This is a genomic window from Micromonospora sp. NPDC047793, from assembly GCF_040642635.1.
In the GTDB taxonomy this organism is placed as follows: Bacteria; Actinomycetota; Actinomycetes; order Mycobacteriales; family Micromonosporaceae; genus Micromonospora.
The window spans coordinates 57672-114901 of sequence record NZ_JBEYSG010000014.1 but is presented as its reverse complement, the minus strand read 5'-3'; the positions used below and the strand labels follow the sequence as shown (position 1 = coordinate 114901).

The 57230-nt window shown below is 68.7% G+C and carries 52 protein-coding genes, 1 tRNA gene, 1 other RNA gene and 1 pseudogene (2 of these 55 cut by a window edge); 35 read left to right on the top strand and 20 right to left on the bottom strand.

Going from position 1 to position 57230, the window contains the following annotated elements:
- The 3 genes from ABZ738_RS24185 to raiA form a co-directional block, all read left to right on the top strand.
- A protein-coding gene (locus ABZ738_RS24185) for an LpqB family beta-propeller domain-containing protein (protein WP_357216637.1) crosses the window boundary here: on the top strand, window positions 1-1676 show its 3' portion. Its footprint begins 121 nt before the window's first position; only the last 1676 of its 1797 coding nucleotides appear in the window; its start codon lies off the left edge, out of view; it ends in the stop codon at window positions 1674-1676.
- Window positions 1677-1686: 10 nt separating this feature from the next.
- The gene (locus ABZ738_RS24180; RefSeq protein WP_357216633.1) at window positions 1687-2385 is read left to right on the top strand and encodes a ComF family protein; all 699 of its coding nucleotides are present in this window, start codon (window positions 1687-1689) and stop codon (window positions 2383-2385) included.
- A 250-nt stretch (window positions 2386-2635) separates the two neighbouring features.
- On the top strand, window positions 2636-3265 hold the full coding sequence (gene raiA, locus ABZ738_RS24175) for a ribosome-associated translation inhibitor RaiA (protein ID WP_131057878.1): 630 nt from the start codon (window positions 2636-2638) through the stop codon (window positions 3263-3265).
- A gap of 91 nt (window positions 3266-3356) precedes the next feature.
- Here the strand turns inward: raiA and ABZ738_RS24170 are convergent, their stop codons facing one another.
- A complete protein-coding gene (locus ABZ738_RS24170; RefSeq protein WP_357216630.1) occupies window positions 3357-4466 on the bottom strand; it encodes a GNAT family N-acetyltransferase in 1110 nt (369 codons plus the stop codon).
- A complete protein-coding gene (locus tag ABZ738_RS24165) occupies window positions 4463-5611 on the bottom strand; it encodes a GNAT family N-acetyltransferase (protein ID WP_357216627.1) in 1149 nt (382 codons plus the stop codon). The genes ABZ738_RS24170 and ABZ738_RS24165 overlap by 4 nt, the downstream gene beginning before the upstream one ends.
- Before the next feature lie 170 nt (window positions 5612-5781).
- On the opposite strand from ABZ738_RS24165, the gene secA reads away from it, so the two are divergent.
- Window positions 5782-8700, top strand: a complete 2919-nt coding sequence (gene secA / locus ABZ738_RS24160) for a preprotein translocase subunit SecA (protein WP_131056918.1) — start codon at window positions 5782-5784, stop codon at window positions 8698-8700.
- 137 nt (window positions 8701-8837) lie between these two features.
- On the opposite strand, the gene ABZ738_RS24155 is transcribed toward secA, so the two are convergent.
- Together ABZ738_RS24155 and ABZ738_RS24150 are read right to left on the bottom strand one after the other, a co-directional pair.
- Window positions 8838-9500 carry an Rv3235 family protein gene (locus ABZ738_RS24155; RefSeq protein WP_357216623.1) on the bottom strand — a complete coding sequence of 221 codons (663 nt, stop codon included), beginning with the start codon at window positions 9498-9500 and terminating at the stop codon, window positions 8838-8840.
- Between the two features lie 135 nt (window positions 9501-9635).
- Window positions 9636-9863 (bottom strand): helix-turn-helix domain-containing protein, encoded by a 228-nt coding sequence (locus ABZ738_RS24150; RefSeq protein ID WP_131057891.1) that lies wholly within the window; start codon window positions 9861-9863, stop codon window positions 9636-9638.
- A 202-nt stretch (window positions 9864-10065) separates the two neighbouring features.
- Between ABZ738_RS24150 and ABZ738_RS24145 the strand changes: the two genes are divergently transcribed.
- Window positions 10066-10584: a hypothetical protein gene (locus ABZ738_RS24145; protein WP_176092735.1), complete on the top strand. Its 519-nt coding sequence runs from the start codon at window positions 10066-10068 to the stop codon at window positions 10582-10584.
- Between the two features lies 1 nt (window position 10585).
- Here ABZ738_RS24145 and ABZ738_RS24140 read toward each other — a convergent pair whose 3' ends face one another.
- Window positions 10586-11632, bottom strand: a complete 1047-nt coding sequence (locus ABZ738_RS24140; protein ID WP_357216618.1) for a hypothetical protein — start codon at window positions 11630-11632, stop codon at window positions 10586-10588.
- A 331-nt stretch (window positions 11633-11963) separates the two neighbouring features.
- On the opposite strand from ABZ738_RS24140, the gene pruA reads away from it, so the two are divergent.
- The 8 genes from pruA (at window position 11964) to ABZ738_RS24100 (ending at window position 19572) form a co-directional block, all read left to right on the top strand.
- Entirely contained in the window at window positions 11964-13592 is a 1629-nt protein-coding gene (pruA, locus tag ABZ738_RS24135; RefSeq protein WP_357216615.1) for an L-glutamate gamma-semialdehyde dehydrogenase, read from the top strand.
- 248 nt (window positions 13593-13840) lie between these two features.
- The gene (locus ABZ738_RS24130; RefSeq protein ID WP_131054690.1) at window positions 13841-14356 is read left to right on the top strand and encodes a PadR family transcriptional regulator; all 516 of its coding nucleotides are present in this window, start codon (window positions 13841-13843) and stop codon (window positions 14354-14356) included.
- 193 nt (window positions 14357-14549) lie between these two features.
- On the top strand, window positions 14550-15671 hold the full coding sequence (gene prfB / locus ABZ738_RS24125; protein ID WP_357216612.1) for a peptide chain release factor 2: 1122 nt from the start codon (window positions 14550-14552) through the stop codon (window positions 15669-15671).
- Between the two features lie 118 nt (window positions 15672-15789).
- Window positions 15790-16470, top strand: a complete 681-nt coding sequence (ftsE, locus tag ABZ738_RS24120) for a cell division ATP-binding protein FtsE (protein WP_117229384.1) — start codon at window positions 15790-15792, stop codon at window positions 16468-16470.
- Window positions 16471-16538: 68 nt separating this feature from the next.
- Window positions 16539-17414, top strand: a complete 876-nt coding sequence (ftsX, locus tag ABZ738_RS24115; protein WP_131054688.1) for a permease-like cell division protein FtsX — start codon at window positions 16539-16541, stop codon at window positions 17412-17414.
- 133 nt (window positions 17415-17547) lie between these two features.
- Window positions 17548-18027 carry an SsrA-binding protein SmpB gene (gene smpB / locus ABZ738_RS24110; protein ID WP_131054687.1) on the top strand — a complete coding sequence of 160 codons (480 nt, stop codon included), beginning with the start codon at window positions 17548-17550 and terminating at the stop codon, window positions 18025-18027.
- Between the two features lie 107 nt (window positions 18028-18134).
- Window positions 18135-18510, top strand: a transfer-messenger RNA (tmRNA) gene (gene ssrA, locus ABZ738_RS24105).
- Window positions 18511-18603: 93 nt separating this feature from the next.
- Window positions 18604-19572 (top strand): hypothetical protein, encoded by a 969-nt coding sequence (locus tag ABZ738_RS24100; protein WP_357216608.1) that lies wholly within the window; start codon window positions 18604-18606, stop codon window positions 19570-19572.
- Between the two features lie 55 nt (window positions 19573-19627).
- Here the strand turns inward: ABZ738_RS24100 and mdlC are convergent, their stop codons facing one another.
- Window positions 19628-21223: a benzoylformate decarboxylase gene (gene mdlC / locus ABZ738_RS24095; RefSeq protein ID WP_357216605.1), complete on the bottom strand. Its 1596-nt coding sequence runs from the start codon at window positions 21221-21223 to the stop codon at window positions 19628-19630.
- A gap of 271 nt (window positions 21224-21494) precedes the next feature.
- Between mdlC and ABZ738_RS24090 the strand changes: the two genes are divergently transcribed.
- The 3 genes from ABZ738_RS24090 (at window position 21495) to ABZ738_RS24080 (ending at window position 22965) form a co-directional block, all read left to right on the top strand.
- Window positions 21495-22085, top strand: a complete 591-nt coding sequence (locus ABZ738_RS24090) for a YqgE/AlgH family protein (protein WP_131053527.1) — start codon at window positions 21495-21497, stop codon at window positions 22083-22085.
- 100 nt (window positions 22086-22185) lie between these two features.
- Window positions 22186-22261, top strand: a tRNA-Ala gene (locus ABZ738_RS24085).
- Window positions 22262-22566: 305 nt separating this feature from the next.
- Complete coding sequence (locus ABZ738_RS24080) at window positions 22567-22965, top strand: hypothetical protein (protein WP_357216602.1); 399 nt, start codon at window positions 22567-22569, stop codon at window positions 22963-22965.
- Here the strand turns inward: ABZ738_RS24080 and ABZ738_RS24075 are convergent.
- A pseudogene (locus tag ABZ738_RS24075) lies at window positions 22846-23868 on the bottom strand (recombinase family protein); the annotation flags it as partial. The gene ABZ738_RS24080 and the pseudogene ABZ738_RS24075 overlap by 120 nt on opposite strands.
- A 144-nt stretch (window positions 23869-24012) precedes the next feature.
- Here ABZ738_RS24075 and ABZ738_RS24070 point away from each other — a divergent pair.
- Window positions 24013-24255, top strand: coding sequence for a hypothetical protein (locus tag ABZ738_RS24070; protein ID WP_357216599.1), 243 nt, complete (start codon window positions 24013-24015; stop codon window positions 24253-24255).
- A gap of 638 nt (window positions 24256-24893) precedes the next feature.
- Here the strand turns inward: ABZ738_RS24070 and ABZ738_RS24065 are convergent.
- On the bottom strand, window positions 24894-25772 hold the full coding sequence (locus tag ABZ738_RS24065; RefSeq protein ID WP_357216596.1) for a replication-relaxation family protein: 879 nt from the start codon (window positions 25770-25772) through the stop codon (window positions 24894-24896).
- Window positions 25773-26117: 345 nt separating this feature from the next.
- Here ABZ738_RS24065 and ABZ738_RS24060 point away from each other — a divergent pair.
- Window positions 26118-27319, top strand: a protein-coding gene (locus tag ABZ738_RS24060; RefSeq protein ID WP_357216593.1) for an IS3 family transposase whose coding sequence is annotated in 2 segments (ribosomal slippage) — window positions 26118-26402 and window positions 26405-27319 — 1200 coding nt in all. Because the reading frame shifts where the segments join, the coding sequence is not laid out codon by codon here.
- 673 nt (window positions 27320-27992) lie between these two features.
- Here the strand turns inward: ABZ738_RS24060 and ABZ738_RS24055 are convergent.
- Window positions 27993-28196: a DUF397 domain-containing protein gene (locus ABZ738_RS24055; RefSeq protein ID WP_357216590.1), complete on the bottom strand. Its 204-nt coding sequence runs from the start codon at window positions 28194-28196 to the stop codon at window positions 27993-27995.
- The gene (locus ABZ738_RS24050; protein ID WP_357216587.1) at window positions 28193-29080 is read right to left on the bottom strand and encodes a helix-turn-helix transcriptional regulator; all 888 of its coding nucleotides are present in this window, start codon (window positions 29078-29080) and stop codon (window positions 28193-28195) included. The genes ABZ738_RS24055 and ABZ738_RS24050 overlap by 4 nt, the downstream gene beginning before the upstream one ends.
- A 294-nt stretch (window positions 29081-29374) precedes the next feature.
- Between ABZ738_RS24050 and ABZ738_RS24045 the strand changes: the two genes are divergently transcribed.
- The 5 genes from ABZ738_RS24045 (at window position 29375) to ABZ738_RS24025 (ending at window position 31562) form a co-directional block, all read left to right on the top strand.
- The gene (locus tag ABZ738_RS24045; protein WP_357216584.1) at window positions 29375-29554 is read left to right on the top strand and encodes a hypothetical protein; all 180 of its coding nucleotides are present in this window, start codon (window positions 29375-29377) and stop codon (window positions 29552-29554) included.
- A gap of 23 nt (window positions 29555-29577) precedes the next feature.
- On the top strand, window positions 29578-29802 hold the full coding sequence (locus ABZ738_RS24040; RefSeq protein WP_357216582.1) for a hypothetical protein: 225 nt from the start codon (window positions 29578-29580) through the stop codon (window positions 29800-29802).
- Between the two features lies 1 nt (window position 29803).
- Window positions 29804-30085 (top strand): hypothetical protein, encoded by a 282-nt coding sequence (locus tag ABZ738_RS24035; RefSeq protein ID WP_357216579.1) that lies wholly within the window; start codon window positions 29804-29806, stop codon window positions 30083-30085.
- Window positions 30082-30480 carry a hypothetical protein gene (locus tag ABZ738_RS24030; RefSeq protein ID WP_357216576.1) on the top strand — a complete coding sequence of 133 codons (399 nt, stop codon included), beginning with the start codon at window positions 30082-30084 and terminating at the stop codon, window positions 30478-30480. Before ABZ738_RS24035 ends, ABZ738_RS24030 begins: the two co-directional genes overlap by 4 nt.
- Before the next feature lie 425 nt (window positions 30481-30905).
- The gene (locus ABZ738_RS24025) at window positions 30906-31562 is read left to right on the top strand and encodes a class I SAM-dependent methyltransferase (RefSeq protein ID WP_357216573.1); all 657 of its coding nucleotides are present in this window, start codon (window positions 30906-30908) and stop codon (window positions 31560-31562) included.
- Here ABZ738_RS24025 and ABZ738_RS24020 read toward each other — a convergent pair.
- The 3 genes from ABZ738_RS24020 to ABZ738_RS24010 are packed head-to-tail and all read right to left on the bottom strand — an operon-like array spanning window position 31559 to window position 34117.
- Window positions 31559-32230, bottom strand: coding sequence for an HIT domain-containing protein (locus ABZ738_RS24020; protein WP_357216570.1), 672 nt, complete (start codon window positions 32228-32230; stop codon window positions 31559-31561). The two genes, ABZ738_RS24025 and ABZ738_RS24020, sit on opposite strands and share 4 nt — an antisense overlap.
- Window positions 32231-32249: 19 nt before the next feature.
- On the bottom strand, window positions 32250-33254 hold the full coding sequence (locus tag ABZ738_RS24015) for a sulfotransferase (protein WP_357216567.1): 1005 nt from the start codon (window positions 33252-33254) through the stop codon (window positions 32250-32252).
- Window positions 33255-33283: 29 nt separating this feature from the next.
- Window positions 33284-34117, bottom strand: a complete 834-nt coding sequence (locus ABZ738_RS24010) for a hypothetical protein (RefSeq protein ID WP_357216564.1) — start codon at window positions 34115-34117, stop codon at window positions 33284-33286.
- A 182-nt stretch (window positions 34118-34299) separates the two neighbouring features.
- On the opposite strand from ABZ738_RS24010, the gene ABZ738_RS24005 reads away from it, so the two are divergent.
- From ABZ738_RS24005 to ABZ738_RS23995, 3 genes are all read left to right on the top strand, one after another.
- On the top strand, window positions 34300-34722 hold the full coding sequence (locus ABZ738_RS24005; RefSeq protein WP_357216561.1) for an NUDIX hydrolase: 423 nt from the start codon (window positions 34300-34302) through the stop codon (window positions 34720-34722).
- Between the two features lie 519 nt (window positions 34723-35241).
- Window positions 35242-36447, top strand: a complete 1206-nt coding sequence (locus tag ABZ738_RS24000; RefSeq protein WP_357216558.1) for a hypothetical protein — start codon at window positions 35242-35244, stop codon at window positions 36445-36447.
- A gap of 520 nt (window positions 36448-36967) precedes the next feature.
- Window positions 36968-41839, top strand: coding sequence for a DEAD/DEAH box helicase (locus ABZ738_RS23995; RefSeq protein ID WP_357216555.1), 4872 nt, complete (start codon window positions 36968-36970; stop codon window positions 41837-41839).
- Between the two features lie 28 nt (window positions 41840-41867).
- Here the strand turns inward: ABZ738_RS23995 and ABZ738_RS23990 are convergent, their stop codons facing one another.
- From ABZ738_RS23990 to ABZ738_RS23965, 6 genes are all read right to left on the bottom strand, one after another.
- Window positions 41868-42608, bottom strand: a complete 741-nt coding sequence (locus tag ABZ738_RS23990; protein ID WP_357216552.1) for a helix-turn-helix domain-containing protein — start codon at window positions 42606-42608, stop codon at window positions 41868-41870.
- A 344-nt stretch (window positions 42609-42952) separates the two neighbouring features.
- Window positions 42953-45406 (bottom strand): hypothetical protein, encoded by a 2454-nt coding sequence (locus ABZ738_RS23985; protein WP_357216549.1) that lies wholly within the window; start codon window positions 45404-45406, stop codon window positions 42953-42955.
- 298 nt (window positions 45407-45704) lie between these two features.
- Window positions 45705-46385, bottom strand: a complete 681-nt coding sequence (locus ABZ738_RS23980; RefSeq protein ID WP_357216546.1) for a DUF2637 domain-containing protein — start codon at window positions 46383-46385, stop codon at window positions 45705-45707.
- A gap of 4 nt (window positions 46386-46389) precedes the next feature.
- Window positions 46390-46767 (bottom strand): hypothetical protein, encoded by a 378-nt coding sequence (locus ABZ738_RS23975; protein WP_357216543.1) that lies wholly within the window; start codon window positions 46765-46767, stop codon window positions 46390-46392.
- Window positions 46764-46994: a hypothetical protein gene (locus ABZ738_RS23970; protein WP_357216540.1), complete on the bottom strand. Its 231-nt coding sequence runs from the start codon at window positions 46992-46994 to the stop codon at window positions 46764-46766. The genes ABZ738_RS23975 and ABZ738_RS23970 overlap by 4 nt, the downstream gene beginning before the upstream one ends.
- A 244-nt stretch (window positions 46995-47238) precedes the next feature.
- Entirely contained in the window at window positions 47239-47646 is a 408-nt protein-coding gene (locus tag ABZ738_RS23965; protein ID WP_131053528.1) for a VOC family protein, read from the bottom strand.
- A 74-nt stretch (window positions 47647-47720) separates the two neighbouring features.
- On the opposite strand from ABZ738_RS23965, the gene ABZ738_RS23960 reads away from it, so the two are divergent.
- The 3 genes from ABZ738_RS23960 (at window position 47721) to ABZ738_RS23950 (ending at window position 50393) form a co-directional block, all read left to right on the top strand.
- Window positions 47721-48299 (top strand): TetR family transcriptional regulator, encoded by a 579-nt coding sequence (locus ABZ738_RS23960; RefSeq protein WP_357216536.1) that lies wholly within the window; start codon window positions 47721-47723, stop codon window positions 48297-48299.
- 151 nt (window positions 48300-48450) lie between these two features.
- Window positions 48451-49281, top strand: coding sequence for an aspartate/glutamate racemase family protein (locus ABZ738_RS23955; RefSeq protein WP_357216533.1), 831 nt, complete (start codon window positions 48451-48453; stop codon window positions 49279-49281).
- On the top strand, window positions 49251-50393 hold the full coding sequence (locus tag ABZ738_RS23950; protein ID WP_201272387.1) for a nitronate monooxygenase: 1143 nt from the start codon (window positions 49251-49253) through the stop codon (window positions 50391-50393). Before ABZ738_RS23955 ends, ABZ738_RS23950 begins: the two co-directional genes overlap by 31 nt.
- A gap of 53 nt (window positions 50394-50446) precedes the next feature.
- Here the strand turns inward: ABZ738_RS23950 and ABZ738_RS23945 are convergent, their stop codons facing one another.
- Window positions 50447-51670 (bottom strand): MFS transporter, encoded by a 1224-nt coding sequence (locus tag ABZ738_RS23945; protein ID WP_357216529.1) that lies wholly within the window; start codon window positions 51668-51670, stop codon window positions 50447-50449.
- 266 nt (window positions 51671-51936) lie between these two features.
- Here ABZ738_RS23945 and ABZ738_RS23940 point away from each other — a divergent pair, with 266 nt between their 5' ends.
- The 6 genes from ABZ738_RS23940 to ABZ738_RS23915 form a co-directional block, all read left to right on the top strand.
- Entirely contained in the window at window positions 51937-52815 is an 879-nt protein-coding gene (locus ABZ738_RS23940; protein ID WP_357216526.1) for a hypothetical protein, read from the top strand.
- A complete protein-coding gene (locus ABZ738_RS23935) occupies window positions 52812-53618 on the top strand; it encodes an enoyl-CoA hydratase/isomerase family protein (protein ID WP_176092761.1) in 807 nt (268 codons plus the stop codon). The genes ABZ738_RS23940 and ABZ738_RS23935 overlap by 4 nt, the downstream gene beginning before the upstream one ends.
- On the top strand, window positions 53599-54027 hold the full coding sequence (locus ABZ738_RS23930) for a MaoC/PaaZ C-terminal domain-containing protein (protein WP_176092762.1): 429 nt from the start codon (window positions 53599-53601) through the stop codon (window positions 54025-54027). Before ABZ738_RS23935 ends, ABZ738_RS23930 begins: the two co-directional genes overlap by 20 nt.
- Complete coding sequence (locus ABZ738_RS23925; RefSeq protein WP_357216521.1) at window positions 54024-55568, top strand: class I adenylate-forming enzyme family protein; 1545 nt, start codon at window positions 54024-54026, stop codon at window positions 55566-55568. The genes ABZ738_RS23930 and ABZ738_RS23925 overlap by 4 nt, the downstream gene beginning before the upstream one ends.
- Window positions 55569-55816: 248 nt before the next feature.
- On the top strand, window positions 55817-56839 hold the full coding sequence (locus ABZ738_RS23920; RefSeq protein ID WP_161594969.1) for an ABC transporter substrate-binding protein: 1023 nt from the start codon (window positions 55817-55819) through the stop codon (window positions 56837-56839).
- Window positions 56840-56868: 29 nt separating this feature from the next.
- Window positions 56869-57230, top strand: partial view of an ABC transporter permease gene (locus ABZ738_RS23915; RefSeq protein WP_131053536.1) — the beginning only. It continues 499 nt past the right edge of the window; 362 of the gene's 861 nt are visible here — the first part of the coding sequence; the start codon lies at window positions 56869-56871; the stop codon falls past the right edge of the window.

Here is a 57230-nt window from a genome sequence, read left to right as displayed (position 1 = left end):
CGAGCTGGTCGCTGGGACGGGGCAGCGAGCCGCCGACCCGGACGGCCAGCGGGAGCGACGCCGAGGCGTTCGTCCGCAACTTCCTGGCCGCCGCCGCAGGCGAGCCGGACCGGGCGTACGAGCGGGTCAAGCAATTCATCGCGGCGGCCGACAAGCCCAGCCTGCAGGAGCGGCAGGGCAGCGAGGTGGCCCTGTCGGTGGTCCGCCTGACCGACGATCCGGTGATCGAGCCGGACGTCGACAGCATGAAGGTCACCATCACCGTCCAGCAGGTCGGCCTGCTGCGGGCCAACGGCATGCTGGTGCCGCCGTTGGCCACCGAGTCGACCTACGAGTTCCGGCTGATCAGCGCCGGTCCGGCAGGCCAGGACGACGCCGGCTTCTATGTCAGCGACCCGCCCAACGTGCTGCTGCTCAGCGACGAGGCCCTGCGCCGCTACTACCAGGCCCAGTCCATCTACTTCTGGAACTCCGACCGCACCCGGCTCGTGCCCGACCAGCGGTACCTCTCCTCGGTGGTGCCCGCCGAACGCCGGGTCAGCGAGGTGGTCCGCTGGTTGACCGCAGGGCCTTCGGAGTGGCTGCGGGCCGGCGCCTCCGGCCTGCCCGACCGCACCGAGATGATCAACAATGCCACCGGCGCGGACGGCCGGTGGGAGGTCAACCTCGACATGCCCGGTGCCGACGAGGGGCGTCTGGAACAGCTCGCCACCCAACTGGCCTGGTCCCTGCCGGAGCTGGACGGCACCGTCGAGATCAAGATCCTGAACCAGTCCCGCAAGGTCGTCGACCTGGGCGGACAGCGATCGTCGAACCCGCTCTACACACTCGACGGCACCGCCCGGTACTGCGTCTACGACGGAGCGATCCACGGGCTGGCCGTCACCAGCGAGTCGAACCGGCCGGTCCCGGTGGCCGCCGAGTCGAACCGCGACATCGTCTCCGCCGGGCTGCGGCGGGCCGGCCCCGACGTGCTGGCCGCCCTGGTGGTGACCGGCGCGGACGGCCGACAGCGACTCAGCGTCGGGCGGGGCCGGGACGTGGTGGAGAACTTCGTGACCGAACCGGCCCGTGGCCACACCGCGATCAGCCGTCCGGTGTGGCTCCGCAGCGACCACGGCCGCCCGTACGGGCTGGTGGTCGCCGACAACCGGCTCTACCGCTTCGACGACCAGGCGGCACTGCGGCCGGTGCAACTGGGCCTGCCGGGTCAGGTCGGCGGGGTCGCGGCGGCGCTGGACGGGCACCGGGTCGCCCTGATCGTCGACGGTGCGCTGCACGTGGCGGCGATCAGCTGGGAGGGCGGCGTGCCCACGGTCGGCCCGACGCGGCGACTGGTCACCTCGTTGACCCGGCCGACGGCGGTCGACTGGGGCGCGGAGAACCGGCTGCTGGTGGCCGGCTCGGCGGGTCGACCGGCGATCTACGACGTCAGCGTGGACGGCGCCCTGGAGACCCCGCTGCGGGAGGACGCCGGAGCCGAGGTGAGCCACGTGGCCGCGTACCCGACGATGCCGCTCTCCCCGTACGCGGGCTCGTTCATGTACGAGGCCAACGGCGTCGCGTACCGCAGCAACCCGTTCGAGCGGATCGTGCGGGACCAGGTCCAGGACGTCACCCCGCCGCCCGCCGGGGTGCGCCCGGGCAACCCCACCGCGCCCTTCTTCCTCTACTAGGGTCTCACCCGTGCTGGCCGGGCTCTGGGCGGACCTGACCGATCTGGTGCTGCCCGCCGACTGCGCCGGATGTCGGGAACGCCGGTCGGGACTGCGGCACGGCGTGTGTCCCGACTGCGTCGCCACGCTCGGCGCGCTGCGTCCCGGGCCGGTGCGGCCGGTCCCCGCCCCACCCGGACTGCCGCCCTGTCACGCCCTGGGCCCGTACGGCGGGCCGCTGCGGGAAACCCTGCTGGCGTACAAGGACCACGGCCGCCACGGCCTGGCCCGCCCGCTCGGCGCCCTGCTCGCCGAGGTCGTGGCCGCAGCGGTCGGCCCGGTCCGCCCGGTGCTGCTGGTGCCGGTGCCGGACACCCCGGCGGCGGCCCGGGCCCGGTACGGCGACCACCTCGGCCGGTTGACCCGCCACTGTGCCCACCGGCTCCGCGCGGCGGGCTGGCCGGTGCGGGTCGGTCGGGCGCTGCGCGCCATGCCGCGTCCGGACTCGGTCACGCTGGACAGCGCCGGTCGGGCCGAGGCCGCGGCGGCGGCGTTCCGGATGCGCCCCGGCCTCGGGGCGGTGCCGGACGGGACGCGGGTGGTGCTGCTCGACGACATCGTCACCACCGGGGCCACCCTGGCGGCGATCAGCCGGGTGCTGACCGCGCACGGATGGTCGCCCTCGGTGGCGACAGTGCTCGCGGCGACCGCGCGAAGGCGCCAACCGTAACCGATTGTGTTTCCGTTTCACCCCTTCGTGTATGAGCTGTGGAAATCACCCGGTGGTCTTGGCGACGGGGGGTGACGGCCGGGCGAACAGGAGTTAGCGTTTGCCTGTCGGGGGTAGGAAGGCGATTCCACCCACCCCCGGCGGTGAGAGGAGGCGTAGCCGTATTGACCGGTCGACGCCGACTGGGGTCGTCCCCGCCACGCGCGACCGGGTTTCTCGGATCGAAGACCATCCGATCGAGGGAGGTCACGTGGACATCGTGGTCAAGGGCCGTAACGTCGAAGTGCCGGATCACTACCGGGTACATGTCGCAGACAAACTCGCGAAGATCGAACGCTACGACCACAAACTTATTCGTGTCGATGTGGAGCTGTTCCACGAGCGCAATCCGCGCCAGGCCGATCACTGCCAGCGGGTGGAGATCACCTGCTACTCCCGGGGCCCGGTAATCCGGGCGGAGGCCTGCACCGACGACTTCTACAGTGCGCTCGACGCGGCCATCGCCAAGCTCGACGCCCGGCTGCGTCGTGCGGCCGACCGGCGTCGCGTACACCGTGGGCGGCACACACCGATCTCGGTCGCCGCCGCCACCGCCGGCCTGCCGGTGACCGACCTGCCCGCGCTCGCCGCGCCTGCGGAGTCCGGCACCGCCACCGCCGTGGCCGAGCGGCCGGAGGAGGAACACGAGGCGGAACAGCCCTGGCACATCGCCCGGGAGAAGGTCCACCCCGCCGAGCCGATGACCGTCGACGACGCCCTCTTCCAGATGGAACTGGTCGGCCACGACTTCTACCTGTTCCAGGACAAGGAGTCCGGCCGGCCGAGTGTGGTCTACCGACGGCACGCCTACGACTACGGCATCATCTCGCTGGACATCTGAGCGGCCCGCCGCCGCCCCCGGATCGGGAGCGCCCGATCCGGGGGCGGCGCGGCAGGTCCGGGGGGGCGGCGCGACCGGCCCTCCCGAGCGGTCAGTCCGCCGGGTCGGTGCGGAGCAGCCCGTACACCGTGGAGTCGGCCCGGGTGCCCTCCGAGGCGGGCAGCCGCCCGCGCAGCAGACCCTCGCGCCGGAAGCCGGCCTTCTGCAGGACCCGCTGTGAGGCGAGGTTCTCCGGAAGCGTGCCCGCCCAGAGCCGGGCCAGCCCGACGCGGTCGAACCCCCACCGGGTGAGCAGCCGGACGGCCCGGGTGGCGTACCCGCGCCCGTACCACTCCGGCAGCAGGCTGTAACCGATCATGGCCTGGCTCGCGGGTGCCTCGTGGATCAGCGAGCAGCCGCCGACGAACGCGTCGCTGGCGGCGTCCCGCAGGACCACGGCGGCGGACCGGCCGACCAGCCACTGACTCTGTGCCCCGGCGCACCGGCGGTCGACGTCGTCCCGCGTGGGCCGCTCGGGCGGCACCATGCTGGCCACTACCTCCGGCGCGGAGTGCAGACGGTACATGTCGTCCGCGTCGTCGGGACCGAGCGGGCGCAGCACGACCACCCCGTCGGTGAGCCGGCCGTCGGGCAGGTCCGGCAGCGGACGCGGGGACGGTCCGGGCGGGTCGTCGGCGAGGCGTACCCAGACGGTCAGGTCCCGGCGGCCACCGCCGCGCACCGGACCGCCGCTGCGGCGTACCCCCTCGGGTTGGAATCCGGCGGCCAGCGCGACCCGCTGGCTGGCCGTGTTCTCGACGTGGGTGACCAGCTCCAGCCGGGCGGTTCCGGTGGCGAAGGCCCGTTGCGCCAGGGCCCGGGTGGCGGCGGTGGCGACACCCCGGCCGCGCGCCCACGGCGCCACCCAGTAGCCGATCTCGGCCTGGGCGCGCTGCGGCACCGCATGACTCAGCCCGACCGTGCCGAGCAGCCGGTCGTCGCCGGGGTCCGCGACGGCGTACGCGGCGCCTCCGGCGGCGAAGGCGGCCGGGGCGCCCTCGGCCACCCACCAGCGGCCGTCGGCCTCGGTGTACGGACGGGGCAGCCCGTCGAGGTAGCGCTGGACCAGCGGGTCGGCGCACCCCGCGACGATGTCGGGGACGTCGTCCGGTCGGAACGGGCGCAGTCGGACGTCCGCCGTCTCGATGCTTGCCGGCGTCATGCCAGGTCCTCCGCGATCAGGCCGCCGACCCAGGCGTCGACCCGAGTGCCGCGATGGGCGAGGGCCCGTCGGGCGGTGCCCTCGACGGCGAAACCGACCTTCTCGGCGACCCGTCGCGAGGCGACGTTGCCGACGGTGGCCCGCCACTCCACGCGGGCCAGGCCGAGCACGGCGAAGCCCCAGGTGCAGAGCGCGGCCAGCGCCGCGGTCTGGTGACCCCGGCCACGGGCGTGCGGCGCGGTCATGAAGCCGACGTCGGCCAGCAGCGGATCGGTGGGGGAGAGCCGCAGGTCGATCGTGCCGACGTAGCGGTCCTGCCGGTCGGCGATCGCGTAGCCGGCGGCGGTGCCCCCGGCCCACGCCTGGCGGCAGTACTCCAGGAACGACTCGGCGTCCCGCCGCCGGTAGTCCGTCGGGAGACTGGTCCAGCGCCGGGTCTCCGGATCGCGGCAGGTGGCCTCGATCGCGTCGAGGTCGTCCTCCTCCATGGCCCGCAGCCGCAGCTCGTGGTCGCCGCTGGTGGCGAAGAGGACGGGCGGTGGCCGCCCGAAGACCGCCGCCCGTCGGGCCGGCAGGGTGCCCGGCCCGGCCGGACCCACCTCACCCGGCGCCGGGATCTCGTCGGGCGAGAGCGAGCCGATCCAGCCCTCCGGTCGGCCCCCGGGTGCCGGATCGGCCAGCCGCAGCCGACCGTCGATGCGGAAACCGGCCCGTAGCGCGACCAACCGGGAGGCGTGGTTGCCCAGTTCCGCCTGCCAGATCAGGCGGCGCAGGGGCACCGCGTCGAAGGCCCAGCGGGCCACCGCCCGGGTGGCGCGTACCGCCACGCCGTGTCGGCGGGCCCAGGGGGCGGTCCAGTAGCCGACCTCGCCCGTACCACGGTCGATCGAGACGAGACCGCAGGAGCCGAGCAGTGTGCCGGTGATGGCGTCGCAGACCGCGAAGGGTGCTCCGGTGCCGGCCGTCCAGGCCGCCGGGGCGATCTCGGCGACGAACCGCTGGGCGTCCACCGGTCGGTACGGGCGGGGTACGGTGGTCCAGCGCTGAATGTCCGGATCCTGGCAGGCGCGGTGGACGTCGGCGGCGTCCTCGGGTTGCCACGGGCGCAGCAGTACTCCGTCCTCGGCGATCTCCACGGGCTCCATCCGAGACATCGTGCCGGATCGTTCGCCCACGGCGTAACCGGATGACCGAGGGTCGGGCGGTCCGTCGGTGCGTTATGTCGGTTTCACGGCGGCCGACCACCGCCACCAGTGACCATCGGCCCGTGGGAACGCCTACGATGGTTCGAGACTGTCTAGGGGAGCGTTGATCCGTGTCGATTCTGGAAAAGGTCCTCCGCGCGGGCGAGGGGCGCATGGTGCGTCGCCTCAAGGCGATCGCCGCCGCCGTCAACTCGATCGAGGACGACTACGTCAACCTCACCGACGAAGAGCTGAGCGGCATGACCGAGCAGTTCAGGGAGCGCCTCGCGGAGGGGCAGACCCTGGACGACCTGCTGCCCGAGGCCTTCGCGGTCTGCCGGGAGGCGGCGGCGCGCGTGCTCGGCCAGCGGCCGTACGACGTGCAGGTGATGGGTGGTGCCGCGCTGCACTTCGGCAACATCGCCGAGATGAAGACCGGTGAGGGCAAGACCCTGACCTCGGTGATGCCGGTCTATCTCAACGCGCTGTCCGGCGAGGGCGTGCACGTGGTCACGGTGAACGACTACCTGGCCCAGCGTGACGCCGCCTGGATGGGCCGGGTGCACGAGTTCCTCGGCCTCAGCGTCGGCGTGGTGCTGCCGAACCGTCCGGCCGCCGAGCACCGTGCGGCCTACGAGTGCGACATCACCTACGGCACGAACAACGAGTTCGGCTTCGACTACCTGCGCGACAACATGGCGTGGTCGAGGGACGAGCTGGTCCAGCGCGGCCACAACTTCGCCGTGGTCGACGAGGTCGACTCGATCCTCATCGACGAGGCCCGGACCCCGCTGATCATCTCCGGCCCGGCCGAGCACTCCGCCCGCTGGTACGGCGAGTTCGCCGCCGTGGTGGCCCGCCTGCAGGCCGGCAAGGACGGCGAGGGCGACTACGAGGTCGACTTCTCCAAGCGCACCATCGCGGTCACCGAGCGCGGTGTGGCCAAGGTCGAAGACCGGCTCGGCATCGACAACCTCTACGAGTCGGTGAACACCCCGCTGGTCGGCTACCTGAACAACGCCATCAAGGCCAAGGAGCTCTACAAGCGCGACAAGGACTACATCGTCAGCGACGGCGAGGTCCTGATCGTCGACGAGTTCACCGGCCGCATCCTGCACGGTCGTCGTTACAACGAGGGCATGCACCAGGCGATCGAGGCCAAGGAGGGGGTGGAGATCAAGCAGGAGAACCAGACCCTGGCCACCATCACCCTCCAGAACTACTTCCGCCTCTACGACAAGCTCTCCGGCATGACCGGTACGGCCCAGACCGAGGCGGGCGAGTTCAACAAGGTCTACAAGGTCGGCGTGGTGACCATCCCGACGCACCGGCCGATGGTCCGGGACGACCGCGCGGACGTCATCTACAAGACCGAGCAGGCCAAGTTCAACGCGGTCATCGAGGACATCGCGGAGCGGCACCAGGCCGGTCAGCCGGTGCTGGTCGGCACCGTCTCGGTGGAGAACTCCGAGATCCTGTCCCAGCTGCTGCGCCGCCGGGGCATCCCGCACTCGGTGCTGAACGCGAAGTTCCACGCCCGCGAGGCGGAGATCGTCGCCCAGGCCGGTCGCAAGGGCGCGGTCACGGTCGCCACCAACATGGCCGGTCGAGGCACCGACATCCTGCTCGGCGGCAACCCCGAGTTCCTCGCCGCGAGCGAGCTGCGTCAGCGCGGCCTCGACCCGCAGGAGAACGCCGAGGAGTACGACAAGGCGCTCGAAGAGGTCATGCCGAAGTGGAAGCAGGCCTGTGACGCCGAGGCCGAGGAGGTCGCCACGGCCGGCGGGCTCTACGTGCTCGGCACCGAGCGACACGAGTCCCGGCGGATCGACAACCAGTTGCGTGGTCGCTCCGGCCGGCAGGGCGACCCGGGTGAGTCGCGGTTCTACCTGTCCCTCCAGGACGACCTGATGAAGCGGTTCCGCTCCGGTGCGGTCGAGGCGGTGATGGAGCGCTTCAACATCCCGGAGGACGTGCCCATCGAGTCGAAGATGGTCACCCGCCAGATCAAGGGCGCGCAGGCGCAGATCGAGGGCCAGAACGCCGAGATCCGTAAGAACGTCCTCAAGTACGACGAGGTCATGAACAAGCAGCGCCAGGTGATCTACGCCGAGCGGCTGCGCGTGCTCAACGGTGAGGACCTCTCCGACCAGGTCCGCAACATGATCAACAACGTGGTCGAGGAGTACGTGCGGGGGGCCACCTCCGACGGGTACGCCGAGGACTGGGACCTGGAGCAGCTCTGGACCAACCTCAAGCAGCTCTACCCGGTCGGCATCACCATCGAGGACGTCGAGGAGGAGGCCGGCGGCTCGCGCGCCAGCATCGACGCCGACTTCCTGGTCGCGCAGTTCAAGGACGACGCGAACGCCGCCTACGACCGGCGTGAGGAGCAGCTCGGCGCCGAGGGCACCCGGCAGCTCGAACGGATGGTGCTGCTCCAGGTCATCGACCGCAAGTGGCGTGAGCACCTCTACGAGATGGACTACCTCCAGGAGGGCATCTCGCTGCGCGCCTACGCCCAGCGCGACCCGGTGGTGGAGTACCAGCGCGAGGGCTTCGCGATGTTCACCACCATGATGGAAGGCATCAAGGAGGAGACGGTCGGCTTCCTCTACAACCTGGACGTCCAGGTCAACGAGCCGGAGCCGGAGGCCGAGGAGGTCCAGCTGCTGGACAAGCCGGTGGAGGTGCGGGCCAAGGGCCTGGGTCGGGCACCGCAGCAGCAGGGCCTGCAGTATTCCGCGCCGACCATCGACGGGGAAGCCGGGTCCGGTGCGGTCGCCGTGCAACGCGACGACCAGCGTGCCCCCGCCCTCGGCATCGGTGGCTCGGAACCGGCGGCACCGGGTCGGACGGCTCCCTCGGCACCACAGCGCGTGTCCACCGGTCGGGGCGCGGGCGTGGCCGGCAGCACGGCCCGCCAGTCGGCGCCCACCGGGCAGGTGAGTGCCAGCAACGGGCCGTCCCGTAACGCGCCGTGCCCCTGCGGCTCGGGTCGCAAGTACAAGCGCTGCCACGGCGCCCCCGGTGGCGGCTCGGCGGACTGACGCCGCACCCGGCGGGCCTACCGGCCCCGCCGCGACGGGTTCTCGACGGAGCCGTGGTCCTGGTGACCACGGCTCCGTCGCGTCCGCGCCGGGGACCCTGCGCGCCGGGGACGGCCTCGGGCGGCCCCGGGGGGCGCTCAGAGGACGCGGAGGTCGGTGCAGAGCCAGGTGCCGCGTCGGTGTTCCAGGCGGAGCGCCATCGCCCAGGTGCGGCCGGCGGCCCCGGTGAGCACCACGGCGACCTCGATGGCGGCCGGACGCGGCTCGCAGACACGCAGTCGACGCAGCCGGAGACCGGGGCGGGTGGACCGGCGGCGGGCCGTGGCCGGGGCGCCTCGGGCGGCGGCCCTGGCCAACTCGGGCAGCAGGTGGGCGGTGCGGGCCGGGTCGAGGTGGCGCCGCAACTGCACCGGCGGCCGGAAGCCGTTGAACACCTCCAGGCAGGTCGCCACGAAACGGTGCGCCACCCGGGTGGCCGCCGGAGTGGCCGTGACCAGGGCGTCGGGCGGCAGTCGTCGGGACCGGTCAGCCCCCGGCCCGGACGGTGCCGGGCGGGTGTGCGGCCCGGCTTCGTCGAACAGGGGAATCGCGCCGAGGACCGGACGTCGGGTGGGCGGCCGGTCGGGCTCGCGCCGGACGGGCCACGGCCCGGCCCCGGCGAAGAGGTCGAGGGCGAGCTGGCCGTGCACCGGGACGGGCCAGCCGGTGGCGTCCTCGTCCAGGAACGGCGGGTCGAACGCGGGGGCGGGTCGCAGCCGCACGGGAGGGCGGGGCGGCCCGGGTCGCCGGAGGTCGGTCATCGCACTGCGCCTCGCCTAGGGATGTCAGCGGTGGATGTCAACGGTCGTTGGTTGCGTTTGCCTTCGTTTGCCTTCGACAGCTTCCATCTTCAGCCATGGATCAGGACCGGTCAATGGCGTGGCGGGATCGGGTGGCTACTCCGGGTCGCGATCGGCGAGCGGATTGCCCCGGACCCACTCGGCGGTCTCCGCGTACTTGTGCTGGATGTACTCCTCCAGCCGGGCACGCTCCACCCGCCACTGGCCCCGACCGCCGATCTTGATCGCGGGTAGCTCGCCGCTGCGTACCATGTGGTAGACCTGCGAGTCCGACACGTTCAGCTCGGTGGCCACGTCGGACAGGAGCAGGAACCTCGGCTCCACGGAGACTCCCCGGGTTGGCGTCGTTTGCCTCAGTTTGCCATTGTCTACCTGGTCCAGCCCAGCCACTGCGCCGCGCGTCGGCCGACGACCCGGACACGCCCGACCGGCGCGGAACTTCCACCAGAGCGGGTACGGGTGTATGACGGTCTGGGCGTACGGCGAGACCGGCGGAGGCCGGTTCACGAGAGCGGGGAGACCACCGGTGACCGACGAGCTAGTGCGGGTCTACGTGCCGGCGACCGTACCGATGCTGGCCAGGCTCTCCGAGGACGGCCTCGGGGCGGCGCAGGCGCATGCGGTGACGCCGATGTTGCGCGAGTGGTACGCCGAGGGCGACGAGGAGGAGTTGGAGTACGTCGCCTTCACCCGGGCCGCCCAGGACGCCCTGCAACTGATCCGGCACGACCCCGCCGCTCCGCGTCGCCGGGTCGTGGTCTCGGTGGATCTGCCCGCGCGGGCGGTCGGGCGGGGCGACGGCGAGCTCGGGTCGAGCGTGGTCGAGTTGGGCGGCGCGGTGCCGGCCGCCGCGGTGGCGGCCATCCACGTGGACGGCGCGGACGCCGCCACGGACGTGGCCGCCGCCGCGCAGGTGGTGGCGGAGGCGTTGGCCGGCGACCCGGACGCGCAGTTCACCGTCGACAGCGCCGAGGACCACGAACTTGAGTGGTACGACCCGAGCGAGTTGGAAGTGCTCTTGCGCGCGGCCTCCGAGAAGAGCTGAGTCAGCGGGGATCTCGGCGACCGGCGGTGCTCGCACCATCGGCGGCGGTGGCCTCGGTGCCGCTCTCCGGCTCGTCGTCGGGGGCCGGGCCGAGCGTGCGGCCGAACGCGACCAGCGCGGTCAGCGCGCCGACGAACAGCAGCCAGATGCCGTTGTCCACCCGGGAGGTGCCCAGCGAGGTCTGCGCCACCGCGTCCGCCTCGCTGAGCGCGGCGGCCAGGTCGATCAGCGAGCGGCCGCCGATGCGGATGATCACCTCGGCGAGCAGTAGCAGAAGCCCCGGACCGGCCCCGGCGACGAGGTACGCCGGCCAGCGCGGCCCGGTGACCGCCCGGTCGAGCCGAGTGGCCCGCCGCCGGGCCCAGGCGAGATAGCCGAAGGCCAGGGCGCCGGCGATCAGCCCGGCGAGCAGCGATTCCGTACGGGACACCCAGGCGGCGGCGTCGATCAGCGACTGCTGGCTGTCGCCCGCGCCGAAGAGGTTGAACAGCGGGTCCCGGGCCGGGCTGAAGGCCACCACGAACAGCAGCGTGCCCAGCGTGGCGGAGGCCACCGCGCCGACGACGGCACCGTTGCGCGCACCCGCCAGCGCGCCGCCGATGACCGCTGCGGCGGCCGTGGTGCTCGCGATCGTGCGGGTGGTGCTGTTGCCGACGTAGGTCAGGTCGATCACGAGAGCGGCGGCGAGCCCGACCAGCAGGCCGGCGCCGACCGCCACCGCGAACCGCAGGGTCGCCCGGTCCCGGTGGCGGGTCACCGGCTCGCCGGCCGCCAGCCCGACCGCGGCACCGGCGACCAGGGCGGCCGAGATCACCCCGGGCAGCGCGAACGCCGACAGGCTGACCGCGGTGACCCCGGCGGTGGCCGAACTGATCGCCTCCCGGGTGGACCAGAGCATCGCGGCCAGCCAGCCCATCGCCAGCAGCGCCAGCACCGGGGCACCCGGAGCGCGCAGCGGCCGTCCGGCGGGAGTGCCGGTGGCCGCCGGGTCGCCGGTCTCGGCCCGATCGGGCTGCGCAGCGGTCGAACCGCCGGGCTGGTCGCTCATCGTCTTCCCTTCACCGCCGGGCCCGACGACCTGGCCCGGGTACGTCACCGGCAACCCAGCGTACGCGTCCCGCCCGATGACCGGCCCGAAGCCCGAGCGCCGCCCACGCCGCCTGTCTATCTTCGGCCGTACGCCCCATTGGGGCACGAATCCATGCCGGAGAAGGAGAAGTGCCTCCTGATCGACGGTCGTCGGGCGGTCGGGGTGTGATCGACAGAGGCTGGACGTGGGAGTATTGGCCCAGGTCCCGCCACCGTGGGACGGTTTCGTCACCGCGTCCCGCCATCGCGGGACGGGTTCGCCATCGCCGTCGAGATCGCCAGGAGCCCTGATGGACGCCGTGTTCTCCGTACCCGAGCCACACAACGAGCCGGTACGCGCCTACGAGCCGGGCAGCACCGACCGGGAACGGCTCCAACGGCGGCTGACCGAACTCGCCGCCGAGCGTATCGACCTGCCGATGACCATCGCCGGCACCCAGCGGATGGCCGGCGGCGACCCGATCGACGTGGTCCAGCCGCACCGGCACGCGCACGTGCTCGGGGTGACCGGGCACGCCACCCGGGACGACGCGCGGGCCGCCGTCGCGGCGGCCAAGGAGGCCGCCCCCGGCTGGCGGGCCCTGCCCTTCGAGGAGCGCGCGGCGATCTTCCTGCGCGCCGCCGAACTGCTCGCCGGTCCGTGGCGCGACACCCTCAACGCGGCCACCATGCTCGGCCAGTCGAAGACCGCCGTGCAGGCCGAGATCGACGCCGCCTGCGAGTTCATCGACTTCCTGCGGTTCAACGTGCACTTCGCCCGCAAGCTCCTCGCCGAGCAGCCGATGTCCTCGCCCGGGGTGTGGAACCGGTTCGACCACCGGCCGCTGGAGGGCTTCGTCTACGCGGTCACCCCGTTCAACTTCACCGCGATCGCCGGGAACCTGCCCTCGGCACCGGCCCTGCTCGGCAACACCGTGGTCTGGAAGCCAGGCCCGACGCAGCAGTTCGCGGCGCACTTCACCATGCGGCTGTTCGAGGCGGCCGGGCTACCGCCCGGCGTGATCAACATGGTCACCGGTCGGGGCGAGGAGGTCTCCGACGTGGTGCTGGCCGACCCCGACCTGGCCGGCATCCACTTCACCGGCTCCACGAAGGTGTTCCAGCACCTGTGGCGCACGGTCGGGGAGAACATCGCCGGCTACCGTGGCTACCCGAGGCTGGTCGGCGAGACCGGCGGCAAGGACTTCGTCGTGGCGCACCCCAGCGCCGACGTCGACGCCCTGCACACCGCGCTGATCCGGGGCGCCTTCGAGTACCAGGGCCAGAAGTGCTCGGCCGCCTCCCGGGCGTACGTGCCGCGGTCGGTCTGGGACGGCGGCCTGCGCGACCGGCTGGCCGCCACCGCGGACGGGCTCGCCTACGGCGACGTCACCGACTTCCGCAACTTCGGCGGCGCGGTCATCGACGACAAGGCGTTCGCCCGGCACACCGCCGCGCTGGACCTGATCTCCGGCGACGACAGTTGTCGGGTCATCGCGGGCGGCACCGCCGACGACTCGGTCGGCTGGTTCGTCCGCCCGACGATCTTCGAGTGCGGCGATCCCGCCCACGAGACCTTCACCACCGAGTACTTCGGCCCGATCCTCGGCGTGCACGTCTTCGACGACACCCGCTTCGACGACGTGGTCACCCAGGCCGAGTCGATCGCCCCGTACGCCCTGACCGGGTCGATCTTCGCCACCGACCGCCGGGTGGTCGAGGCGGTGGCCGAGCGGATGCGGTACGCGGCCGGCAACTTCTATGTCAACGACAAGCCGACCGGCGCGGTGGTCGGGCAGCAGCCCTTCGGCGGCGCCCGGGCCAGCGGCACCAACGACAAGGCCGGCTCCTGGCACAACCTGGTCCGCTGGACGTCGCCCCGGACGATCAAGGAGACCTTCGTGCCGCCCACCGACCACACCTACCCCCACATGGGCTGAGAGGTAGCGCGACGTAACCGGATGTAAGGAGGGGTCCCCTGCTAACGCCTCGTGTATAGCAGGGGACCCCTCCTTACATCCGGGCCTCGGCGGCGGGGTGGGTGCCGGGGGTGTGGGTGGCCGGAACGGTGCAGGTGGGGCGGCTGCGGGGCACCGTCGTGCGCCGACAGTGCACATAGGAAACCCCAATGGGTGGCGAAACGGTGAAATCCTGGACGCCGGCTCAGCAAAGTGGCAGCGTAAGCGGCATGGCGGAATCCGGAGTCAACCCCACGGCGGCGGCCCTACTCGGGCTGCTCCACGAGGGACCCATGACAGGTGGCCAGTTGATGGCCGCCGCCGAGCGCCGACTGGCGCCGTACTGGTCGATGACCCGCAGCCAGGTCTACCGGGAGTTGCCGGTGCTGGCCGAGCGGGGCTTCGTCCGGCTGGGCAAACCCGGGCCGCGGATGAGTCAACCGTACGCGATCACGGCCGCCGGCAAGCGGACATTCTCCCGCTGGCTCGCGGAGGACCCCGGGCGGGACACCATCCGCAACCCGATCGCCCTGCGTATCGCCTTCGGGCAGTTGCACTCGTCGAGCCAGCTCAAGAACCTCCAGGTGGCGGCCAACGAGTACCACACCGAGGCCCTGGCCCGGGTCCGTGAGCAGGTCAAGAGCGCCAAGAAGGAAGGCGACAACTTCGACGCCAGCGCGTTGGAGTTCGCCGTGGCCTACCACAAGGCCGCCCTGACCTGGCTCAAGAGCGCCCCCGTCGGCTGACGACCCGCCCGGGCAGGATGGATCGGGTCGGGACTGCCGCGCCCGGAGCCCGATCTCCTCGCCCGAGCGGACCGGATTTGGCCCGGGACTGCCGCGCCCGGAGCCCGATCTCCTCGCCCGAGCCGGGTGTATTTGGCCCGGGACTGCGGGGCTCGCAAGCTCACTCCTCGCCCGAGCAGTAGTCTTGTCTGTCGTGACCGCTGCCGACTACGCCGAACAGCTCAAGGACCTCGACGCCACCCTGCGCAACATCGAGGCGGTGCTCGACCTCGATCGCCTGCGCGCGGACAAGGCCCGCCTGGAGCAGGAGGCGTCCGCCCCGGACCTGTGGGACGACCAGGCCCGGGCGCAGCAGGTGACCTCCCAGCTCTCCTACGTCAACGGGGAGATCGACAAGCTCGGCAGCCTGCGCGCGCGGATCGACGACGCGAACGTGCTGTTGGAGCTCGCCGAAGCCGAGGCCGACTCCGGTGTGCTCACCGAGGTCGAGACGGAGATCGCCAGACTGGGCAAGGCCGTCCAGGAGATGGAGGTCCGCACCCTGCTCTCCGGCGAGTACGACTCCCGGGAGGCGCTGGTGGCCATCCGGGCCGGCGCCGGTGGCGTGGACGCGGCGGACTTCGCCGAGATGCTGCTGCGGATGTACCTGCGCTGGGCGGAACGGCACGGCTACCCGACGGAGGTCTACGAGACCTCCTACGCCGAGGAGGCGGGCCTGAAGTCGGCCACCTTCACGGTGAAGGTGCCGTACGCGTACGGCACGCTCAGCGTGGAGTCGGGCACCCACCGGCTGGTGCGGATCAGTCCGTTCGACAACCAGGGCCGGCGGCAGACCAGCTTCGCCGGGGTCGAGGTGCTGCCGGTGGTGGAGCAGACCGACCACATCGACATCCCCGAGAACGAGATGCGGATCGACGTCTACCGGTCGTCCGGACCGGGTGGACAGAGCGTCAACACCACCGACTCCGCCGTGCGGATCACGCACATTCCGACCGGCATCGTGGTGACCTGCCAGAACGAGAAGTCGCAGCTCCAGAACAAGGCGTCGGCGTTGCGGGTGCTCCAGGCCCGGCTGTTGGAGCGCAAGCGCCAGGAGGAGCAGGCCAAGCTCCAGGGCCTGAAGACCGACGCGGCGGGCTCCTGGGGCGACCAGATGCGGTCGTACGTTCTGCACCCTTATCAGATGGTGAAGGATCTGCGGACCGAGCAGGAGACCGGCAACCCGAGTTCCGTCTTCGACGGTGAGCTGGACTCCTTCATCGAGGCGGGCATCCGCTGGCGCAAGCAGCAGCAACTGGCCGGCGACAGTGCGTGATCGATCGTGGGCGGATTGCAGCATCGATCTCCACCTGACGTGCTGATTAGATGACATGGCCCGCAACGGCGGGGCGTGGGACTTGGCACGACAGTTACACCGCGTAGACTCACCACCCGTGATTCAGCTTGAGCAAGTGACGAAGACGTACCCGAAGGCGTCGCGGCCTTCGCTCGACAACGTGTCCGTGTCGATCGACAAGGGCGAGTTCGTCTTCTTCATCGGCCCATCCGGCTCCGGCAAGTCCACGATCATCAAGATGCTGCTCCACGAGGTGGCCCCCAACAAGGGTCGCGTCGTGGTGAACGGCAAGGACGTGACGTCGATGCGCTCCTGGAAGCGCCCGCACTTCCGTCGCTCGATCGGCTGCGTCTTCCAGGACTTCCGGCTGCTGCCGAACCGCACGGCGTACGAGAACGTGGCCTTCGCGCTCGAGGTGATCGGCAAGACCAAGGCGGTGGCCCGCCGGGTCGTGCCGGAGGTCCTGGAGCTGGTCGGTCTCGGCGGCAAGGAGCACCGTTACCCGCACGAGCTCTCCGGTGGTGAGCAGCAGCGTGTGGCGGTGGCCCGGGCGTTCGTGAACCGCCCGCTGATCCTGCTGGCGGACGAGCCGACCGGAAACCTGGACCCGGACACCTCCATCGAGATCATGCGCCTGCTGGACCGGATCAACCGCACCGGCACGACCGTCGTGATGGTCACGCACGACTCCAACATCGTGAACCAGATGCGGCGCCGCGTCATCGAGATCGAGAGTGGGCGCATCGTTCGCGACCAGGCCCGCGGCGTCTACGGGTGACGAGCGCAACCCACCGCACCCCGATCTGACGACGAACACCTCACGCCGGAGAGCCGGAGGAAATCCCGATGCGGATGAAATACGTCCTGTCCGAGGTACTGGTCGGACTGTGGCGCAACGTGACCATGACCATCGCGATGATCATCACGATGGGGGTCTCGCTGACCATGCTCGGCGCCAGCGGCCTGATCTACACCAAGGTCGCCGACATGAAGCAGCTCTACTTCGAGAACATCGAGGTCTCGATCTTCCTTGAGGCCGATGTCTCCGAGGAGCAGCGGACCGCGATCGCCGGCCAACTGGAGGCCGACCCGCTGATCTCGCAGGTCACCTATGTCAACAAGGACGAGGCGTTCCAGCGCTTCCAGGAGATGTTCCGCGACTCGCCGGACCTGCTGAGCGCGGTCAAGGCCGACCAGCTGCCGGAGTCGTACCGGCTCAGGCTGGTGGACCCGGAGCAGTACCGGACCATCGCCGACCAGTACACCGGGACGGCCGGCGTCGACCAGGTCGTCGACCAGAGTCAGGTGCTCGACAAGATCTTCAACCTCTTCACCGCCGGGCAGAACATCGCACTCGTCGCGGCCGTCGCGATGGCTGTCGCGGCGCTGCTGCTGGTGGCCAACACGATCCAGGTGGCGGCGTACAGCAAGCGGCGTGAGGTCGCGGTCATGAAACTGGTCGGTGCCTCCAACTGGTTCATCCAGGCACCGTTCGTGCTGGAGGCGGTGGTCGCCGGTCTGATCGGCTCGGTCCTCGGCCTCGGAGCGCTGGTCGCCTTGAAGGTGTTCCTCTTCGACGGCGCGCTCAGCGCTCTCCAGGGGCTCTTCGCGCCGGTGAGCTGGGGCGAGATCCTGCTGACCTTCCCGATCATGGCCGGTGTCGGTGGTTTGATCAGCGCGGTCACCGCCTGGGTCACCCTCCGCTTCTACCTGCGGGTCTAAGGCAGCCTCGGCAGGGCCCGCCGGCGTCGGAATAAACGGCGCGGGCGGGCCCTTGTCGTTCGGGTAGCATGATCTCCGCTCTGCGGCGGGCCGCGTCGCCGGCCGGGAGCGTTCACGAGAGAGGGGGCCGGCGATGCCACGGGAAAAGGGACGCAAGGTCGTCGCCTCCAACAAGAAGGCCCGGCACGACTTCGCCATCCTCGACACGTACGAGGCGGGCATGGCGTTGACCGGCACCGAGGTGAAGTCGCTGCGGGCCGGGCGGGCGTCGCTCGTCGACGCGTTCGCCCAGGAACGTGACGGCGAGATGTTCCTGCACGGGATGCACATCCCCGAGTACACCCAGGGCACCTGGACCAACCACGAGCCCCGGCGGACCCGGAAGTTGCTGCTCAAGCGGCTGGAGATCGACCGGCTGATCGGCAAGATCCGGGAGAGCGGTCTGACGCTGGTGCCGTTGCAGGTCTACTTCCAGGACGGCTGGGCCAAGGTGGAGATCGGCCTCGCCAAGGGCAAGAAGGCGTACGACAAGCGCCAGGACCTCGCCAAGCGGGACGCGGACCGGGAGATCGCGCGGGCCGTCGGTCGGCGCGGCAAGGGGATGGATAGTTGATTTGTCCGGATCATCCTTTTCCTGGTCGGTCGACCCGGGCTCGGGATGAATCCGGTTGCGGCAGGCGTTAGGCTTGTCGGAGTCGCCGGAGTCCGGCGGCACGTCGAGGGGGTGACTGGTTTCGACTTCGTGTGTTGCGGCAGGGGAAGCGAGCCGAGGAAGCCGACGTCGTCTCGAGAATCGTTCGTCGGAAACCAATAAGCGCCAAGAACAATCGCGCTGACTTCGCTCTCGCCGCCTGAGGCGAGTAGTGAGTCTGTCGGCCTGGGAGCGCCTTCGACCCAGATAGCCGGCATCAGCTAGAAGGCTGGCCAACCGGACCCGGTCGCGGGGTCCGTGCGGCGAGATTAATCAGCGACTGGGCCCGTCACACCGACTCGCTCGCGTGATCGGAGGGGCCGAGTAGAGGCACAGCGAGCTGCGCTCGGAGAAGCCCTGACAAGGCAGCGAAGGACCCGGGTTCGATTCCCGGCACCTCCACCCCCGTACTGCGCGCCCCGGTCGTCACGACCGGGGCGCGCAGTCGTTCCCGCCCCGGCTGCGGAACCCCGTCGGGCGTTCACCCGTCGAACCGGTATGCGCCGATCAGTCGCCCTGTTGGGCCTGCCCCTGATGATGATCGTGGCCGGATGCGCTCCGGTGGGAACCGAGCCGGACGAGTCCGGAGCCGCGTCCGGCCAGTCGGGTGGCCCGAAGGACCGGCAGGGGGCGTTCACCCAGCGGGCGGCGGCGGTGGCGCAGGCATGGCAGCCCGACGACGCGTGGACCACGGGATTCGTACCGTTGCAGGAACCCACCGTGCTCGTCGGCGACCCCGACTTCACCCCACAGACCAAGACCGCCTTCCAGGCCGGGTGGTACCGCGCCACCGTGGACCTGCCCGACCGGAAGCCGGCCGACGGCACCGTACGCTTCCCGGACGGTTCGGCACGGGTGCCGCTGGTCAGCGCGGCGCAGGCGTACCGCGAACTGCGCCAGGGCGACCCCGGCGCCTGCCCGGGGCCGACGGACCCCGCCATCCCGCCGGCACCCGCGCCGGGCGGTGGACCGGACAGCGCGGTCGGCAGCCGGCCGCAGGGTGACTGCGTCGCGCTCACCGTCACCAGGGTCGAACTGGGTACCGCGCCGGTACACACCGCCCGGGGGGCGGCGCAGGTGCCGGCATGGCTGTTCACCGTGCCGGAGATCGGCGCGGTGGTGGCCCGGGTCGCGGTCGCGCCCGAGGCGGTCGCCACCCCGCCCGCGCCGGTGCCGCCGTCCGAGACGCCCGAACCGGGCCTGGTGGGCGCGCAGGACATCGAGGCGGTCGAGGGGACGACGCTGAGGCACCGGCTCGGGGTGGGCAGCTGCGACACCGAGATCACCCCGTTGGTCTGGGAACAGGACCACGTGATCGTGGTCGGCGGCACCGTCGTGCCGCCGACCGGCGGCTGCGACGAGATGCTCAACCTGCACCCGGCCGAGGTGACGCTGAAAGCCCCGGTGGGCGCGCGCCCGGTCCTGGACGTGCTCAGCGGTTCCCCGCTCCGCGTGGTCGCCGGCTGAGATGTAAGGAGGGGACCCCTGCTATGCACGAGGCGTTAGTAGGGGACCCCTCCTTTCACAAGATCGGGGGGATGTCGGTGCGGATGGGGACGGGCAGCACGGTCGGACCGTCGGCGCGCAGCGCGGTGCCGAGCGCCTCGCCGAGCCCGTCCGGAGTGTCGACCACGGTGGCGGCGCACCCGTAGCCGCGCGCGATCGCCGCGATGTCCAACCCGGGCAGGTCCAGCCCGGGTACGCCGGGCGTCTGCTTGAGGTCGGCGAACGCCTTGAGGATGGCGTACTGCTGGTTCACCGGCACCACCACGGCCAGCGGCAGCCGCAACTGGGCGGCGGTCCACAGCGCCTGCACGGAGTAGTGGAACGAGCCGTCGCCGATCACCGCGACCACCGGTCGGTGGCGGCCGGTGTCGCGTTGCGCCAGCGCGATGCCGACCGCCGCGGGCAGCCCGTAGCCGAGCCCGCCGCTGGCCATGGTGAAGTACGAACCGGGCCGGGTGAACCGCAGCCGCCGCCGCAGGGCGGAGAGGTTCGACGGCGACTCCTGCACCAGCACCCCGTCCTCGGGCCAGTGCGCGGCCAGCGCGGCGAAGAGGGCGTCGGCGCTGAGCGGGACGGTGTCCGCCACCGCCGAGGGCTCGGCGCGGACCGGCGGTGGGGGCCGGTCGGCGGGCGGCACCCGGTCGGCCAGCGCGGCGAGGGCGAGCCCGGCGTCGCCGAGCAGGCTGTCGCCGACCGGTGCCCGGGCCGCCTCCTCCGGGTCGTCGGTGACGTGCAGCAGGCGTACGCCGTCGGGCAGCGTCTCGCCCGGTACGTGCGGGTAGTAGCGGAACACCGGGGCGCCGACCACCAGCACCGTGTCGTGTCCGCGGAGGCGCTCGGCCAGCGGGGCGATCGCGAAGGGCAGGACGCCCTGGAAGTGCGGGTGGTCCTCGGGGAAGGCGGTCCGCTCGGGTGCGGGCGCCGTCCAGACCGGGGCGGCCAGCCGCTCGGCCAGCGCGACCGCGTGCTCCCATGCTCCGGCGCGGTCCACGGCGGCACCGAGCACGATCGCCGGTGACCGGCTGTCCGCCAACACCGTGGCGAACTCGGCGAGCCGGTACGGGTCGGGAGCGAACCGGGTGGCCACCGTGCGGGCCTCGGGTGGCGGGTCGGCGGGCTGGGCCCAGTCGTCCAGCGGCAGGGAGAGGAAGACCGGCCCGGTCGGCGGCTGGACGGCGGTGGCGTACGCCCGCATCAGCGCCGCCGGTACGTCCTGCGCGCGGACCGGTTCGTGGGCCCACTTGACGTACGGCTGCGGCAGCTCGGTGGGGTGCCGGGCGGTGAGTCGGGGTTCGAGCAGCAGCATCTCCCGGGTCTGCTGACCGGCGGTGACGATCAGCGGGGTCCGGTTGTGCCAGGCGGTGACGATGTTGCCCATGGCGTTGCCGGTGCCCGGCGCGGTGTGCAGGTTGACGTGGGCGGGCCCGCCGGTCGCCTGGGCGTACCCGTCGGCCATGCCCACCGCCGACGCCTCCTGGAGGGCCAGCACGTAGTGGAAGTCGTCGGGGAAGTCCTGGAGGAAGGGCTCCTCGGTGGAACCGGGGTTGCCGAAGACGGTGGTCATGCCGAGGGCGCGGAGCAGCTCGTAGGTGGTGTCCCGGACCGTTGTCATCGTCTTCGAATCTATCCGGGCGGCTCGGTCCACCAGGGGTTTTCGCCTCTGTTCGGCGGCCGGTGGGGCCCGCTGGCCCGGTTGTCGGCCCGGTTTCGCCGCCCCCCGCCGACACCGGTGTCGATCACCCGACGATCAGACCTTCGCGACCGCCGTGGACGCAGGCTATGGTGCCAGGCATGGCAAAGACAGCGTGGATGGTGCCGATCGGGTCCGCCGTCCCGATGTGTGGTCGCTTCCGCTGCCCGGTACACGGTTGACGGGTGCGGTGATGCAGGGAGAGGGGCAGGCGATCGGCGGACGGGCGACGGAGTCGATGGCGGGCAAGCTGATGGTGGCGACGCCAGCGCTGAAGGACCCGAACTTCGACCGCACAGTCGTGTTGCTGGTCGCGCACGAACCCGGCGGCGCGCTCGGCGTGGTGCTCAACCGGGCGACCGAGGTGGCAGTGGCCGACGTGCTGCGCGACTGGGGCGATCTGGCCCGCCATCCGGCCGTGTTGTTCGAGGGCGGCCCGGTGCAGCCCGACTCGGCGATCTGTCTGGCCCGGATGCGGCAGCCGGTCCGTCGACTCAAGGGCTTCCACCAGGTCTCCGGAGCGGTCGGCACGCTCGACCTCTCGGTCGACCCGCAGCGGCTGCGGGAGAGCGTGGAGAGCATCCGGGTCTTCGCCGGGTACGCGGGCTGGGGCGCGGGACAGTTGGAGCAGGAGATCGAGGACGGCTCCTGGTTCGTGCTGGACGCGCTGCCCGGTGACGCGTTCGTCGACCGTCCGGACGACCTGTGGCCGATGGTGCTGCGCAGGCAGGGCGGCATGATGGCCGCGGTGGCGCACTTCCCCCCGGACGTGGCACTGAACTGAGGGCTCCGACGCCGTCTCGCGGGGGACCCCCGCGAGATGACCATGCCGCCGACCGTGTGTATAGTTCTCCCAGTGCCCGGGCAGTCGGGCGCGACAGCAAGGGGCCGTGGCGCAGCTGGTAGCGCACCACACTGGCAGTGTGGGGGTCAGGGGTTCGAGTCCCCTCGGCTCCACCAACCTCACCATTGCGCAAACTGGTGGGTGTGGTGGTTGAGGCAGCGCCGGTGTCGTCGGTGACGACACCGGCTGCGGTGCCGGCGTTGGGGATCTTGAACACGGGGATCACTTCGTCCTTCTCGTTGATGCGGATCTCGGCGATGAGGGCTTCGATGGCGCGTTTGCGTTCGCCGGAAGTGCCATCGGCCATGACGTGGTTGAGGTAGGCACGGAGCCGTTCGATGGTGCCGGTTGGTGGTGGGGCCGGCTCGTTGTCGAGGCTGGCGGCGAGGTCATCGCGGTGCGCCTGTAGTTGTGTGATCTTGTGTCGGAGTTCGGTGATGCGGGGTCCGGCGGTGACGTCGTCCATCGTGCCGTTCTCGAACGCGTGGTGGTAGCGCTCGATGGCCGCTTGGGTGTTGGTGATCTGGGCGGTGATGGCGTCGAGTTCGGCGTGTCGGTCGGCGTGGGTGTTGTGGAACTGTTGGCGGGCTTCGGCGATGACCTTGTCCAGGATGGTGTGGGCGTTGGTGTAGAAGTCGTGCAGGGCTTGCAGGACGGCGGTGTCGGCGGCGTCGGCGGCGAGCCGGACTCCGTTGCAGCCGGAGGCGCCGTAGCGGTTGCGGGAAAAGCAGGTGTAGTAGCGGTAGCGGGCGTTGCGGCCCCGCACGGCGGTGCCGATGTACTTGCGTCCGCAGTCGGGACAGGTGATCAGCCCGGTTAGGTGGTACTCGCTGGGGGAGGCGGCTCGCTGGTTGTGGGTGTCGGCGCGGGCGGTGGCGAGGTCGCGGGCGGCGTTGAAGGTGTCGCGGTCGATGAGGGGTTCGTGAGCGTCGGTGACGTAGACGTCGCGGTAGGCGATGTCGCCGACGTAGGCGGGGTTGTCGAGGATGCGGGCGATGGTGTAGCCGGACCAGGGTTTGCCGGTGCGGTTGCGGACGCCGCGTTGGTTGAGTTCGGTGGCGATGGCGCGGGTGCCGAGGCGTTGTTGGGTGTAGAGGCGGAAGATGTCGCGCAGGATCGGTGCCTCTTCGGGGTGAGGTACGAGTTTCTGACTGTCGCGGTCGACGTGGTAGCCGTAGGGGCGGGTGCCCCCCGGCCATTTTCCTTTTCCGGCTTTGGTGGACATGCCGTTGATCACCCTGTCGATGATGGTTTCTCGTTCGAATTCGGCGAAGACGCCGAGGAGTTGGACGAGCATCCGGCCGATGGGGGTGGAGGTGTCGAATGGTTCGGTCGCGGAGCAGAAAGCCACTCCCGCGTCATCCAACTCGTGCAGCAGATCGAGGAGGTCGGAGAGTCGGCGGGAGAATCGGTCGACGCGGACGACGAGGAGGACGTCGTATTGGCTGGCTTTGGCGGCGCGCAGGGCGCGTTGCAGGTCGGGTCGGTCGGTGGTGGCGCCGGAGGCGTCGTCGCTGAACTCCAGCACGAGGGTCCAGCCGGGCTGGGAGTTGATGTAGCTGCGCAGCGAGGCGATCTGGGCGTCGATGGAGAAGGGTTGGTGTTCGTCGTCGGTGGAGCGTCGGGTGTAGATGGCGATGCGGCGCAAGCCGGGATCACCGGCGTGGCTGCTGCTGGCGTGGCGGCGCTTGCTGCGCCGCGTGTGCGGGGTGGGGGCTGCCATGGGCGATGGCTTCCTTCGCGCAGGGGCGACCTGGTCCGGCCGGGCCGCTGAGTTGGACGTTCCGGGGTGCCGGGGTGGACTCCTGGCGGGCGTCCACCACTCCTCGGTCGGTTATGTGGCGTGGTCGGGGTGTGCGCGCCAGTAGTGGGCGACCAGAACGGCGAGGGCGTGCACGGCTTCATTTTCTTCCTCGGCTGTCATGGTGACCGTTTCTATTCGTCCGACGCGTATATCGGTCATGGTGGCGGGTGCGCGGCGACGGCGACCAGTGATTTGCCGATGCTTCGATGGTGGCGCGTTCGCCGTTTCGCCGCGTGTTTCGTTTTCATCATACCCGTTTCGGGTATTGTCGCCTGCGGCGTGGGTGGGCATATTCCTCCGGAATAGCTGTCAGCGAATCTCGTGAGCGTGAAGAGGAAGTGCATTGGCTTCGGGCTCCTTTCTGAGCTGATTTCTGTGTGCCTGATCGAGTTGCGTCCGGTCAGGGCCGTCGGTGGTACCTCCTGTGCGTGGGCGCGGACGCGGCGCTGGTGCCAAGGGCCCCGCGAGTGTCAGGATCGGGTGAGGACCTCCTGCGCAGGTTGTCGAGTCGCTGGGCGATGAGGGCTTGTTTCTTGGCCGAGGCGGGGGGTGCACGGGGCGTGCTCCGGTCGCGGGTGGGCGTCATGGTCATCACCTCTCTACGGCGCTCGCCGTGCTGGTCGTGTGTGGAGTTCTTTCGGTCTGCCTGGTCGGGGCGCGAGATGGTAGCTCCGCGATCTGTCAGGGCAAGGGGTGTGAACCTGTCCGGATCTGTCACCGAGGCAGGCGGCCGGGCGGTGACAGATCCAGAGCTGCCAAGGTCGATTCACGGCGGACGGGTGCTGCGGCAGCGATCACCGCGTGGTGGCGGTGAGCATGTCCAGCCGTGCCGACGCTGCTGTTGGTCGCCGCTGTCGTGCGCCGCTGCGCCGTTGTGACGGGACCGGCGCTGGGGGCGGCTACCTTGGGGCGGGTGAGGCGGCCGTGTGCCGTCACGGGCAGTTTCAGGCTGCTTTCGTCTCCTCGCTGATGACGGTGTCGGCGAGGGCGGCCAGCCGTATCAGCCCGCCGGGGTGGTGGTGCAGCCACCACACCGACTCGGCTGGGCTCTTGCCGGCGTGGGTCGCTTCGTCGCGGGCGGCTGTGGCTACCGGGATCCGGACTTTGGCTTCCGAGAGGCGTTGGTGCAGGTGGCGTTCACGGGTGGCGGAGTGCAGCCAGAACAGCACCGGCCAGACGCGTCTGGTGACGGCGGCCAGCTTCTCGTATGCGGTGATCTTGTCTACCAACACCGACAGGCGTTCGGTGCCGGTGTCGTGTTCCAGGAAGAACGGCACTTGGTCGTCGTGTTCGACCCAGATGCCGTGTCCGTCGGGGCGTACGCGGGCGGTGTAGGCGCGGACCTGGACGGGATCGTCAGGCTCGGCGAACGCGCCCATGCGTTGCGTCCGGGATGCCGGCCACCACCGCACCAGACGGGCTTCTGGATGGGTGCGGGCGTGGCCGGCCAGTTCGATGAAGAACTGGTTGATGCCGAGCAGGTGCGGCAGGTTGGCCCGGTTCGTCAGGTGCCAGCGGCGTTTGCGGGCGGCGTCGCGGCGGGGAAGGTCGTCTTCGCGTTGGGTGCAGACGACGTCGACGCCGAGTTGGTCGAGTAAATAGTGGTAGGGGTAGGAGCCCCCCTCGGGTCGCTGGGGTCGGAACCGGGCGAGGACACCGAGGGTGGTGAGCTTGCGGAGTCGTTCCTGGGCGAAGTCAACGGACGGAAACAGGGCGTGGGCGATCTGCGCGGTGGTGAGCACGCCGTGGTCGGCCAGCCAGCCGAGCAGGACGTGATCGCGGTCGGTCAGGGCGGACTGCACCCGCAGGACGTGATCGGTCATAGGCAGTCTCCTAACGTCGTCGCTAGTCCCCACGGGGGAGACCCATACATGGGTCTGTCGCGGCAGCGCTGCAGCTGCGGACAGCGGCCGTGACCTGCCCTGACAGGTCTGGGGTGGGGTCCGTTTGGGGGTCCGGGTCAAGGTGGACCACCATCCGGAGAACCGAACGGAGCCCCGGACGGAGGTCAAGGCGGAATCTGTCAACGCCGCACAGCCGATCCTGTTGGCTGGCCGTGGGCGTGAGCGGATGTTGGTGTTGGGTAGACACGGTGGGTACTCTGGGCTTCCCCCTGAGATGTGGACACCCTGAGACTGGATGTTGGTCCAGAGGAAGGGGTGTCCCCGTTGGGGCGTCCATCGAAGTACACGGAAGAGTTTCAGCGTGATGCGGTTGACCTGGTCGGTTCGTCGGGGCGGCCGATCAACCAGGTTGCGCGTGAGCTTGGGTTGAGTCACGAGACGCTGCGGAACTGGGTCCGTAAGCGGGAGCGGCAGGCCGGGACGGGTCCGGCGGCTTCGGGTGACGGGGTGTCGGTGGCGGACAAGGACGCGGAGATCGCCCGGCTGCGGCGTGAGGTTGCTGAGTTGCGGCAGGAGAAGGAGATCCTGCGTAAGGCAGCCGCCTATTTCGCGAAGGAGATGGATCGGTGACCAGCCGCTTCCGGTTCATCTCCACCCACCGCGCCACCTACGGCGTCAAGCGGCTGTGCCGGATCCTGGCGGTCTCCCGCTCCGGGTTCTACCGCTGGACGGTCAGCGAGCCGGCCCGTCAGGCTCGCGCCGCCGACGAGGACGCCCTCGCCGAGCAGATCACCGGGGTTCACGCCGACTCCGGGGGCACCTACGGGTCGCCGCGGGTGACCGTCGAACTGCGCTGTCAGGGCGTGCGGGTCAACCGCAAGCGGGTCGAGCGGATCATGCGGCAGCGTGACGTGGTGGGCCGGCATCTGCGCCGCCGCAAACGCACCACGATCCCCGACCCGGCCGCCCCGCCGACGCCGGACCTGATCGGCCGAGACTTCACCGCCACCGCACCGGACCAGCGGTGGTGCGGCGACATCACCTACCTGCGTGTCGGGGCCGGCTGGTTGTTCCTGGCGACGGTCATCGACATCGCCACCCGCCGCCTGATCGGCTGGTCGATCAACACCCACATGCGCACCGGCCTGGTCATCGACGCTCTCGACGCCGCAGTCGCCGCCCGTGGCGGCCGGGTCGACGGGGTGATCTTCCACGCGGACAGAGGTGCCCAATACCGCAGTGGCGCCTTCGCTGATACCTGCCGCCGTCACGGCGTGCGCCGCTCGATGGGGCGGATCGGCTCGTCGTATGACAACGCCTTGGCAGAGGCGTTCTTCGCCACTCTCAAACGTGAACTCGATGTCGACCGACGTCGTTGGGCCACCGAGACCGACGCCCGCCGCGACGTGTTCCGGTGGATCGCCTTCTACAACCACCGCCGACGCCACTCCGCGTTGAACTATCTCAGCCCTGCCGACTACGAACAGACACTCGCACCGACTACGCTGCACCAGATCGCGGCATAACCCGGTGTCCACATCCCGGGGGGAACCTCACTCCTCGAACGTGATGTGGGACCGACAGGTGGTGGCGTCGCCTGGCGGGCGTGGTGGTGTTGTGCGGGCGGCCCGTTTCGCTGCTCCTCGGGCTCATGGAGGGCAGGCGGGAGCCTCGCCGGATCGTGAGCACCAGGCTGGGCTGCTGATGGTGCGCGGCTTCCACTGTGGACGTCTCAACAAACGTTCGCCAAGCGGCGCATGCCGGGCATTGGGCCGAGTAGGGGGATAGGTGGCATCGCCCGTGCGGGGAGACGGGTAGCCCGCAGCGGTGCGACAAACGAGGAACGGAAGGGGTCAGCAGCGGACGACCCCGAGGGTGCGCCGCTGACACGACTCCGCACGGCGGGGGCCGCCCACTACGGCGCGGTGTCCGTCGCCGACCTGCCTCAACGGGCTCGGTGGGCACCCATACGGACGCCTGGTGCGCCAAGCAAACGACGCGGCAGGCTCGCTGTCCGGTGGGGCGTCGTCGCCGACCGGCCCTCAAGCGGTGGGCACCCATACGACGCTGATCCATCAGACGCACGAACCCTGTGCGGGCGTGCAAGGTGGTACTGGTAAGGCAAAGAGCGCCTTCCAATGTAGCCCAGCGGAGAAGAGCGTCAGAGCCATTTTCAGGTTCCGCAAGGCCGGACGAAACCTACCGCTGCCGGAAGCCGTCCTTCGCGCCTGCCAGGAAGCTCGACCAGGCATCGGGGCCGAAGACGAGGGCCGGACCGTTCGGATCCTTGCTGTCCCGCAGGGCCACCGCGTCGTCGAGGTCAGCGACCTCGACGCACTGGCCGTTGGCGCTGGAGCGGTTGCTCTTCTTCCAGTTTGCGTCGTTCAGGTTGTGGCGGATCACCCCGCACCGCCTTTCTCTTTGATCTTGTTGATCTGAGCCTCGATCGCCTTGATCGAGCTGGACGGGTCCAGCGCGGTGGCTTGGAGATGCTCGAAAGTCACGGCGAAGCGGCGGACGTCGGCTTCGCGTTCGAGGAACAGGTCGCCGGCCATGCTGTCGATGTAGACCAAGGCGGGGTCGGCAGGGTCGGGGAAGTCCATGACGACGAACGAGCCGGGCATACCGGCATGCGCCCCGCTGGCGAATGGGATGACCTGGAGGGTGATGTGCGGCTGAGCCGCCGATGCCACCAACGTCTCCAGTTGACCGGTGGTGACCTCGGCGCTGCCCACCTGGCGGTGCAGCACCGCCTCGTCGAGGATCGCCCAGAGTCGGATCGGGCCCTTCTTTCGCAGCGACTCCTGGCGCTGCAATCGTGCCTCCACGCGGGCGCGGATGTCCTCCTCGGTGGCCAGCGGCAGGCCAGCCCTGATGACTTCGCGGGCGTAGCTCTCGGTCTGGAGCAGACCCGGGACGAACAGGGATTCGTAGTTGCGGACCGAGCGGGCTTCGGCTTTGAAGCTGATGTAGGTGGTGTACAGCTCGGGCAGTTCCGACTCGTACGCCTGGAGCCAGCCGAGCTGGGCGGCCTGACGTGACAGGGCGATGAGCTCGCTGCGCTTGTCCTCGTCGGTGACGCCGTACGTGTCGAGCATCGCCATCAACGTGCGCCGCTGCGGGCGAACCTTGGCCGTCTCGATCCGGTAGAGCGTGGCGGGGTTGATGCCGGTCTGCTCGCTGACCTCTTCGCGGGTGAGGCCGGCTCCGGTGCGCAGTCCGCGCAGCTCCGCCGCGAGCCGCCGGAGGCGCACGGTGGGTGGCTGCCGTCGAGCTGACAACTCCATGTCCCTTCGCTCCTGTCGTAGTCAGAGTGTGCCTGCCGTGCGGATGCAATCTCCAGGCAGGTTGGTCAAGTGACCTACATGCTGATGCAAGCCTTGCATTATCCCTAGTGCGTGGGCACTATATGCATGAGGATGTCAGGCCGGTGCGGCGTACGGAAGCCGCATGATCCGGCGGCAGGCTCGCGCTCCCAGGAGCCAGCCGTCCCGTCCGGCCTCGGATGCCTCTCGGCGGGACGCAGTCCGTAACCCGAGACGGGTTGCGTCCCGCGAGGGGCCGAGTCGGGGAGGCAACGCGTGGTTCCATCCCTTGTCCTGGTGGCGGTCGCGGCGCTCGGCTTCGCCGCTGGCCTGTTCCTGTTCAAGGTCAAGTCCCGCTGGTGCCGACGATGCGGCTCGGCGCTGAACTGCCCTGACTGCGGCAGGCGACGGTCCCGGCCGTACCCGGGCCGGACTCGCTCGACGGGCTGGCTGTGACCCCCGCGCCGGTCATACCCCAGGTGACCGTCTCACCTGGCGACGTCGTCCACTTACGCGAGTTCGACCACCAGCATGGCGACAGCCCGCTGCGGCTGCAGATCACCCGCGTCCGTCTCGACCTCAGTACCTGGTACGACGGGCAGTGGGTATGGCTCGAAGGCACCGAGATCCGCCCAGACGGCCAAGTCGGACTCCACCGGCAGGTGCTCGTCCGCGTCGCCGTCCTTCCAATGTTGGAGGCGTGACATGGCCGCCGCTGTCTACCTGTCGGCCGCGGTCGTCGATCAGCTCACCGCCGCCCAACGAGTCCTCGACGAGCACATCACCTCCAGCGCCTCCGGCTACTGCCAGCGCTGCCACCTCGTCGGCCCCTGCTCCGCCAACGATCAGGCGGTCGCCACCTTCACCCGCTACGGCCGCCTACCCCGCAGAACGCCCGGCGCCACCCAACCCGAACTCATCAACGCCCGCCGACTCGCCGCCAACGCCGAAGCCACGCCCGACCTCACCCGGAGGTATCAACCGTGACCCTGCCCGACATCGCCGCCGCGCTGCGAGACCTGCACGTCTCCATCAGCCAACAGCAGGACCTGACCAAGGTCGTCGTCCAAGACGCCGAGAACGCCCGAGCCGAGTTCCGCGCCATCACCACCGGAGCCACCAACCCCCTGGTCAACCGCGCCCTCGGCAACTATGCCCAAGGGATCGTGAAACTCCGGGACGGCTCCTGGCTGCTCGCCGAAGCCGGCGGAATCCTCGCCGAGTACGCCCGAGCGATAGGCATCGACATTCCACCGCGGCACGATTCCGGCAGGAGGCAGAAGGCCGATCCGATCCACGACGAGTGTGAGGACTCGGGCCCCGACCCTCTCGGCGGGCTGCTGCTCTCGCAAGCCGAGGATCGGTCCCATCGCGATCCGTAGGCTGCTGAGCCAATGGGCGTCGACGACCGGGTCCACCTCACCAGATGCCTGCCTACGAGGTCGTGGACCTGCCTCGGCCTTGTCCGTTGCCTCTTCAATGCGAACGTGCCCTGCCAGCACGCACGGGACTGTTGCTGTTCAACAGACTGTTGCCGCCGTCCCGGCTGACTTCTAGAAAATGGGCCTGAGACTTGCTCATCGACTAGGCAACCTCGCCGATGACCCGACTCGCATGATCAAGCATCTGCAGCATGCTCAACTCCGCCATCGCCAGGCCGCCCGACCTACGCTCGGCCATGAATCTATACAAACCGGCATTCATGGTGCGCACCTGGTCAAACAACCCATCCGCATGCCGGCGTACGAGGGAGATCAGTTCTTGGCTTCGTTGGACCTTCGGTCTGATGCGAGACTGTGCTCGCCCGGTGCCTGACGAGAGGAATGGCTGCAATCTGATGAGTCAGCTGAGCTACTGGGACGAGTTACATCGCCGGGAGCGGCTTGCCCCTTTTTCGCTGAAGGAGTCACCGTTCGCGGCGAAGGTGGCGGCAGGCCTCCGTACTCCGCACCGCATACTGGAACTGGGGTGTGGAACCGGTGCTGATGCTGTCTATTTCAGCAAGCTGGGCCATGAGGTCGTCGCGACCGACGGCTCGGCCGAGGCGATCTCTGCGAGCTCGTTGCGCATCAACGGCTCTCTCCGCTTTGCAGTGCAGGACATGCGGGAGCCGTTCGCGTTCCCGGACGGTAGCTTTGGGCTGGTCTACGCGCGTCTGTCGATCCACTATTTCTCTGATATCGAGACGCGCCGGATCGTCGACGAGGTCCATCGAGTGCTCGGACCCGGCGGGCGGTTCTTTTTCATGTGTAAATCGGTACAGGACCCGCTCTGGGGCCAAGGCGTGCGGGTCGGTCCCAACATGTACGACCTCGGCGGGCATGTCCGGCACTTCTTCAGCCCAGACTACATTCGCACCATCCTCAACCCACGCCGTTTCCTGACCGAGGGCATCTTGTCCTCGTGTGAGCGCCTGTACGGGTACGACTCCGCGCTCATTGAGGCCGTCGCTGCCAAGATCTAGATGAAGTCCCGGCGGGCCTTTCTTACCGTATCCCGTACCTCGTCCTGGATCCCCGTGGTGAACGAGGCTCGGCGGATACAGTCACGCCAGTTCCAGCGGTCCGGGTTGCGTGCCGCCTCCGTCGACAGCCTACGCAGGTACTGGGTCGGACACCGGGCCGCGACGGTCGCGAAGCAGCGGCCATCAACGTCCTCGAAGTAGAGGTAGGGGTGCCCGCGCATGGCGTCCAAGGCGGCCGCGTGGCTATCGAACCTGTTCAGGTTGGGATAGTCGGCAGCAAGTTGAGGCAGCAGGTCCAACTGGGCCGGTACGAGATGAAGGTGCGCGTGGTCGACGCACGATCCCGCGTTCCTGGCGAAGCTGGCCGCGCCATGCTCCAGCAAGGTCGGCCGCTGGTAGACCTCCGCCAGCCAGGTCACCATACGCTTCTTCATCTCCCACAACTCGGTGCGCATCGGCGGCGCGGTGGCCGCGAACGAGGGGATATGAGGGTTCGAAACGATGAGCAGATGCCCCTCGACGATGGGTGCGGTGTCCGCCAGAGTACTGAAATACGTTCCAATCTTGAGTACGTCTCCGGGGCTGCCACTGCCGAAAAGCCGGTCCCAGCAGGGGGAATGTCCGTCCTCCAAAGCCCAGCAGAAGGGGCACTCGACTTCCCGGTCCATCGTTGACCTGCCTCTCGTCTCACGGTACCGGCGGCCATGGTCTCTTGCGGCGCAACGCGTCGAGGAACTCGTATCGTCGTTTGTGAGTATATTCTTTTGTTGGGTCGCGGCGTAAGTTGGCCGCAGCACGCAGCCTACGGTCGGTTTTATAAATCTCCTGGATCTCATCCAGGCTAGGGACACGTGCACGTGCGTGATAGCGAGGCACGTACCCGTAAGCACGCATGGCGTCCGCCGTCAACTCCTCGATCGCCGCTATGAATTCGGTATCTGTGGTCCGCAGGTGGTCACCGGCCCGGCTGGGGTCCACCGGCCGATCGAGGTTCACCCAAAGCACCGACAGGTCCGGCGCACCAACCGCCTCGGGCCGCCGGTAGAACGACAGCGCTCCGTCGTCCCATGGCACCCGAAGCATTTCGCAGGTGGGCGCTAGCGCCTCCGCTGGAGCTGCCAATACGTCCTCGTACCGGATCTCAAGCCAATTATTCGGCCCGGCCAGGGTTCGTGCGGTTCGGGCCGCCTCCTGGTCCTGCAGCCAACGCAGGGCGACTGCTCGTGGATCCTTCGGGCCGATGGGAGACCGCAGAAAGGACAGCGCGACGTCCCGCGGATCACGAACCAGGTGCAGGAAGGTGATCTCTGCCCCGGTGGCCAGAAGTTGGTCCGCGTAGTGAACGTTCTCGAGGCACTTGCTGACCCATGCAGAGCAGCCGGCGTCTAGGGCCACCGTGTCGTAGATCGCCAGAACGGCGTGAGCGAGTGTGTTGCCGAGCATCCGGCGAGTTGCACGGACCGGGTCAAGGCTCCCCGGCTGCCATGCTAGAGCGTTAAGATCGATCAATAATGTCAGGTCGCTTATCAGCCTCTTGCGGTTAACCGGCTCAGACAGGGGCTCATACCGGTGCCACAGATCCTGGAAGTCGCGCAGCTTATGCGCGGACGGCGGGGCGAGTACACCGGGCAGCCCGCCCAGCATGAGCCGGACAAGATTTGACCCGGAGCGCTGGGTGCCCACCATCTGCATGCGTCTTGGCTGTGCGGCCCCTTGGACGGTCATCTGGCCAGCCGTTCCCGCAGGAGCGCCGCCGCGTTTCGGGGCTCCACCGGGTTCAGGTAAACGCCCAGCCCGATCTCCATAGCGCCGGGCCTCTTCAGGTTTCCGTCCGGCTTGTGCAGGGGGACGATCTCCACTCGCAGGTGATGCTGATGACCGTCGTTCCGACGGGGTGCTTGCATGATGTTGAGCAGGTAGGGGTGGTTCCGACCAGTGCTGTCCCGGCACAGTGCCAACCCGGTCTGGATCTGTTCGGCGAGTTCCAGGAGTTCGGTAGCCGTAGCGTCGGCTAGTCGTCCGAGATGCCGCCGCGGGTACAGAACCATCTCGAACGGCAACCGTGCCCAGGGCGCAACCCGCAGGTATGTACCCGGCGTGGTCTGTACGATGAGATCATCGCTACCAGTTGCGCATAGCAGACATGCGTCCGCCAACAGCAGAAGACGCCGGGGCACGAAATCGAGCCCGATGATCTGCCCATGCGGGTGCGCAACTGTCGGCCCAAAGTGGTCCCCAACGGACTCGAACGCGTAGACCGCCAGCACTCCTGGGTCATCGAACAGTGTTGTCGTCTGCTTTCCGGCGGTGTCGAGCAGTGCTACAACGTCCGTGAGCGGGACATCAGCCAGTCGCTGGCCGTGCTCATCGCCGTAGACCAGCACATGGTGCCTCGCTCGCCCGCCCATAGCCTGGACCATCGGATGGCGACTCTCGAACAGCGCAACCCGGGCTGACGGCGCTTCGGCGCCATCGGGGCAGAACGAACATCCGGGCCGCGCGCCGGTCACGTCGGCCTGGGCCACCAGAGCGGACCGCCCTGGCACAAGAATCATCCATTCATCCTCGACGGGGTTCCACCTGGTACGTGGCTGATCGCCCGTTGCGGTAGCGAGCCTGGCTGGGTCCAAGGGGCCTCCGTCACACGCCGGTCTATCCGCCGAGAGCAATGTCAAGTGCAATGTGGATAGTATGCCAGCAGCGTCGCGATGCGGCCCATCGAAATCGAGGTTCTGTCATGTTTTTGCAGTTTGCGCAGAAGGCGTTGATCGTCAAGGGCGATCGAGTGCTTCTAGTACGGAAGGCCACGGACGACCCTCACAATCCGGGCCGGTGGGAGTTGCCGGGCGGCAGGTTGAAGCAGAATGAGTCGCTTGACGCCGCCCTGCAGCGCGAGGTCATGGAGGAGGTCGGTCTGGCGGTGGTGCCTGGACGGCCGTTGGCCATATGGTCGTGGCGTCTGGGCGACGGCCCAGAGGCGCCAACGGTCGTCGCGGTGGCGCGGCTGTGCAATGTAGAGGAAGCGGAGGTTAGCTTTGACGGCCACGAGGCCGATGATTACATCGACGGATACGAGTGGTTTGCTAAGAGTGAGGTGCTTGAACAAGACCTCATCCCGAGTGCGCGGAAGCCAATCGAGCAGTCTCTCCGGCAACTCTGAGGAAGTCTCGTACCTCGGCAGTCCATCCATGCGGCATGTCAAGGTGCAGGCGGTGTCGACAGGCCGTGCTGAATGGATCTTCGCGGTACCTAGAGTGCAACACGCCCGGCTCTGTCGCCTGGTCCGCCTGGTCGCCGGGCACGGCGAGGACCGGATCGCTGACAGTCTACCTAGCCGGGAGCGATCGTTCGACGTATCAGACCGGCTACTGCTGGTGGGTGTCTACCGGCGCACGGCCCAGACGATGCGGGAGATCAGCCCGCCTTTCGAGGAAACGCAGTCCGCCCTCACCGAGTCGCCGACGCCCTCAGCCCTCCGCATGAGGTGCTCTACGACTTTCCGCGACGACCGCTGCGGCGCCTACACATTGGTCAGCACCGCTTCCGGTATCGCGTACTTCCACGACATTGCCCTGGCTAGGCGCCTCCAGCACCGGTGCCGGACAACGCCGTCACCGGGTTTCACGACGTCGGGGAGGCAGCCAAGGCTCCGGAATGAGCAGCGTTGATAACCAGGACGATGATCGAAACGGCGAAGGCTGAGATCGATCGTAGGATGCGGCAGCGGCTGCGGGAAGAGGCAACCAGGCTGCCGGCCGGTTTCCTAGCCGCCGGACAGTACCTCGATCTTCCCACTTACGAGCAGCGCGGGTTGTACGGCACGGCGGCTGCCATCCTGGTGCTTGCCGAGGGCGGAACGAGCGATGCCGGCACCGCCGACCTCCTCACCGGTCTGGCCAGCTACGTGATCAACCGGAGTCAGGCGGAACGGCAAGCGGTATCGGCGACCGTCTACCGCGACTACGTTGCCCGACGGTTGCGGCTGCAGCGCGATGACACGTTCCGTCTAGCGGATCTCGCCTTCTCGCTTGCCAGCGTCTCGCCGTCCGTACCTACACGGAATCGGGCACTCGAGAGCGTGATGACGGCGCTACGGGCCTCCCGTGCAGAGAACGTCGGGTACGCGATTGGCGCGGAGTCCACCGAACCTAACCCCCTCGCGACCGCGCACGTCCTGCGCGCGCTGGTGGTGAACAACATGCCGATCGAGCACGAGGACTGGCGGTATTTGCGGGAGTACTTGGACGACGGTGATGACATTTACATCAAGTGCTTCGTCATCTACGTGCTGAGCCGGTACCACCGGTCAGTCCCGCACCAACATCTAAGACGCCAGTGGAAGGCACTCTTCCGGGCGCTCGAGGGCGAGTTCCGGGGCAACTCGGAGGCGAACTTCGAGTACACGCGTCTCGGCCAGCAGGACTATGTGCGCATTCCATGGCAGCTCTACCTCATCCAGGCATGTTCTCGGATCATGCCGCTGGCCCGGTTCAACTTGCCGATCATCCAGCATAAGATCGGTGAGATAGCCCGTGCGGTCACCTCCCCGACGGGATTCCGCTATGAGGCGTCGGGGCCGAATCTGTCCACTCGAACGTACGCTTGTGTCTACCAAATGCTTTGCGACATCGAAGAGTTCAACCTGACGCAGCCGATACCTCGGGCAGTCATTGTTGCCCTTGGTACGGTCAGCCGGGTGATTTCTAGCCGCGTGCTGCTCGTCGGCGTCGTGCTGGCGATGTGTGGTGTTGCTAGCTGGTCGGTAGCGGACTGGGCGCGCACGCCGGACAGCGACCTCGCCGAACTCGCCCCCAATCTACTTACCGAACTGTTCTTGGCAACCCTGGTCTGGGCGGGCATCCGTCTCCGCAACTCCGGCAGGTAAGACTGGACGTCAGACGTCCCGGCGCTCCCGACTGGCCCAGCTTGAGGCAAAAGCTCGACGAGACGTAGAAGGCTTACCGAGATGCGATCCGGCAGTTGGAGGACGAGCAACTCGAAACCCGGAAGCGGTTGACTCCTTGATCGATCAGAGGAGACCGTACGGACGGTAGGTCACTGGTTGGCCTCGACGGGACAGGCTGATCGCGTGGACGACGCAGCCGGCGGAGGACGTCTCCCGCCCCGATACAGTGGTTGTCGGCGAGTTGCTCCGGTGGCTACCGAAGCTCGTTCACTGGCTCGGGTCTGGGATATCGAAGCAAGAGTGGGTCAGGAGCGACCTTGCTGCGGCCACATGTCACAGGCAGTGCAAGAGTGGTGGCGGTTAGCAGTGGCGCCTGCCGCCCGGCCCGGTGCTGTGATCACTGCGGTAGGTAGCAGTAGAGTCTCTGCGTACTTCCGGTGTGTGATCACTCCGACGAGCGGGGCCGCTCGTCGACAACTGTGACGGGAATCGAAGCGCAGTGACGACCGTGCACGACGTCATCAAGGCGATCCGCGACAGCTCGCCGACCAACCGCGACCGCGGCACCGGCTTCGAGGAACTGATGCTCAAGTACCTCAGCACCGACCCGCAGTGGACCGAGCAGTTCAGCCGGGTCTGGATGTGGGCCGACTGGCCGGGGGCGGCGCACGACCGGCGGGACACTGGCATTGACCTGGTCGCTCTCGACCGGGAGACCGGAGGTTACTGCGCAATTCAGTGCAAGTTCTACGAACCACACTATACGGTGCAGAAGTCTGACATCGATTCTTTCTTCACCGCCTCCGGCAAGGGTGGCTTCACCCGCCGCTTGATCATCTCGACGACGGACAAGTGGAACGGCCACGCTGAGGCGGCCCTTGCCGATCAGCAGATTCCGGTTACTCGCCTCGGGCTGGTAGAGATCTCGGAAAGCCCGGTGGAGTGGCACATGCCCGCCTACGGCCACCGGATCGATTTGAGGCTGCGGGCCAAGAAGGCGCCGCGTCCGCACCAGCGTGAGGCGATCGAGAACGTCTTCGCCGGATTCGCCCAGCACGGCCGGGGCAAGCTGATCATGGCCTGCGGGACGGGCAAGACGTTCACCAGCCTGAAGATCGCCGAGCGGCTGCAACGCGAGCGCGCCGCTTCGGGGGAGGGCGAGCACACCAACGTGCTGTTCCTGGTCCCCTCCATCGCCCTGCTCTCGCAAAGCCTGCGCGAGTGGTCGTACGAGTCGGAGGTGCCACTACGCGCGTTCGCGGTGTGCTCGGACGCGAAGGTCGGCAAGCAGCAGCCCGTGGGCGACGACAAGGACATGGCCACCTATGACCTGGCCCTGCCCGCCACCACCGACCCGGACCGGCTGATCGAGCAGATGGCCAGGGTTGAGGTCGAGCCGGGGTTGACCGTGGTCTTCTCCACCTACCAGTCCATCGGGACCGTGGCGGCGGCCCAACGTCAAGGGTTGTCCCATTTTGATCTGATCCTGTGCGACGAGGCTCACCGTACGACCGGCGTCACGCTGGCCGGGCATGACGAGTCGTCGTTCGTCCGGGTCCACGACGACACGTACCTGAGCGGCGACCGCCGCCTCTACATGACCGCAACGCCGCGGATCTACAACGAGGACACCAAGGCCGAGGCGCGAAACGCAGACGCGCTGCTCGCCTCGATGGACGACGAAGCGACGTACGGGCCGGAGTTCCACCGGCTGGGCTTCGGCAAGGCCGTCGAGCAGGGCCTGCTCACCGATTACAAGGTCCTCATCCTCACCGTGGACGAAGGCCGAGTCGCCAAGACCCTGCAGCAGGGCCTGGCCGGTGGCGATGCCGAACTGCGACTCGACGATGCCGCGAAGATCATCGGCTGCTGGAACGCGATGGCGAAGCGCACCGGCACGTTCGCCGACGGCTCCGGATTCACCGAGGGCGAGGCACCGATGAAGCGGGCCGTGGCGTTCGCTCGGTCGATCGCCGATTCGACGGCGATCGCCAAGCGTTTCAACGAGGTGGTCGACGCCTACGACGACGCCGATGACGAGGTGTTGCGCTGCGAAGTGGAGCACGTTGACGGCACGTTCAACACGTTGCGGCGCAACAAGCTGCTGGACTGGCTGAAGCAGGACCCGGGCCCGGCCAATGCCCGCATCCTGTCGAACGCCCGTTGCCTCTCGGAGGGCGTGGACGTGCCGAGCCTGGACGCCGTCCTCTTCCTGCACCCCCGCAACTCCGTGGTGGACGTGGTCCAGTCCGTCGGCCGGGTGATGCGCCTTGCCCCCGGCAAGAACTACGGGTACATCATCCTGCCGGTCGCCATCCCCGCCGGCTTGGCACCGGAGAAGGCGCTCGCCGACAACCAGCGCTTCAAGACGGTGTGGCAGGTCCTCCAGGCGCTGCGCGCCCACGACGACCGCTTCAATGCGACCGTCAATCAGATCGAACTGAACAAGAAGAAGCCCGACAACAAGATCGGCATCGGCAGCATCGGCCCGGGTGACGAGTCAGTCGGCGACCGCGACGGATCGAGTACGGACGCCAGCGCCGAGGGCGCGAAGGCGAAGGAAGCCCAGAGCGCCAAGCACGTTCAGGAAGCCCTCTTCTCCGTCACCGACTGGCGGGAGGCGATCTACGCCCGCATCGTCGACAAGGTCGGCCAGCGACAGTACTGGGAAGACTGGGCCCGGGACATAGCCCAGATCGCGGAGCGGCACGTCACCCGGATCAAGGCCGCCCTGACGCTGCCCGACAAGCGCAGCGCCTTCGAGGAGTTCCTCGGCGAACTACGCGCCAACATCAACCCCGGTGTCACCGAAACCGACGCCATCGACATGCTCGCCCAGCACATCGTGACCAAGCCCGTCTTCGACGCGCTGTTCAAGGATTACGGCTTCGCCGAGCACAACCCGGTCTCCAAGGCCATGCAGCGCATGCTCGACATCCTCGACGACCAAGGGCTCGACGCTGAGAGCAAGAAGCTCGACGAGTTCTACCAGTCGGTGCGGGTACGCGCCGAGGGCATCGACAACCACGAGGGCCGCCAGCGCGTCATCGTCGAGCTGTACGACAAGTTCTTCAAGACCGCCCTGCCGAAGACCGCCGACGCCCTCGGCATCGTCTACACCCCGGTCGAGGTCGTCGACTTCATCATTCGCTCGACAGAACAGGCACTGAACAAGCACTTCGGCCGCTCGCTGTCGGACGAGGGCGTCCAGATCATCGACCCGTTCGTCGGCACCGGCACCTTCCCGGTACGGCTCCTCCAGTCCGGCTTCATCAAGCCAGAAGACCTGCTCCGCAAGTACACGAGCGAACTACACGCCAACGAGATCGTGTTGCTCGCCTACTACATCGCCGCCGTCAACATCGAAGCCGCCTACCATGACCTGGCCGGCGACGACTACCGGCCTTTTGAAGGCATTGTCCTCACCGACACCTTTCAACTCGCCGAGGGCTCCGCGAAGCTGGACGGAATGGACGTCCTCGAAGGCAACAGCGAGCGCGCCAAGAGGCAACAGAAGCAGAACATCACCGTCGTCATCGGCAACCCGCCCTACTCGGTAGGCCAGGACAGCGTCAACGACAACAACCAAAACCTGAAGTACGAGGTGCTCGACGCTCGCATCGCCGAGACGTACGTTGCTCGCTCAGCCGTCGGCAACAAAAACAAGCTCTACGACTCCTACATTCGTGCGATCCGCTGGGCCTCTGATCGGATCAAAGACGAAGGCGTCGTTGCCTTCGTCTCCAACGGCGGTTACATCGACGGAACCAGCGCAGACGGACTGCGCAAATCCCTTGCGGATGAGTTTGACGCGATCTACTGCTACAACCTGCGTGGCAACCAACGAACCGCCGGTGAGCAGTCCCGCAAAGAAGGCGGCAAGATCTTCGGGTCCGGCAGTCGGAACACTGTGGCCATCCTGGTCTTGGTCAAGAGCGGCGCAGACGGTGCTGCGGGCGAGGAATGCGTACTGTACTACCGGGACATCGGCGACTACCTCAGCCGCGAAGACAAGCTCCGCATCATTGCCTCCCAGGGGCTCGAAACCGTTGAGTGGGAGCGGATCGCGCCAAGCCCCGAGGGTGACTGGATCAACCAGCGCGACGAACTGTACTCGACATTCCGATCCATCGGCGACAAGGATAAGACCTCCCGCAACCGGGCCGTCTTCGCGATGTATTCAAGTGGCCTCAACTCCGCCCGTGACTCCTGGGTCTACAACTTTTCGAAGGATAAGGTGTGGACCAATATGGAGTCGCTGATCGATTTCTACAACCACCAAGTCGAGGAATTCAAAGCACACTGCAAAGCCAAAGGAATTGCCACCCCCGCCGCTGGCGATGCCGAGCGGTTCATCGACCTGGACTCAAGGAAGATCAGTTGGAACCGCGCCGACAAGACGCGTTTGGCCAAGGGTGAGAAGTATGTCTTCGACGGGGGACGCGTTGTCACGTCCTCATATCGGCCTTTTACCAAGCAAAGGCTCTACTTTGACTCTCGACTGAACGACATGACGTATCAGCTGCCGAAAATTTTTCCGACACCGGAGTGTGAAAATTTCGGCTTCTATATAACTGGCCCGGGTGCAGATGAGCCATTTTCCGTTCTCATGTTCGACGGCATTCCCAACCTGCACGCCGTCGGCACCCGAAGTATGGGTCCGCTCTTCCCTCGCTACACCTATCGTGAAATCGACATGGGTGACGGCCTTTTCGCCGCAACCGAGGAGGCGGTCCGCTACGACCGCGTTGACAACATTACCGATGCGGCACTTCGGGACTACCGCAAGACGTACAGCGACCCCACGGTCACCAAAGACGACATCTTCTATTACCTTTACGGGCTTCTCCACTCGCCTGAGTACCGGGAGCGATTCGCCGCTGACTTGAAGAAGTCGCTGCCGCGCATCCCGAAGGCGGCCGACTTCCGCGGCTTCGCGGAGGCCGGTCGGAAGCTCGCCGACCTGCACATCGGGTACGAGAAGGTCAAGCCGTATCAGGGCGTCGCCGTGACGGTCGCGGGTGAGGCGTCTATCACCCCGCTTGACGAGCTGTTCCGGGTAACCAAGATGAAGTTCCGCAAGGAGAAAGGCGTGGTGGACCGGTCGACGATCCACTACAACCACCGGGTCACCCTTACCGGCGTCCCAGACGAGGCGTACCGCTACCAGCTTGGTGCCCGCTCGGCTATCGAGTGGATCATCGATCGTTACCGGGTCAAGGTCGATAACGACTCCGGCATCGTCAACGACCCAAACGACTGGTCCGACGACCCTCGCTACATTCTTGATCTCGTCATGCGAATCGTGACGGTCAGCCTGGAAACGATGGAGATCGTGGATGGGCTACCGGCCCTCGACATCTTGGACTAGACGCTGCACCTGGTGACGTGACGTGCGACTAGCGCAGCGGGTAGCCGACGCCTCGGCGGGTGTTGGCGTCGATAAAGGTCTTGAGGCCGTCCCGGCTGATATAGCGGCGGCTGCCGATCTCGACGTGGTCGATCTCCCCGCCTCGCACGAGTTGCCACAGTGTCCCATATGAGATCCCGAGGTGAGCTGCGGCTTGTTTGAGGGACAGCAGCGCCGACCCGCCCTCGTCGAGCGGTGCCGGTGCCGCGTGCAGAGGGCTTTCGGCCTCTACGACATCCAGGTCGGTGTCCACTGTCCGCCAGCCGCCGATGAAGCTGTATGGGCGGTTGAGTTCGTCCTGGACCTTGCGCATCGCGCCGTCTTCGTCGACCGCGCGGACGTACCGTTCGGCCACCTGGACCCGGCTGACCATGACGCGATATCGCACCGGCGTGATTCTCCCGTCTGTCTCCGCTGTGCCACGGGTCGTCCCGCGTGATGCCTGTGGCCTTTTCGCCGCCGTGACAGGACGACGCTCCGAACTGCGGCCTTCAGGTGGAGTTTCTGCCTCCTGCTTTTTCGCGACGGCGAGCGCCGTGGCCGCGCTGGGCACGCCGTAACGGCTGGGCCGCGCGACGGGCGCCGGCCGCTGCCGGTGACAACCGTGCTCGGCGTAGTACCGGCCCGCGTCGGTCGGCTCCGCCCGCCAGACGCCGCCTTTCTTGCTGACGGCTACCAAGCGTCGGTTCTGCAACGCGATGGCGGTCGTCTTGTAGGTGAAGCCGACCATGACGCCATCTGGGCAGCCTTCGGTGATCCACCGCAGGACGGCCAACTGCCTGTCGTTCAACGGGGCATATGGATCTACGACGAACCTCCCGACGACCGCGTCTCCATCGGGAATTACAACGCTGGGCTGGCTGGGACGGTCACGCCCGTGGACGGGTCCATCGGATCTATCTACTGGTTACACGGCCCCGCACTCTGGCAGTGGAGACCGGGGCCGCAGAACGTAGGCGCAGGGGGCGGGGCGGACGGCTTGTCCGCCCCGCCCCCTGCGACGTTGTCCATCGTGGCTCTTTGAAGTTAGGCGGGGTTGAGGTGTCCGCGGTGGCGTCGGGTGCGGTTCTGTCGCTACCTTGTGCCTGACTCGGCGGCGTCGAATTTGCGACGCAGGGCGCGCAGGTCGCTTTGAGTGGCCTCGCTAGAAGCGGCGACTGCGAAGACTTGGCCGTAGATTCGCAGCCAGTCGTCAACGATCCGCTCTTGCAGGTCGCCCGTCGTCTCGATGACCATCAAACGCTCCAGGACCGACAGCGAGTGCCGCAGATAGGCCATCCACGTGACCAGGTTGCTGGTCTCCAGTTCGTGCGCCGCCTCGAACTGGTCCATCGCGTCGTCGTAGTACGCCGACAGCATGGCCTCGTCGCTGCGCGCCGCCTTCGCCAGCAGCACGACGCCGAGCGTGGTGAGACTGTACGAGTCCCTGACCAGGGTGACCGCGCGGCGGGCGTACGACTCAGCCCGAGACAGCAACTCCGGCCGCAGCTCGCCCCCGTGCCGACTCATGATCGCCCGCTGCTCCCAGAAACGGGCGCTCCACGAACCGAAGCTGCCGGACAGCTTGTCGTACCAAGGTTCCAGGTCGGCGCTGGAGAAGACGCTGCGGAGGTTGTTGTACTTCATGAACGAGCCGACGAGCAGGCCACGGGCGTTGCGTTCGAGCTGGCTCTGCCGGCCGAGGCCCTTGGCGATCCGCACCATGCCCTGGGCGAGTATCTCCAGCGATTGGTCCTCGCCGAGGCGCTTCACGCAGTACGGCAGGGCGAGCCACCGTTGGCGGGTGCGCAGCCAGCGGCCGTCGGTGGAGAGCACCGACGCGAGCCGGTTGGTGCCAGAGACCTGCCGGATAATCGCCTCGCTCTGCGTGTTCAGCAGCCGGGCCGCGTCAAGAACGTGTAGACGGGCGCCGACCCGGGAGGCGTACGAGGCGAACAGCAGGTAACACAGTTCGTCGTCGGAGCAGTCGCGGATCTCGTCCTCCACCCGCCGGCCGAACCCGGGGGCGTTCTCCAGCTGCGCCATCGCGTCGAAGATCTCGTTGTTACGGAAGTGCCCGCGACGGGCCCGGTCATTCTGGTCCTCCAGGATGCCGAGCCGAGTCAGCCGGTTCAGCGTGTCGACGAGCCGGGACGCGTCGGTGTTGGTGAGCCGCTGGTTGATGGTGCGGACGGTGCGGTTCACCAGAAAGTTGGTCTCGATCCGGCCGAGCAGCCCGGCGCTGCGCCCAGTGTGGTCCGCCCCGATGCAGGCGATCTTCAGGTCCGCGTTCCTTGCCCGTTCAATCAGGTTGTTGACGTCGTCGGCGAAGTCGGTGATGCCGTCGAACAGCAACGCCACCGGCCGCTGGTCGGCGGCGTACGTCAGCAGGGCCTCGACGTCGAGGCGCTGGTCCGCGGTGAATAGGAAGGTACGCCAGGAGAGCTCCCGCAGCTTCCGGCCGATCGCCAGCAGGCCGGTGGTGCGCCCGCTCAGCCGCTCCCCCGTGTAGACCACGGCGCTACTGCTCGGCACCCCCGCTGAACCGAGCCGCTTGACCGTGTCCGACGCCTCCCTGATCCAGTCCAGCTCGGCGAAGCGGTGCGTGACGATGTCCGCCCAGAGCGGCTCGTCCCCGCCAATGAAGTCGTGCTCCCGCGGAACCTTCCCGACCCGGTCGGTCCGCAGCTCGACAAACTGTCGGCCGACCCGTAGGCCGATCTCCTCCGGCGCGGCCGGCGGTCTATTCAGGTCCATGCCTGTCAGCTCGGCCCACGCGGCGATGAACTCCTCGCCGGTCATTTTCAGCGGGATGACGTTCCAGCTGCGGAAGTCTTCGGCGGCCGTCTCCGTCATGTTGCGATTCACATAAAACGTGGGCGCCGGGTGCGCCGGCTTGCGGCGCGCCACCACCGCCTCGATGTCCGGCTCGTCACGGATCCGGGCACCGACGATGACGAACGGCGCGATGCCGTAGTTATCGCGGAAGTTCGCCGGCCACGCCGCGCCAGCGACCGCGGCGTCCGCGTACTCACTCAGGGAGAAGACCAGCCGCTGGGCCTCCTCCCTGTCCACCTTGCCGTGCAGGTGCACCACCGACAGGTCCCGGGTCATGCTGAACTGGTCGTCCCAGTTGACCCGGCGGATGGCCCGCGAGCCCTCGCCCATCACCCGGCCGTACGCCCGCTCGAACGAGTCGTCGACGTTCAGCGTCCACACGCACTGCCACGGGAAGCGGGCGAACGGATCCATCCAGTCCGGCGGGGTGACCTCGTGGAACAGTTTCCGCAGCCAATCGTAAACCGGCTTCGCCCCAGCCTTCTGGACCACCCGGTCGTAGACCCGCCACAGCAGGTCGTCCGCGTCGTACTTCACGTCGAACTCGGCGGCCAGCTGCTCCAGCAGAGCCTTGCTGCCGGGCAGCTTGCTGCCGTTGCGCGCCACCGAGTCAAGGCTGGCACCGGCACCGAGCAGGAGGTGGTAATCGCCGCTGGCTGCAGCGCGCAGCAGCGCCTCCGTCTGCTCCGCGGTCAACCCGAGATCCGCCACCCTGGTCACCCCGTCGTAGTCGGTCCGCTAACGCCTCGTATCGCCGCATCGTACCGAGCACTCCCCCGGCTCCCCGGGGCGCCACTGACGAGTGACTGTCTTACCGGAATCGGCGTAGAAGGCGGCCCTCGGGTCGATGGTGTGCACGGCGACGGGCGGGAGATACGCAAGGCGGATGAGCAATCGCCTGGCCGCGCCGTAGGGGTTTGCCGGTGGACCGTTTCTCAACCCCGCTTAAGTTCGAAGAGCCTCCATCTTTGGCATTCTCGCGTCGATGTCGTTGGCCCGTCGTGCCGGCCTACCCGGTCTCCTGTCGTGCGGACATCAAGAGCCTGCGGACATGTCGTTCGGTCACTCCGAGGTGTGTTGCGATGTCTTCCACGCTCGCGTCCGGACGCTCCGTCCGCATCCTCAGGACGGCCTCGGTCCGTCCACCGCGTTGGCGCCGATGTCCGGGTGTACCCGGTCGCCGGGGCGTGTCCGATGTCCGCCCTGCCGGAGAGATGCCAGTCGCCGGAGTTGAGTCGGACACTGCCTGCGCCTCTCCATCGGCCTCGACGGAAGCCGCGCCAGCGGGACCGGTAACAGCGCTGGCCGCTGGTGTGGATACAGATGCTCGACGGGCGCGAGACAGCATCTCCACCACCAGGAGCAGGGCGACGGCGGGCCACGCGGCGACGATACGGGCGCCGAGGGTTGGCTGAGCTGCAGCGATGTTCGCCGCGACGCTCGCGCCGACGCCAATGATGAAGGCAATCCGTGCCGACCAGCGCACCGGCCGTCCCGCGCGACGATCGTCCACCATCGCTGTCGACGCGACGACGAGCATCCCGTCGACCGAAATCGGCAACACGTACGCGACTTCTGGACGCTCGCCGAACTTCAACGCGACGTGGACCATGTGGCTCCAGGACGACCAGGCCGCGATGGACGCCACCGCTGCAGTGCTGATATTCCTTGCGATGCGGGTCGGGTTCATCGGCTCACCTCCTCCGCGATGCGCCGGCGGATGGTCCGGACCTCCTCCGAATCGAGCAGAGGGTGTCCGCCGACGACCATGCGCGTCTGGACATCAGCCCACCGCTCCCACGGTGGATCACCTCGTCGACGTCCAGCCCCGTCGCGGCGGCAATGTCCGTGAGATCCGTGCCCGCCCGCAGTGCGGTGTGGATCATGATTGGCTGCCAGCGGCTCCACCACGCCACTACGGCGGCGGACAACGCCAACTCGGCCAGCGCCTCGCTGCGGGACGGCTGCAATGGACGCCCCGTTGCGTGGGCGTGGAGGTCGATGAGGGCCTGGAACGTGTTGATCTTCTCGGCGTCGTCGAAGTGGGTCGGAGGAAGATCAGTTCGGCTCATCGGCGCTTCTCCCCGACGGCGTAGACGTTGAGAAGCGCCACCGTGCGAACGAACACCTCGTACGCCTCGGTGTCCGAAGTCGTGGGGTTGGTGAGGGCGTCGTGCAACTCCGCGATCAGCGCGGTGACAAGCTCGTGTCGGACGGCCTGGCGCGCTGGCAGATGCAAGCCCGTCCAGACGGCCGAGGCGAAGGTCGCCGGAGTTTCCGGGCGGCGGATGATGTTCATCGGGCACCACCCCGCGCCCGTGACCTGGTCAGACGTGCCGGTAGTGGGTCACCGATGACGGTGATGGGCGGTGTTCGCGGCGACGCGTCCGGCCCACCGAACGCACCATGTGCGAACCGGTGGTTTGTTCCTCGTAGATGCCCCCGCCCGGGTGGGACGGGGGCATCACTGTGTCACCGGTGGCATACGCGCCCCGGTCCGGGAGCACGCCGCCACCGGGCTGCGGGGATTCGAGCCGGCCGGGTCACGCCTGGCGGTAGGCGTCCTGGTATCCGCCCTGAGGCGGGATCGGTTGGATGACGTCCAGCAGCACCCCGTCGGGTGCGGCGACGATGAAGTGCCGCTGCCCGAAGTCCTCGTCGCGGAGCGCCAGCACCGGCGTCAATCCGGCCTCGTCGGTCAACCGGGCATGGACCGCGTCGACGTCGTCGACCTCGAGGTTGACGATCACTCCGCGCGGCAGCTTCCGGTATCCGTCGGGGATGGTGGTGTGGTCGTGGGCGAGGATCGCCAGCTCGAAGGTGCCCAGGCGCAGGCTGACGTACCAGTCGGACTCGTAGGTCGGCTCGAAGCCGAGCACGCGTCGATAGAAGCCGGCTGCGGCGGCCACGTCCTGGGACGTCAGGACCGGGTAGAAACTGGTGACGGTCATCGAATGCTCCTTTACGTACACTGTGCATGTATCGCTGTACACGATACATACACTGCGTACGTAAAGGAAGCTCCATGCCTCGCGCCACTGCGGCTGCCGCCGCCCGGACCGCCCAGCAGGTCCTCGATTCGGCGATCGACCTCTTCGCCGCCAGGGGATTCGCCGACGTCTCGCTCGACGACGTGGCGCGATCCGCAGGAGTGACGCGGGGCGCGGTCTATCACCACTACCGGAACAAGCAAGGTCTGTTCCGTGCCGCCGTGGCGCAGCTCCAGGCGCGTGTGGCCGCGAGCGTGGTGGAGGCGGCCGGTCGGGCCGGTGACGATCCCGGTGAGCAACTGCGGGCGGGTTCGCATGCGTTCCTCGACGCGATCACCGCCCCGTCCGTCGTCCGCATCCTGCTCGTCGACGGTCCGGCCGTGCTGGGATGGGAGCGCTGGCGCCTGCTCGACGCGGAGCACTCCGCCGCTCACCTCAGTGAGGCTCTCGGTGCGGTGGGTGTGCCGGACGGCCTCCTCGACGCGTTGGCGGCGCAGTTGTCCGGGGCGATGAACGAGGCCGCGCTCTGGGTCGCGCGACACGACGACGCCTCGGCCGCGCGCGAACAGGCGCACTCGGCCCTCGACCGGCTCCTGGCCGCCGCGCTCACCTGAGGGTGCACGACAGTCCGAGTCGCCAGGTGGGTCGAGAAGCAGACCTTTCGGAAGTGTGGACAGATAGATCTCTAAGCTCTTGGGTTGATGGTCCATCTGCATCGTTGACACTCTCGCGATATATAAGTCAGACTTTTCGCGGGAGGTCGACATGAGTGAGCCTCGACGGCTGGCGGTCATCAACTCCGACGCGAAACGAGCCCCGGTGCTGCCCGATCCACCCGGTCTCGTCACCGACCTGGTGGACCCGCGACTGCGCCGGTTCGCCCGCACCAAATACGATCATCTGCTCACCGAACTGGGCACAGTGGACGCCGCCGAGGCGGCCATCGCCGCCGGATGCGACGCGGTCTACATCGACACCTTCGCCGACTACGGGATGGCGCAACTGCGCGCCGCCGCACCCGTACCGGTCGTCGGGGCCGGTGAGGCCGTACTGGCCTGGGCGGCCGAGTCCGGTCGCCGGTTCAGCATCGTCACCGTCTGGCCGACGTCCATGGACTACATCTATGCCGATCGGCTCGCCGCCTGCCCGGGCGGGGAACTCGCCGTCGGGGTGCACTACCTCTCCGACGAGTCGGAGCTGGACCGGGTCGGCACCGACGCCGGGGTCAAGGCGCGGATGGGCCGGGGCGAGGACGACGTCGTCTCCGCCATCACCCGGGCCTGTCTGGACGCCGCACAGCGCGACGGGACCGACCTGATCCTGTTCGGCTGCACCTGTATGACACCGGTGTCGGCCGAGGTGGCCCGGCGTGCCGGCATCGAGATCGTCGACCCGTCGGTGATCGGGTTGCGCGCGGGTCACGCGGCGGCACTCGGCCCACGTCCGGCGCCGCCGGTCGCCGCGCAGCGACTCGGGGCGGTGACGGAACTGGTCGACGCCTACCTCGGCGTCGCCGCCGGGTCCGCCGGGGCGAGCTGCGGCGTCGACGCCGACGGCTGTGAGGTGTGCGCGGTGACCGCCGGGCCGTCGTCGTGACCCCGCTGTGCCGCCGGCTCGGGGTCGACCTGCCGGTGCTGGCGTTCAGCCACTGTCGGGACGTGGTCGCGGCGGTCAGCCGCGCGGGTGGGTTGGGCGTACTCGGGGCCGCCTCGATGACCCCGGACGACCTCGACCGGGACCTCACCTGGCTGGACCGGGAGTGCGCCGGGCGGCCGTACGGCGTGGATCTGCTCTTTCCGGCGAAGTCGGCCGGGGACGACCCGGCGGAGCTGGCCGGTCGGATCCCGGCCGACCACCGGGCGTTCGTGGACGCGCTGCGGACCCGGTGGGGTGTGCCGGTGCGGCGCAGCGAGCCCGGCCACAACCGGCTCGGCGGTATGCCGACCGAGATCGACCACCTGATGACCCACGCCAACGCCCATGCCCTGTGGGAGGTCGCCCGGGCGCATCCGATCCGCCTGGTGGCCAGCGCTCTCGGCCCGCCGCCGGCCGAGGTGCGTGCCGAGACGACCCGACGCGGCATGCTCCTCGCCGGTCTGGTCGGCGATCCGCGGCACGTGCGCCACCAACTGGCCGCCGGGGTGGACGTGCTGGTGGCGCAGGGCTACGAGGCGGCCGGGCACACCGGCGACATCACCACGATGGTGCTGGTGCCGCAGGTGGTGGCCGCCGCCGGTGACGTACCGGTGGTCGCCGCCGGTGGGATCGCCACCGGCCGGCAGGTGGTCGCGGCCCTCGCGTTGGGCGCGCAGGCGGTCTGGACCGGATCGGTCTGGCTGGCCACCGCCGAGAGCGACCTCGACCCGGTGGTCAAGGAGAAGATCGTCGCCGCAGCAGCGACCGACACCGAGAAGACCACCTCGTACACCGGCAAGCCGACCCGGCAACTCACCACCGCCTGGACCCGGGCGTGGCGGACGCCGGAGGCACCGCCGTCCTTGCCGTCGCCGGTACAGCAGGTGTTGGCGCGGGACACCGTGGTCAGCGCGTTCGAGCACCAGGTGACCCCGGTGATGGGTTCGGCGGCCGGGCAGGCCGTCGGTCTGGTGACCGGGACCCGCTCGGTCGCCGCCGTCCTGGACGACCTGCGGATGCAGATGGCCGACGCGGTCGAGGCGGTGACGAGGCTGGCCGACGACGCGGGCTGACCGACGAGGCCGTCCGGTCGGCAGGTCGGGCGGCCCGGTCGGGAACGCCGTGGTCACCGTGCCGACCGTCGGTCGCGGCGCGCCTGCACGGCCACCGCGACCAGGGTGTACGCCGCCAGTGTCGTGATGCCGCCGGTGGCCACCGCCATCACCGTGGTCAGCGCGACACCGCCCAGCGCGAGCCCACCGAGCAGCGAGGTGCCGCCCAGGGTGGCGAACGCGGCGACCATCCAGGCGGCGAAGACCTCGGCGCGGCGGTGCGTCGGCGCCCAGTAGCCGATCAGCCGGGTCGCGCCGAGCAGCACCAGACCGCCGCCGGTGCCGACCAGCACCGTGCCGGCGATCGTCACCGCGCCGCTGGCCAGGTGCAGGGCGGCGGTGGTGGTGCCGGCACCGGCGGCGATGACCAGGACGCCGAGGCCGACCGAGCGGGCCGCCGGCACCCGGTTCGCCGCGAGCTGGGCGAGCAGGGTCATGGTGACCAGCAGGGTGAGCAGCCCGCCGGTTCCGCCTGCGGTGCTGATGCCGGCCCCCTCGGTGAGGATGCGCGCGCCGAACGTGCCGAACAGGGCCATGCAGCTGTTGAGCGTCATCAGCGAGCAGGTCGCGATGCTGAACGGCAGCAGGATCGCCCGGGGGACGCGGACCGTACGGACCAGCCGGACCCGGCCCGCCGTCCGGCGGTCGGCCGGTGCCCGGAGCAGCAGCACCAACGGCACCAGCGCGACCGCGCCGATCACGACGTACGGCAGCACCAGCGGGTACGCGGTGTGGTCGGCGAGGAGTCCGGCGATCAGCGGCCCGAAGCCCATGCCGAGGGTGGTGCAGACCGCGTGCGTCAGGCTGCCGGCCCGGGTGCCCCGGGGGTGGAAGTCCAGCAGCGCGGCAGCGGTGGTGGCGCTGACCATGCCGGTCGCCATGCCCTGCACGAATCGTCCGGCGACCAGCACCGGCAGCGTGGTGGCGGCGGCGGTCACCACGCAGGCGAGCAGCACCAGTGCGACACCGAGCAGCATCGTGACGCGGCGGCCGATCAGGTCGGAGAGTCCGCCGAGCAGCGTGACCACCACGATCACGCCGACCGGGTATCCGGCGAACGCCAGGCTCACCTGCGCGGGATCGAGGTCCCACCGCTGTGCGTAGACCGCGAACAGCGGGGACGCGGCGAAGCTGCCGAGCACCGCCACCAGGACCAGCGCGCCGGAGGCGGCAGCCATCACCACCGAGGGTCGGTACGCCGGTGCGTCGGGCGGGCCGGTGGTGGTGCCGTCGCGCACCTCAGGGGCTCCGGGGCAGAGAGGTAGACACTAGGACACCACCTTCCGTCAAAAGTCTGAGGAATGAACAGCAGCAGTGTCAAGGTCTTGCCAGACCCGGTCCTCGGCCTGCACAGTGTGCACCTGAGCTGCTCAGGTGGACGTTGCAAGACGGAAACGACGGGGCACTTCGCGACGCGCCATCGTCATCTTCTCGGTTAACACCTGACATATGCCTTTCGGAACCTGGAGAACACCCCACACCGGCGAGAGGTGGAGGAACGCAGGTGACAGTGACGATCGTCGACTCCACGACGCTGCCGTGGGTCAACGGCCAGGACGTGTACGACTCGATGGAACCGGCCTTCCGGGACAACTTCGGAGGCGATCCGGAGCAGGTGCGTGACCTGCTGTCCCGGTACTGGATGCGGTCGCTGTGGCGGGACCGTGAGAGCACCCGACGCATCGACCACGTACGGGCCTCGCCCGGCTACCGCGACCTCAGCGAGGCATACCACGACAGCGTCGAGGAGTCGTACTTCCTGGCCGGGGTCGCCGAGCTGAGCGCCGAGGGGCGGCTGGTCGAGGGCGACTACTTCTGGCGTCCGCCCGGCTGGGTGCACAAGGCGTGGAGCGACGAGGGCTTCGAGAACATCCTCTGCATGGAGGGGGAGGTCGCCAGCGAACACAGTGGTCGGGTCTCCCGGGTGGTCTGCCCGGACGACCGGGCCGGCGCACAGGCGCGCGACGACGCTGACGGTGGGATCGGACCCCGGGGCTACCAGCGCCGGGTCGAGTCACGGTTCGTGCCCTGGACACCGCTGGACGCACCGTGGTCCGGGGTGGACGCCATCGTGCTCGGCCTGCCGGCCATGTCCGACGGGGTGCCCACCGCCGACGACGCGGTGCCGCTCGCCAAGGCGCTGAGCCAGAACGTCGACACCGGTGCCTGTAGCGCCCTGGTCCGCCTGCCGGCCGGCTACACCGGGGCGCCCACCCCGGTGCCCCGGGACCGCTTCCTGGTCACCACCCGGGGCGACCTCGTGGTGGACGGCGTGACGCTCACCCCCTGCTCGCTGCTGCACATACCCGCCGGCGCGCGGGGGCCGGCGCTGACCGCGGCGACCGACGTCGAACTGTTCGTCAAGGTGGGGGAGCGGACATGACGCGGGTACGGCACACCACCGACGACCAGGTCATGACGATCGTGCTGGACGGTCCGGACTCGATGAACAGCCTCACCCCAGCGGTGATCGCCGGGCTGGACGCCGCGCTCGACGAGGCCGAGCAGGACCACGCTCTGCGGGCGGTCGTGGTCACCGGTGCCGGGGAGCGGGCCTTCAGCGTCGGGATGGACATCGACTTCCTGGAGTCGTGCTTCGCCGATCCACAGCGGACGTTCCTGCCCTTCCTGCGGTCGTACCACGCGGTGCTGCGCCGGATCGAGCATCTCGGCGTACCGGTGATCGCGCGGGTCAACGGGCTGGCGCGAGCCGGTGGGTTCGAACTGATCCTCGCCTGCGACTTCGTGATCGCCGCCGACGAGGCCCGGGTCGGCGACATCCACCTGGAGTTCGGGATGCCGCCGGGTGCCGGGTCGAGCCAGCGGGCCCCGCGCAAGCTCGGCGACCAGCGGGCCAAGGCGTTGATGCTCACCCCGACCTGGCTGCGCGGCCCCGAGCTGGTGCAGTGGGGGGTCGCGCTGGCCAGCGCGCCCCTGACCGAGCTGGACGACGAGGTGGGCAAGCTGCTGGCGATGCTGCGCGGCCGGTCCCGACCCGGGCTGGCGATCACCAAGCGGCTGCTCAACTCGGTGCACACGATGACCCTGGAAGAGGGCCTGCGCTACGAGCGCGAGATGTTCTCCCGGCTGCACGAGGAGGTCGACGAGGTGGCCGAGGGCTATCGCGCGTTCGTGGAGAAGCGCCCACCGGTCTGGGGGGACGTCGATGTCCGCACCCTCGCCTGAGTCGACCGCGACCCCGCAGGTGGTCGTCGACGCGGACCTGGTCGACACGCTGATCGGCCGGGGCGGGTACACCCACCCGCTGTTCCAGCGGGTGCCCGGCGGTGACGCCGACGGTCCGCCGCTGCCGGGTCAGGCGGTCGTGTTGCTCCTCGGTGGCCTGGTCGAACAGTCCGGCCTGCTCGACGACGCGATCGCACTGCTGGAACTGCGTCGGGTGCGATTCCACCGGATGGTGAAGGCCGGCGCGACGCTACGGGTGCGGATCGAACGCGTCGCAAGCCGGGTCACCTCCCGTGGCACGCAGGTCGTGGACTTCCGCTGGACCGGGATCGACGCGGACGACGAGCCGGTCGCCGAGGTCGAGGCCGTGATGCTGATGAACGGGACAGGAAGGGAGGACACCAGGTGAGGGGTGTGCAGCTCAACATGGCGGCCGGTATCCGGGAGTTCGGCCGGGCCACGCCGCACCGGGTGGCGGTGGTCGACGGCGACCGCCAGATCTCCTTCGGCACGCTGGACGAGCGGTCCAACCGCCTCGCCTCGGCCACTCTGGACCGTGGGCTGCGCCCCGGTGAGCGGATCGCGGTCCTGGCGAACAACCGCTTCGAGTACTTCGAGATCTCGGCGGCGATGGCCAAGGCCGGCATTCCGACGGTGCCGCTGAACCCCCGGAACAACGTCGGCGACAACGCGTACGTCCTGGACCACGCGTCGGTCCGGGGGATCATCGTGGCGGACGAGCTGGCCGACCGGGTCGACGGGCTCGTCGACGACCTGCACCTGGTGCTCAGTTTCGGCGGCACGGTGGGTGAGCACTACGACTCCTTCGTCGCCGCCGGTCGCGCGGTGGACCCGGCGGTGCCGGTGGACGAGATGGACCCGTTCTGCATCACCTACACCTCGGGGACCACCGGGCGGCCCAAGGGCGTGCTGCTGACCCACCGGGGGCGGGTGCTGACCGCCTTCGGGGTCGGGCTCGACTACGGCCTGGGCCCCAACAAGAGCACGATCGCGGTGGCACCGATGTACCACGGCGCCGGCTTCGAGTTCGCGTACGCGGCGCCGATGCTCGGTGGCTCCTGCACCGTGCTGCCGACCTGGGACCCGGAGCGACTGCTCGACCTGATGGTGAGCAGCCGTGCGGAGACGGTCTTTCTGGTGCCCACGCACGCCCAGCACATCCGCCGGTTCTGCGAGGACCCGGCGGCCCGCTACGACCTGTCGGCGCTCAAGACCCTCTACTTCAACGCCGCCGCGTTGCCGGTGGCGCTCAAGGAGTGGGTGATCGCGGCGTTCCCGGGGGTCGCCGTGCACGAGTTGTACGGGTCGACCGAGTGCTCCATCGTGACCAACCTGCGGCCGGAGTTCGCCCTGGCCCGGGCCGGCAGCGTCGGCCACCCGTGGTTCTGGAACGAGGTGCGCCTGGTCGGCGAGGACGGCGCCGAGGTGGGGCCGGGCGAGCCCGGTGAGCTGTACGCCCGCTCGCCGTTGCTGCTCACCGGGTACCTCGACGACGAGGAGGCCACCCGGGCCGGGTTCGACGCCGACGGGTTCTTCTCGGTGGGCGACGTGGCGGTCCGCGACGAGGAGGGCTTCATCTCCATCGTGGACCGGAAGAAGGACATGATCATCGCGGGTGGCGTGAACATCTTCCCGCGGGAGATCGAAGAGGTCATCGCCCGGCACGAACCGGTCGACGACGTCGCGGTGGTCGGGGTGCCGGACGAGGTGTACGGCGAGCGCGTCGCCGCCTTCGTGGTCAGCCGGCCGGGCCGGCAGGTGGACGTGACCGCCCTGGACGGGTACGTGCGGGAGCACGTCGCCCGGTACAAGGTCCCCCGGGAGTGGCATCTGGTGGACCGGTTGCCGCGTAATCCGAGCGGCAAGATCCTCAAGCGCACCATCCGGGACGAGTACGCCGGTCCGCCGGAGCAGAGCCAGACCCGTTAGGCCAAAAGTCTGACGTTCCGCGTACCGGTCCACGAAATCCGGCGCGCGTCTCCTGCCCAGATGGCTCGCTGGGTCGACAAGTGCTGTCCAGAAGCGTCGAAATGATCGATGAAGATGTCAGTACTGTAAAACTCTGACTTTTTATAGACTGCCTGCTTGGGGACCGTTATGGTCGCCGTAATCAGGTGTAGATGCGGCCCCCGGGCTTTCACGTCGGGCCGTGCGGACTTCGCCATCAGGAGGCCATCGTGTCCCACCTCAATAGCCCCGGTGCCGCCCTCTCCCGCCGTCGTCTGCTCACCGGTCTCGGGGGTGCCCTCGTCGGCAGCGCCCTGCTGACCGCCTGCGGCAGCGACGACGCCGATTCCAGCTCGAACGACGGACGGACCACCATCCGGCTCGCCGGCATCCCCGCCTCCGCTCTCGCGGCCTTCAAGCTCGCCCTCAAGGAGGGTGCGTTCGAGGAGGCCGGCCTCGACATCAGGTACGAGGAGTACGCGGAGTCGGCGGCCGTCTACACCGCCTACCGGGCCGGTCAGGTCGACGGCGGCCTGGGTGGCATCCCCTCCACCGCCAACCTGGTCGCCACCGGGGTGGACCGCAAGGTGGTCTTCGCCCTTCAGCGCACCACCAACGGGATCCTGGTCCGCGCGGACAGCGGCATCCAGTCCATCGCCGATCTCAAGGGCCGCAAGCTCGGCCTCTTCGGCAGTGCGATCGGCTCGTCGACGAACCAGTTCTTCGCGCTCTGCCGCGAGAAGCACGGGTTCAACCCGACCACCGACTGTCAGGTGCAGTACGGCGCGCCGAACCTGATGGCCGAACTGCTCGGGCAGGGCGACGTGGACATGGCCCTGGTGATCGACCCGGCCGGCGCACCCGAACTGGCCAGCGGGAAGTACCGCTCCCTCGGCGACCTCGGCGTTCTGCTGGAGGAGGCCACCGGGCTCAAGGCGTTCACCGCCGGCTGGGACTTCGCCAGCGAGTTCATCGAGAAGAACCGGGAGGCGGTGCAGGCGTTCGTCGACGTCAACCTGCGGTACCAGACCAGGTTCAACAACGACCAGTCGTTGTGGGACGCCGCGCTGCGCGAGCTCTACAACATCGACGACCAGGCGGTGCTGGACGTGATCTGGAACAGCCAGCGCGGCCGGTTGGTGGAGCAGTGGGGTGACGCCGAGAAGCAGCAGGCGGCGCAGTTGCTCACCTTCCTCAGCGAGAACGGCGAGCCCGAGTTCCTGCCCAAGGTGCCCGACGGGCTCTTCGCCTGACCACCAGCCCGGCATGAGGAGAGGCACCGATGACCCTGTCCGAAACCACCCAGCCGGCGGCCGTGACGGCCGGTACGGCCGACCGTGGCGCGCCGCCGGGACACGGCGGTGGGCCCGGCGGCCCCCGCCGTTTCCTCCGCAACGGCATCGTGCTGCGGGTGGCCTCCGTGTTCATCCTGCTCGTCATCTGGTGGCTGGGCTCACTCGTCGTCGGTGAGCGCATCCTGCCCACCCCGGGCACGACCGCCTCCGCGCTGGCCGACAGCATGCAGGAGCAGACCTTCTGGACCGACCTCCAGGTCACCATGGTCCGGATCCTCATCGGGTTCGCCGCGTCGATGGTGCTCGGTGTGCTCGTCGGTCTGGTGATGGGTCTGTCCCGGATCGCCGA

What these genes read in the sequence shown, in the direction of transcription:
- ABZ738_RS24035 (WP_357216579.1), top strand. Translation starts at nt 29,804, where the DNA reads ATGGCCGCCGCTGTCTACCTGTCGGCCGCGGTCGTCGATCAGCTCACC.
- ftsX (WP_131054688.1), top strand. Translation starts at nt 16,539, where the DNA reads ATGCGGATGAAATACGTCCTGTCCGAGGTACTGGTCGGACTGTGGCGC.
- ABZ738_RS24005 (WP_357216561.1), top strand. Translation starts at nt 34,300, where the DNA reads ATGTTTTTGCAGTTTGCGCAGAAGGCGTTGATCGTCAAGGGCGATCGA.
- ABZ738_RS23980 (WP_357216546.1), bottom strand. Translation starts at nt 46,385, where the DNA reads ATGAACCCGACCCGCATCGCAAGGAATATCAGCACTGCAGCGGTGGCG.
- ABZ738_RS24090 (WP_131053527.1), top strand. Translation starts at nt 21,495, where the DNA reads ATGCAGGGAGAGGGGCAGGCGATCGGCGGACGGGCGACGGAGTCGATG.
- ABZ738_RS23990 (WP_357216552.1), bottom strand. Translation starts at nt 42,608, where the DNA reads ATGGTCGGCTTCACCTACAAGACGACCGCCATCGCGTTGCAGAACCGA.
- ABZ738_RS24100 (WP_357216608.1), top strand. Translation starts at nt 18,604, where the DNA reads ATGCGCCGATCAGTCGCCCTGTTGGGCCTGCCCCTGATGATGATCGTG.
- ABZ738_RS24010 (WP_357216564.1), bottom strand. Translation starts at nt 34,117, where the DNA reads ATGATTCTTGTGCCAGGGCGGTCCGCTCTGGTGGCCCAGGCCGACGTG.
- smpB (WP_131054687.1), top strand. Translation starts at nt 17,548, where the DNA reads ATGCCACGGGAAAAGGGACGCAAGGTCGTCGCCTCCAACAAGAAGGCC.
- ABZ738_RS23975 (WP_357216543.1), bottom strand. Translation starts at nt 46,767, where the DNA reads ATGAGCCGAACTGATCTTCCTCCGACCCACTTCGACGACGCCGAGAAG.
- ABZ738_RS23960 (WP_357216536.1), top strand. Translation starts at nt 47,721, where the DNA reads ATGCCTCGCGCCACTGCGGCTGCCGCCGCCCGGACCGCCCAGCAGGTC.
- pruA (WP_357216615.1), top strand. Translation starts at nt 11,964, where the DNA reads ATGGACGCCGTGTTCTCCGTACCCGAGCCACACAACGAGCCGGTACGC.
- ABZ738_RS24140 (WP_357216618.1), bottom strand. Translation starts at nt 11,632, where the DNA reads ATGAGCGACCAGCCCGGCGGTTCGACCGCTGCGCAGCCCGATCGGGCC.
- ABZ738_RS23965 (WP_131053528.1), bottom strand. Translation starts at nt 47,646, where the DNA reads ATGACCGTCACCAGTTTCTACCCGGTCCTGACGTCCCAGGACGTGGCC.
- ABZ738_RS23930 (WP_176092762.1), top strand. Translation starts at nt 53,599, where the DNA reads ATGTCCGCACCCTCGCCTGAGTCGACCGCGACCCCGCAGGTGGTCGTC.
- ABZ738_RS24155 (WP_357216623.1), bottom strand. Translation starts at nt 9,500, where the DNA reads ATGACCGACCTCCGGCGACCCGGGCCGCCCCGCCCTCCCGTGCGGCTG.
- ABZ738_RS23955 (WP_357216533.1), top strand. Translation starts at nt 48,451, where the DNA reads ATGAGTGAGCCTCGACGGCTGGCGGTCATCAACTCCGACGCGAAACGA.
- ABZ738_RS23970 (WP_357216540.1), bottom strand. Translation starts at nt 46,994, where the DNA reads ATGAACATCATCCGCCGCCCGGAAACTCCGGCGACCTTCGCCTCGGCC.
- ABZ738_RS24050 (WP_357216587.1), bottom strand. Translation starts at nt 29,080, where the DNA reads ATGGAGTTGTCAGCTCGACGGCAGCCACCCACCGTGCGCCTCCGGCGG.
- ABZ738_RS24170 (WP_357216630.1), bottom strand. Translation starts at nt 4,466, where the DNA reads ATGACGCCGGCAAGCATCGAGACGGCGGACGTCCGACTGCGCCCGTTC.
- ABZ738_RS24065 (WP_357216596.1), bottom strand. Translation starts at nt 25,772, where the DNA reads ATGACCGATCACGTCCTGCGGGTGCAGTCCGCCCTGACCGACCGCGAT.
- ABZ738_RS24000 (WP_357216558.1), top strand. Translation starts at nt 35,242, where the DNA reads ATGATCGAAACGGCGAAGGCTGAGATCGATCGTAGGATGCGGCAGCGG.
- mdlC (WP_357216605.1), bottom strand. Translation starts at nt 21,223, where the DNA reads ATGACAACGGTCCGGGACACCACCTACGAGCTGCTCCGCGCCCTCGGC.
- ABZ738_RS24020 (WP_357216570.1), bottom strand. Translation starts at nt 32,230, where the DNA reads ATGGACCGGGAAGTCGAGTGCCCCTTCTGCTGGGCTTTGGAGGACGGA.
- ABZ738_RS24015 (WP_357216567.1), bottom strand. Translation starts at nt 33,254, where the DNA reads ATGCAGATGGTGGGCACCCAGCGCTCCGGGTCAAATCTTGTCCGGCTC.
- ABZ738_RS24130 (WP_131054690.1), top strand. Translation starts at nt 13,841, where the DNA reads ATGGCGGAATCCGGAGTCAACCCCACGGCGGCGGCCCTACTCGGGCTG.
- ABZ738_RS24165 (WP_357216627.1), bottom strand. Translation starts at nt 5,611, where the DNA reads ATGGAGCCCGTGGAGATCGCCGAGGACGGAGTACTGCTGCGCCCGTGG.
- ABZ738_RS23935 (WP_176092761.1), top strand. Translation starts at nt 52,812, where the DNA reads ATGACGCGGGTACGGCACACCACCGACGACCAGGTCATGACGATCGTG.